This is a genomic window from Corallococcus terminator (assembly GCF_049194865.1).
In the GTDB taxonomy this organism is placed as follows: domain Bacteria; phylum Myxococcota; class Myxococcia; order Myxococcales; family Myxococcaceae; genus Myxococcus; species Myxococcus terminator_A.
Map to the genome: position 1 here is coordinate 1 of NZ_JBLZWL010000142.1, position 57671 is coordinate 57671.

The 57671-nt window shown below is 69.0% G+C and carries 48 protein-coding genes and 1 pseudogene (1 of these 49 running past the window's edge); 25 read left to right on the top strand and 24 right to left on the bottom strand.

The annotated features are described in order from the left end of the window. Together tyrS and ACN469_RS41650 are read left to right on the top strand one after the other, a co-directional pair. The coding region (tyrS, locus tag ACN469_RS41645; RefSeq protein ID WP_498777644.1) for a tyrosine--tRNA ligase at positions 1-797 on the top strand (797 nt) is incomplete at its 5' end. 97 nt (positions 798-894) lie between these two features. After that, positions 895-2064, top strand: a complete 1170-nt coding sequence (locus ACN469_RS41650) for a hypothetical protein (RefSeq protein ID WP_498777645.1) — start codon at positions 895-897, stop codon at positions 2062-2064. Between the two features lie 313 nt (positions 2065-2377). On the opposite strand, the gene ACN469_RS41655 is transcribed toward ACN469_RS41650, so the two are convergent. Beyond that, positions 2378-8443 carry an alpha-2-macroglobulin family protein gene (locus ACN469_RS41655; protein WP_498777647.1) on the bottom strand — a complete coding sequence of 2022 codons (6066 nt, stop codon included), beginning with the start codon at positions 8441-8443 and terminating at the stop codon, positions 2378-2380. Between the two features lie 49 nt (positions 8444-8492). Further along, positions 8493-9146, bottom strand: a complete 654-nt coding sequence (locus ACN469_RS41660) for an SAM-dependent methyltransferase (protein WP_498777649.1) — start codon at positions 9144-9146, stop codon at positions 8493-8495. A 76-nt stretch (positions 9147-9222) separates the two neighbouring features. Between ACN469_RS41660 and ACN469_RS41665 the strand changes: the two genes are divergently transcribed. Together ACN469_RS41665 and ACN469_RS41670 are read left to right on the top strand one after the other, a co-directional pair. After that, on the top strand, positions 9223-9639 hold the full coding sequence (locus tag ACN469_RS41665) for a hypothetical protein (RefSeq protein ID WP_498777651.1): 417 nt from the start codon (positions 9223-9225) through the stop codon (positions 9637-9639). A 59-nt stretch (positions 9640-9698) separates the two neighbouring features. Beyond that, complete coding sequence (locus tag ACN469_RS41670; RefSeq protein WP_498777653.1) at positions 9699-9986, top strand: hypothetical protein; 288 nt, start codon at positions 9699-9701, stop codon at positions 9984-9986. A gap of 9 nt (positions 9987-9995) precedes the next feature. On the opposite strand, the gene ACN469_RS41675 is transcribed toward ACN469_RS41670, so the two are convergent. Then, the gene (locus tag ACN469_RS41675) at positions 9996-10607 is read right to left on the bottom strand and encodes a hypothetical protein (protein WP_498777655.1); all 612 of its coding nucleotides are present in this window, start codon (positions 10605-10607) and stop codon (positions 9996-9998) included. A 57-nt stretch (positions 10608-10664) separates the two neighbouring features. Here ACN469_RS41675 and ACN469_RS41680 point away from each other — a divergent pair, with 57 nt between their 5' ends. Beyond that, positions 10665-10973 (top strand): hypothetical protein, encoded by a 309-nt coding sequence (locus ACN469_RS41680; protein WP_498777657.1) that lies wholly within the window; start codon positions 10665-10667, stop codon positions 10971-10973. 67 nt (positions 10974-11040) lie between these two features. Here ACN469_RS41680 and ACN469_RS41685 read toward each other — a convergent pair whose 3' ends face one another. Beyond that, on the bottom strand, positions 11041-12180 hold the full coding sequence (locus tag ACN469_RS41685; RefSeq protein WP_498777659.1) for an acyl-CoA dehydrogenase family protein: 1140 nt from the start codon (positions 12178-12180) through the stop codon (positions 11041-11043). 407 nt (positions 12181-12587) lie between these two features. Here ACN469_RS41685 and ACN469_RS41690 point away from each other — a divergent pair, with 407 nt between their 5' ends. From ACN469_RS41690 to ACN469_RS41705, 4 genes are read left to right on the top strand one after another with little or no spacing between them, the layout of a single operon-like run. After that, positions 12588-13688, top strand: coding sequence for an efflux RND transporter periplasmic adaptor subunit (locus ACN469_RS41690; RefSeq protein ID WP_498777661.1), 1101 nt, complete (start codon positions 12588-12590; stop codon positions 13686-13688). Positions 13689-13723: 35 nt separating this feature from the next. After that, on the top strand, positions 13724-16864 hold the full coding sequence (locus ACN469_RS41695; protein ID WP_498777663.1) for an efflux RND transporter permease subunit: 3141 nt from the start codon (positions 13724-13726) through the stop codon (positions 16862-16864). Continuing rightward, positions 16864-17445: a MarR family winged helix-turn-helix transcriptional regulator gene (locus ACN469_RS41700; RefSeq protein ID WP_498777665.1), complete on the top strand. Its 582-nt coding sequence runs from the start codon at positions 16864-16866 to the stop codon at positions 17443-17445. Before ACN469_RS41695 ends, ACN469_RS41700 begins: the two co-directional genes overlap by 1 nt. Position 17446: 1 nt before the next feature. Next, positions 17447-18640: a hypothetical protein gene (locus ACN469_RS41705; RefSeq protein ID WP_498777667.1), complete on the top strand. Its 1194-nt coding sequence runs from the start codon at positions 17447-17449 to the stop codon at positions 18638-18640. On the opposite strand, the gene ACN469_RS41710 is transcribed toward ACN469_RS41705, so the two are convergent. From ACN469_RS41710 to ACN469_RS41720, 3 genes are all read right to left on the bottom strand, one after another. Beyond that, on the bottom strand, positions 18606-19778 hold the full coding sequence (locus tag ACN469_RS41710; RefSeq protein ID WP_498777669.1) for a CaiB/BaiF CoA transferase family protein: 1173 nt from the start codon (positions 19776-19778) through the stop codon (positions 18606-18608). The two genes, ACN469_RS41705 and ACN469_RS41710, sit on opposite strands and share 35 nt — an antisense overlap. Positions 19779-19909: 131 nt before the next feature. Next, positions 19910-20236, bottom strand: a complete 327-nt coding sequence (locus ACN469_RS41715) for an SCP2 sterol-binding domain-containing protein (protein ID WP_498777671.1) — start codon at positions 20234-20236, stop codon at positions 19910-19912. Positions 20237-20339: 103 nt separating this feature from the next. Beyond that, positions 20340-20711: a response regulator gene (locus ACN469_RS41720; protein WP_498777672.1), complete on the bottom strand. Its 372-nt coding sequence runs from the start codon at positions 20709-20711 to the stop codon at positions 20340-20342. A gap of 220 nt (positions 20712-20931) precedes the next feature. Between ACN469_RS41720 and ACN469_RS41725 the strand changes: the two genes are divergently transcribed. Next, positions 20932-21933 (top strand): sensor histidine kinase, encoded by a 1002-nt coding sequence (locus tag ACN469_RS41725; RefSeq protein ID WP_498777674.1) that lies wholly within the window; start codon positions 20932-20934, stop codon positions 21931-21933. A gap of 70 nt (positions 21934-22003) precedes the next feature. Beyond that, complete coding sequence (gene tatA, locus ACN469_RS41730) at positions 22004-22252, top strand: twin-arginine translocase TatA/TatE family subunit (protein ID WP_498777676.1); 249 nt, start codon at positions 22004-22006, stop codon at positions 22250-22252. 134 nt (positions 22253-22386) lie between these two features. Here the strand turns inward: tatA and ACN469_RS41735 are convergent, their stop codons facing one another. From ACN469_RS41735 to ACN469_RS41760, 6 genes are all read right to left on the bottom strand, one after another. Further along, entirely contained in the window at positions 22387-24255 is a 1869-nt protein-coding gene (locus tag ACN469_RS41735) for an AMP-dependent synthetase/ligase (RefSeq protein ID WP_498777678.1), read from the bottom strand. Next, positions 24252-24992 (bottom strand): tetratricopeptide repeat protein, encoded by a 741-nt coding sequence (locus ACN469_RS41740; RefSeq protein WP_498777680.1) that lies wholly within the window; start codon positions 24990-24992, stop codon positions 24252-24254. Before ACN469_RS41740 ends, ACN469_RS41735 begins: the two co-directional genes overlap by 4 nt. A gap of 151 nt (positions 24993-25143) precedes the next feature. Next, positions 25144-25881 carry a sigma-70 family RNA polymerase sigma factor gene (locus ACN469_RS41745; RefSeq protein ID WP_498777682.1) on the bottom strand — a complete coding sequence of 246 codons (738 nt, stop codon included), beginning with the start codon at positions 25879-25881 and terminating at the stop codon, positions 25144-25146. A gap of 219 nt (positions 25882-26100) precedes the next feature. Continuing rightward, the gene (locus ACN469_RS41750; protein ID WP_498777684.1) at positions 26101-27531 is read right to left on the bottom strand and encodes an FAD-binding oxidoreductase; all 1431 of its coding nucleotides are present in this window, start codon (positions 27529-27531) and stop codon (positions 26101-26103) included. Then, on the bottom strand, positions 27528-28085 hold the full coding sequence (folE, locus tag ACN469_RS41755; protein ID WP_498777966.1) for a GTP cyclohydrolase I: 558 nt from the start codon (positions 28083-28085) through the stop codon (positions 27528-27530). Before folE ends, ACN469_RS41750 begins: the two co-directional genes overlap by 4 nt. Positions 28086-28190: 105 nt before the next feature. Then, on the bottom strand, positions 28191-28535 hold the full coding sequence (locus ACN469_RS41760; protein ID WP_498777686.1) for a Rieske (2Fe-2S) protein: 345 nt from the start codon (positions 28533-28535) through the stop codon (positions 28191-28193). A 139-nt stretch (positions 28536-28674) separates the two neighbouring features. On the opposite strand from ACN469_RS41760, the gene ACN469_RS41765 reads away from it, so the two are divergent. The 7 genes from ACN469_RS41765 to ACN469_RS41795 all read left to right on the top strand — a co-directional run bounded on the left by ACN469_RS41765 (position 28675) and on the right by ACN469_RS41795 (position 35602). Continuing rightward, positions 28675-29100 (top strand): hypothetical protein, encoded by a 426-nt coding sequence (locus ACN469_RS41765; RefSeq protein WP_498777688.1) that lies wholly within the window; start codon positions 28675-28677, stop codon positions 29098-29100. A gap of 80 nt (positions 29101-29180) precedes the next feature. Further along, a complete protein-coding gene (locus ACN469_RS41770; RefSeq protein ID WP_498777690.1) occupies positions 29181-30545 on the top strand; it encodes a zinc-regulated TonB-dependent outer membrane receptor in 1365 nt (454 codons plus the stop codon). Between the two features lie 25 nt (positions 30546-30570). Then, positions 30571-31497, top strand: coding sequence for a metal ABC transporter substrate-binding protein (locus tag ACN469_RS41775; protein ID WP_498777692.1), 927 nt, complete (start codon positions 30571-30573; stop codon positions 31495-31497). Between the two features lie 3 nt (positions 31498-31500). Continuing rightward, entirely contained in the window at positions 31501-32358 is an 858-nt protein-coding gene (locus ACN469_RS41780; RefSeq protein ID WP_498777694.1) for a hypothetical protein, read from the top strand. Then, on the top strand, positions 32345-33166 hold the full coding sequence (locus ACN469_RS41785) for a metal ABC transporter ATP-binding protein (RefSeq protein ID WP_498777695.1): 822 nt from the start codon (positions 32345-32347) through the stop codon (positions 33164-33166). Before ACN469_RS41780 ends, ACN469_RS41785 begins: the two co-directional genes overlap by 14 nt. Next, the gene (locus tag ACN469_RS41790) at positions 33147-34019 is read left to right on the top strand and encodes a metal ABC transporter permease (protein ID WP_498777697.1); all 873 of its coding nucleotides are present in this window, start codon (positions 33147-33149) and stop codon (positions 34017-34019) included. The genes ACN469_RS41785 and ACN469_RS41790 overlap by 20 nt, the downstream gene beginning before the upstream one ends. A gap of 95 nt (positions 34020-34114) precedes the next feature. Further along, the gene (locus ACN469_RS41795) at positions 34115-35602 is read left to right on the top strand and encodes a hypothetical protein (RefSeq protein ID WP_498777699.1); all 1488 of its coding nucleotides are present in this window, start codon (positions 34115-34117) and stop codon (positions 35600-35602) included. Positions 35603-35605: 3 nt separating this feature from the next. On the opposite strand, the gene ACN469_RS41800 is transcribed toward ACN469_RS41795, so the two are convergent. The 7 genes from ACN469_RS41800 to ACN469_RS41830 form a co-directional block, all read right to left on the bottom strand. Next, the gene (locus ACN469_RS41800; protein ID WP_498777701.1) at positions 35606-36154 is read right to left on the bottom strand and encodes an isochorismatase family protein; all 549 of its coding nucleotides are present in this window, start codon (positions 36152-36154) and stop codon (positions 35606-35608) included. A 77-nt stretch (positions 36155-36231) separates the two neighbouring features. Next, a complete protein-coding gene (locus ACN469_RS41805) occupies positions 36232-36648 on the bottom strand; it encodes a MerC domain-containing protein (RefSeq protein ID WP_498777703.1) in 417 nt (138 codons plus the stop codon). Continuing rightward, a complete protein-coding gene (locus ACN469_RS41810; RefSeq protein ID WP_498777705.1) occupies positions 36645-38372 on the bottom strand; it encodes a hypothetical protein in 1728 nt (575 codons plus the stop codon). Before ACN469_RS41810 ends, ACN469_RS41805 begins: the two co-directional genes overlap by 4 nt. Next, complete coding sequence (locus ACN469_RS41815) at positions 38344-38985, bottom strand: hypothetical protein (protein WP_498777707.1); 642 nt, start codon at positions 38983-38985, stop codon at positions 38344-38346. The genes ACN469_RS41810 and ACN469_RS41815 overlap by 29 nt, the downstream gene beginning before the upstream one ends. A gap of 14 nt (positions 38986-38999) precedes the next feature. Further along, positions 39000-39380 (bottom strand): hypothetical protein, encoded by a 381-nt coding sequence (locus ACN469_RS41820; protein ID WP_498777709.1) that lies wholly within the window; start codon positions 39378-39380, stop codon positions 39000-39002. An 84-nt stretch (positions 39381-39464) separates the two neighbouring features. Next, positions 39465-39956 carry a hypothetical protein gene (locus ACN469_RS41825; protein WP_498777711.1) on the bottom strand — a complete coding sequence of 164 codons (492 nt, stop codon included), beginning with the start codon at positions 39954-39956 and terminating at the stop codon, positions 39465-39467. Between the two features lie 299 nt (positions 39957-40255). Next, positions 40256-40690 carry a hypothetical protein gene (locus tag ACN469_RS41830; RefSeq protein ID WP_498777713.1) on the bottom strand — a complete coding sequence of 145 codons (435 nt, stop codon included), beginning with the start codon at positions 40688-40690 and terminating at the stop codon, positions 40256-40258. A gap of 336 nt (positions 40691-41026) precedes the next feature. On the opposite strand from ACN469_RS41830, the gene ACN469_RS41835 reads away from it, so the two are divergent. From ACN469_RS41835 to ACN469_RS41845, 3 genes are all read left to right on the top strand, one after another. Then, positions 41027-42499 (top strand): hypothetical protein, encoded by a 1473-nt coding sequence (locus ACN469_RS41835; protein ID WP_498777715.1) that lies wholly within the window; start codon positions 41027-41029, stop codon positions 42497-42499. 96 nt (positions 42500-42595) lie between these two features. Continuing rightward, the gene (locus tag ACN469_RS41840) at positions 42596-43306 is read left to right on the top strand and encodes a Bax inhibitor-1/YccA family protein (RefSeq protein WP_498777716.1); all 711 of its coding nucleotides are present in this window, start codon (positions 42596-42598) and stop codon (positions 43304-43306) included. Positions 43307-43447: 141 nt separating this feature from the next. Continuing rightward, positions 43448-44605, top strand: coding sequence for a lytic polysaccharide monooxygenase (locus ACN469_RS41845; RefSeq protein WP_498777718.1), 1158 nt, complete (start codon positions 43448-43450; stop codon positions 44603-44605). A 66-nt stretch (positions 44606-44671) separates the two neighbouring features. Here the strand turns inward: ACN469_RS41845 and ACN469_RS41850 are convergent, their stop codons facing one another. Further along, positions 44672-45013, bottom strand: a complete 342-nt coding sequence (locus tag ACN469_RS41850) for a (2Fe-2S) ferredoxin domain-containing protein (RefSeq protein ID WP_498777720.1) — start codon at positions 45011-45013, stop codon at positions 44672-44674. 605 nt (positions 45014-45618) lie between these two features. Between ACN469_RS41850 and ACN469_RS41855 the strand changes: the two genes are divergently transcribed. Beyond that, positions 45619-48414 carry a vitamin B12-dependent ribonucleotide reductase gene (locus ACN469_RS41855; protein ID WP_498777722.1) on the top strand — a complete coding sequence of 932 codons (2796 nt, stop codon included), beginning with the start codon at positions 45619-45621 and terminating at the stop codon, positions 48412-48414. Positions 48415-48499: 85 nt separating this feature from the next. Here ACN469_RS41855 and ACN469_RS41860 read toward each other — a convergent pair whose 3' ends face one another. Then, positions 48500-50473 (bottom strand): glycoside hydrolase family 183 protein, encoded by a 1974-nt coding sequence (locus tag ACN469_RS41860; protein ID WP_498777724.1) that lies wholly within the window; start codon positions 50471-50473, stop codon positions 48500-48502. 89 nt (positions 50474-50562) lie between these two features. Continuing rightward, positions 50563-51852 carry a hypothetical protein gene (locus tag ACN469_RS41865; protein WP_498777968.1) on the bottom strand — a complete coding sequence of 430 codons (1290 nt, stop codon included), beginning with the start codon at positions 51850-51852 and terminating at the stop codon, positions 50563-50565. A gap of 523 nt (positions 51853-52375) precedes the next feature. On the opposite strand from ACN469_RS41865, the gene ACN469_RS41870 reads away from it, so the two are divergent. Together ACN469_RS41870 and ACN469_RS41875 are read left to right on the top strand one after the other, a co-directional pair. Beyond that, the gene (locus ACN469_RS41870) at positions 52376-52618 is read left to right on the top strand and encodes a hypothetical protein (RefSeq protein WP_498777982.1); all 243 of its coding nucleotides are present in this window, start codon (positions 52376-52378) and stop codon (positions 52616-52618) included. A 2670-nt stretch (positions 52619-55288) separates the two neighbouring features. Continuing rightward, positions 55289-55867 (top strand): hypothetical protein, encoded by a 579-nt coding sequence (locus ACN469_RS41875; protein WP_498777984.1) that lies wholly within the window; start codon positions 55289-55291, stop codon positions 55865-55867. 44 nt (positions 55868-55911) lie between these two features. On the opposite strand, the pseudogene ACN469_RS41880 reads toward ACN469_RS41875, so the two are convergent. Then, positions 55912-56283 (bottom strand): annotated as a pseudogene (locus ACN469_RS41880) (cyclic di-GMP-binding domain-containing protein, MshE-related); the annotation flags it as partial. Between the two features lie 334 nt (positions 56284-56617). On the opposite strand from ACN469_RS41880, the gene ACN469_RS41885 reads away from it, so the two are divergent. Continuing rightward, positions 56618-57671, top strand: the 5' portion of a protein-coding gene (locus ACN469_RS41885; protein ID WP_498777726.1) for a trypsin-like peptidase domain-containing protein. 884 nt of this gene lie beyond the right edge of the window; 1054 of the gene's 1938 nt are visible here — the first part of the coding sequence; the start codon lies at positions 56618-56620; the stop codon falls past the right edge of the window.

Sequence of the window (57671 nt, forward strand, 5' to 3'; positions counted from 1 at the left end):
GGATGCTGGAGCGGGACGACTTCAAGAAGCGCTTCCGGGAGCAGGTCTCCATCGCCATCCACGAGATGCTCTACCCGCTCCTGCAGGGCTACGACTCCGTGGCGCTGAAGTCGGACGTGGAGCTGGGCGCGACGGACCAGCTCTTCAACCTGCTGGTGGGCCGGCAGCTGATGCGCGAGGAGAACCTGGCGCCGCAGGTCATCATGACGGGCCCCATCCTGGAGGGCCTCAACGCGACGCTCGTCGACGGCAAGATCGTCGGCGACAAGATGTCCAAGAGCCTGGACAACTACGTGGGCGTCAGCGAGGCGCCGGACATGATGTTCGGCAAGCTGATGAGCATCACCGACGACCTGATGTGGCGCTACTACCAGCTCCTGTCGTCGCTGACGCTCAAGGAGCTGGGGGAGCTGCAGGCCAAGGTGGCCAGCGGCGAGGTGCACCCCAAGGCCGCCAAGGTGGGCTTCGCGCGGGAGATGACGGCGCGCTTCCACGGCGCCGAGGCGGGTCGCAAGGCGGAGGAGGACTTCGAGAAGCGCTTCGCCAAGAAGGAGCTGTCGGCGGAGGAGCTGCCCCAGGTGGAGCTGTCGTTAGCCGGCGCCGCGACGCTGCCGGTGACGAAGGTGCTGGCCGAGGCGAAGCTGGTGGCTTCGTCGACCGAGGGCCGGAAGATGATCACCCAGGGTGGCGTGAAGGTGAACGGCGAGAAGGTGCAGGACGTCAAGGCGGACCTGGGCCCCGGCGAGTACACCGTGCAGGTGGGCAAGCTGAAGGCGGCGCGCGTCAAGCTGGCGTGAATTCCCGGGGGCGGCCCTCCGTCCCTGGTGTCCGAGGAGCCCCCCACCCGCCCCCCGTTTCGAGGGGCGGGGTGGGATTGGGATAGAGTCACGCGCCATGCGTTTTCCCGCCCTGAGCCTCGGCCTGCTGCTGACCGCCCTTCCCGCGCTGGCGGGCCCTGGCGCGTTCGTGTCGGACGTCTCCGTGGACGCGGTGGAGCAGCCGGAGTCGTCCAAGGTCGTCTTCACCGTGGAAGCTGGGACGACGTACCCCCTGCTCAAGAAGGGCGGCCCTGGCCGGGCCTGGTGCAAGCTGCGAGGCGTCTCCGCCGAGGGCTGGGTGCTGTGTGAGGGCGCCCAGGAGACCCAGGTGCAGGCAGCGCCGAGCGCTACCCTGCTGGCGGCCGCGGACCGGGCGGATGCGGCCCAGCGCGCCCACGCACGCGAGCAGCTGTTCGCGGCCCGCTCGGATGAGGCGGACGAGGAGCTCGCGGAGCCCGTCGTCGTCTCGGCGCCCAGTGGCGCGGCCCCGCGCTACGAGGGTGCCGCCCCTGCCGCGAGTGCTCCCCCCTCGACGGTGGCGGTGACGTGGAAGGCGGCCACGGGCTGCGCGACGACGTGCTCCAGGAAGCCGCTCTTCGACAAGCGCCCCACGCTGTCCGCGATGGACAAGGAAGTGCTGTCGCTGTGCCCCGCGCGCCCGGATGTGAGCGTGAGCGCGAACGACGTGCGGCGCTTCATCACCCGTTACTACGATGACCCGCGCCTCCAACTGGCCCTGTCCGCGGCGGGACGTCCCGGCAAGAAGCAGGCGAACATCGACTGGCTGACCAGCCTGTGGGTGAGCACGGGCCCGCGCAACGCCTTCACGCACGTGTTCTGCGGAGATGACTGGGACAGGGGTCCTATCGGCGGACTGCACTTCCTGCCGCGCTATGCGCAGCTCGAGGCCGAGGGGAAGCTCTGCTACGGCGGCCCGGTGCGCGGGGGCTCGGCCAAGACGCAGGACCAGTACCTCATCCGCTTCCAGGGTGTGGCGCCCTGGTCCTGTGGTGAGAAGCGCGTGGGCGGCTTCTCCGAATCGCCGGACGCGGTGGGCCTGATGTCGATTGGCACGCGGGCCTTCGCGCGGTGCTGCGCTCGCGACGGCGCGAAGAAGGAAGGCGGCGTGTACAGCGCGAAGGACTTGGGCGGCACGCGCTGGCAGGTCTGGTGCGGCACTCGCAACGGCACCTACGGCATCGCCACGCTCCACCCCACCGACGACGCCGCCACCTGCGGCGAGTGAGCGCGAGGACGTCTTCCGCACAGCGGGCTCGCGACGTGAAGGCGCGGGCCGGGTGCTACGGCTCGCCGTACTCGCGAGGCTTGTAGCGCAAGCTGGCACGCGTCCCGCCGACCGTGCACCAGCGCGTCCCGGGACACGCGAACCAGGCTGACCCTCCCCTCCTCCGCACTCCACGCCGAGACAGGCGAAAAGCGGGCCACCCGCGCCGAAGTGACGACATGGCGTGACGCGTCCCCCGAAAACAACCAGGGCCCGCTCGAGTCTCCGAGTCGGGCCCTGAATCGAAGCTCGGTCTACCGCCGTGAAGCCCGCGCTACTTCGCCGGCCCCACGGTGAGCACCGCGCCCGTCGAGTACGCGGTGAACTCCGGCGCGTACATGGACTGTACGGTGGCCGGCCCGACGCGGAAGGTGCCCGCCATGTTCGCGCGCACCCGGTACTTGAAGGTGTATTCGCCCGCGGGCAGCCACTCGAAGAAGAAGTTGGTGCCCGAGTCGCGCGTCTCCTCGTACCAGACGATGCCCAGGTCATACTTGTGGCGGGACTGCGCGTTCTCCGGCTCCAGGCCCGCCGCGCGCGGGTCCCTCAAGTGGACGTACTCCGCCGCGTGCTTCGTGCGCAGGGAGATCTGCACCTCCACCTCGTCACCGGGGTTGAGCACCGCGCCCTCGGCGAGCGGCTGGAGCACGGCCTCACGGCCCTCGCGCTCGCGGCGGAAGTAGCGACGCGAGACCTGGAAGAAGTCTCCCCGGTCCTCGTCCGGCATCTTCTCCGTGGAGAAGTGCCACGTGGCCGAGGCGAAGGCGAAGCCCTTCGTCGTCTTCTCCACCACCACGGAGCTCATCGTTTCCGGCTTGAGCTCCGGCCCCGGCACCACCACCTGGTTCTTCTTGCCCGTGTACACGTCCGGAGCGAACTCCATCTGGACCACGCGCGGGCCCACCGTCACCTTCGCGTCCTCACGGATGCCCAGGGCGCCTTCCGCCTCCAGGTACTTCACCAGCGCGTAGAGCGCCTCGGCCGTGGCGCGCGTGGACTTCCAGTGGTTGAGCTTCTTGTCGAGCAACAGCCACTGCACCAGCCCCTCGCGGCGCTCGTCCTTCGGCTTCAGCTCCGTCAGCACGCGCAGGGCGAAGGCCTGCGTCTCCGTGGTGTCGTTATACCAGAGCCAGCTCCGGTCCTCGGGCGCCCAGTACGTGCCCAGCTCCTCCGTCGTCTTGGCCGAGTCCATCACGCTGTCCCAGACCTTCAGCGCGTCCGCCGGACGTCCCGAGCGCTTCAGCGTGAGCGCCAGGTAGCCCTTGAGGTAGGGCGAGTGCTTCTTCCAGTGCGTGAAGCTGAACGCGAGCATCTCCTTGCGCTCGTCCGCGGTCAGCGCGTCGCCCGTGTAGCTGGCATCGGGGTACGCGGAGGCCACGTAGTTGAGGAAGGTGATGAACTCCCAGCTCTGGCCCTTCTTCGTCAGCTTCGCCGCGTACTCCTCACGGAAGTGCCGGGCCAGATAGCCCCACGCGTTGCGCGTCATGTCCTGCGGCACCTCCACGCCGTACTCCATGGCGCGAGAGAGGCCGTGGACGATGTAGAGCGTCATGTACGGTGACGGCGGCCCACCCGGCCACCAGGGGAAGCCACCGCTGGACGTCTGCGCCTTGCGCAGCTTGCCCATGGCCGCGTCGCGCTCGGCGCGGGCGACCTTCGGGTCCAACACCTTCACCAGGTCCTGGTCCGAATCCGCTCCGCCCTTCGCCATCTCCAGCCAGGGCGTCTCCTCCAGCGTCATCTTCCGGTTGGGGTCCACCGAGTCCCAGGTCTCGAAGCGCGTGGGCCGCTGGCTCATCTCCTTCGCCATCTTCGCCACGGCCGGATACTTCGCGTAGAGGCTGGAGAGGATGCCGGAGGACACGAAGCGGTTGAGCGTCTGCTCCGAGCACTCGTAGGGGTAGTTCACCAGGTACGGCAGCGACTGGAGCGCCGCGTAGAACAGCTGCGTGTCCACGGTGACGACGAGCTGCTCGTTCACCCGAGTCGGGTCTCCGCCCTTCTTCAAGTCGTCGAAGCGCATCGTCTTGGAGCCGGGCCCCTTCAACGTGACGAAGCGCGACTGCGCCAGGTGCATGCGGCCGGGCAGCACGGGCAACGGCCGCAGCTCGCCGTCGCTCAGGTTGCCCGCGCGGGCCTCCACGCGGAAGGCCACGGTGCCCACGCGCGCGGGCGTGGTGAGCGGGAAGCGAAGGTTCGTCCCCTTCCCCGGCGCCACCGTGAAGTTCTGCGACGCGCCCTTCACCCCGAACTCCGCCAGCAGGCTCTTCTTCGTCTCCGGGTCGACGATGTCCAGCGTGAGCGTGCCCTGATGCGCCTGCTCCGACGCGTTGTTCACCACGACCTCCAACACCGCGCGGTCTCCCTCACGCAGGAAACGCGGCACATAGGGCCGCACCATCAGCTCCTTCACGCTGCGGGTGGTGCGCTGCACCGCGCCGCCCTCCAAGTCCCGCGTCAGGCCGTGGACCCACACGCTCCACGCCGTCACCGAGTCCGGCACGGTGAACTCCAGCGTCGCGGACCCGTCCGGGCCCGTGAGGAGCTGCGGCACCCAGAACGCCGTCTCCGCGAAGTTGGAGCGCAGCGCGGCCGGAGCCGCCTCGGCCTGGGCGGGGCCCCCGGCCTGCAGCTTGTCCGAGGCGTTGGCCATCTCCTCCATCGGCGGCGCGCCAGGAGGCGGCGGTGGAGCCTCGGAGGCTTCCATCGACTTCATCTTCGACTCGGAGCGAGCCACCGGCGCCGAAGGGCGCGGCGCGGCGACACCGCCGAAGGACTCCATGGAACGGGTGTTCCCTCCCCTGTAGCGCCTGTGCCCCGGCCCTCCCAGGCCGTAGTTGTCCTCGAACTTCAGCCGGTCCGCGGACGGGGGCTCCCACTGGAAGGCCTCGCCATAGTTATCGGAGACGAGCCACTGCGTCGGTCCCATCGACAAGGACGACTGCAGGGACACCGACGACATGCGCGCCGGGTAGAGCGAGGAGACGCTCGGCGGCGAGTGCGGCGCGAACAGGTCCAACGACTGGTCGTACATATACGCGAGCAGTTCGGCCGCGCCCGCCTCCACCTTCGCGCCCTTGGGGCCCTTCACCGTCACACGGAAGGTCTCCTTCGCGCCCGGGCGAATCTTGTCGCGGAAGGTGGCGAACTCCAGGCTCAGCTGCTTGTTGTCCCACGGGACGAACACGTGCTCGGAGAACTGGACGAGCTGCCAGTCGCGCACGAGCGTCAGCACCGCGGTGAAGCCTCCGCGCAGCGCCTCCGTCACCGGCACCTCCACCACCGCCGGCGTCTGGCCACCCACCAGCCCCTTGCGCAGCACGCGCTTGTCGCCCTGGTACAGGTCCAGCATCAGCGGCTGGCCCTCGAAGCCGGAGATGGCCAGCAACCGCGCCACCGCTCCGACGCGCACGCTCGAGCTCTCCACCACCAGCGCCGCCGGCAGTGCAATGGGCGCGCGCTCACCCGCGACCAGCAGCTCACGAGCCACCGTGAACTTCTGGCCGAAGGCATCCGTCGTCTCGTAGTGCAGCCGGTAGGCCCCTGCCTTCAGCGAGGGGAGCTTCACGCTCGCGATACCCTCCGCGTCATGCTGCACGGTGCCCTTCGTCTGCTCCGCGCCATCCTCCCAGCGAGCCAGCACGGACTGCGGCTTGTAGTTCTGCAGCCACCTCGGCAGGAGCGCATCTCCAGGCGTGGGCGTCTTCACCGCGTCCGGGTCCGCCGCCATGAGCGGGAGCTTGGGTTGCGGCTCATCCGCGGGCATCAGCGGCTGCGCGGGCTGCTTCAACGCGACCAGGCGCCAGCGTCCCGCGCCCGGCTGCGGCGCGCCGTCCAGCGTGGAGCGCACCAGCCGGACCTCGGCCTGTGAGCCTTCGCGCAGGAAGCCCGTGTCCGTGTCCACGCGCGCCTCCACCGCGACGAAGCCCAGGCGGAAGGACCGACTGGCCGAGCGCGTCTCCCCACCCTCATCCGTGGCATCGGCCTCCACGAGATAGCGCCACGTGAGGCCCGGCGTGCTCGCGGAGCGCTCATCGGCCTCCGGCGTGAAGGTCACCTTGAAGCCGCCGTCCTCCTCCACCGACGACGAGCCCGCGGCCACCAGCTGCCGCTGCCGCGAGATGAAGCCGGTGTCGTACCACCACCACCAGGGCAGCACCGGCTCACGGTAGGCACGCCAGCGCACCGTGCCCGACGCCACGGGCAGGCCGAAGTAGTAGCGCGCCTCGCCCTTGAAGGTGGCCGGACGGTTCAGCCGCAGCGGCGCATCCGCGCCCTTCAGCGTCACCTCGAAGGTGGGCCGCTTGTACTCCTCCACGCGAATCGAGGACGAGCCCCCGGACTCCACCTGCACCGTCCACACGCCCAGGAGTCGACCCGTGGGGACGGTGAACTCGCCCGCCACCGAGCCGAAGTCATTGGTGCGCACCTTCAACCGCTCCACCTCCTGGTGGTTCGGGTCGATCAACCTCACCACCAGGCTCTGCTGCGGCAGCGTCTGGTAGCGCGCCTGGTCTCCCCGCCCCGAGTAGGCCACCACCTTCCACTGCACCTTCTGCAAGGGCCGGTAGACGCTCCGGTCCGTGAAGACCAGGGACGACGTCTCCGCCCTCGGCGGCGAGCGGTTGTAGAAGGCCAGGCCATTGGGCAACAGCAAGGCCCCGCGTCCCTCGCCCACCACCATCAAGAACGAGCGGTAGCCCTGTCCCGGCGGCGAAGGGAAGGACACGTCGCCCTGGGGATTCGTGCGAGCGCGGGCCGACTCGCGGAAGCCGGTGCGGTAGTCCATCTGGATGAGCCGCACCAAGACTTCCGAGGCGGGCTTGCCCGAGTCGCCCTTCAGGATGCGCGCCTCCACCGACGTGCCCTCCACGTTTCGGGTGAGGGCGACCCACGGCGTCACGGCCAGGAAGGTGGCCTGGACGCGGTTGCCCTTCTCCCGGAAGTCCTCGTGCGCGGAGGAGAGGATGACGTACGTGCCCGACTCCTTCAGCGGCGGCGTGACGAAGGTGCGGTGCAGCTGGAAGTCGGGCGTCGCGGGGAGCTGCGTGGACCACGTCGCCGTGGGCTTGCGTCCCCGGAGGTAGCGCATCAGCTCGCCGCCGTAGGGCAGGACGTTGTAGTCATCCACCTTCTTCAGCCGCGCCTCGACGTCGAGCAGGAACGCCCGGAAGTGGACCACCGGCACGTTGCGGTGGGTCACCTCGATGGAGCGGCGGTCCGCGCCGTCCGACTGCATGGAGGTGACGCGGAAGTCCGGCGCCTCCAGCGTCTCCACCAGCGTGCGGCAGCGCGTGGCCCCCAGCGACTTCGGGTGGGCCTGCATGCCGGCCTTCGCCAGCCCGTGCGCGCGCACCGCGTGGCCCGCGGCGTTCTCCTGCTCCGCGAGCAGCCCCTGCCCCATGGACCACCAGGGCACGTCCCGGAACGCGTTCAGGTGCGCGGCCAGGTGCTGCCGGATGCGCGCGCGGTCCTCCTCCTCGGAGAAGTGCTGGGACAGCACCTCATAGCGCCGCAGCCGGGCCTCCAGCGCCGCCTCACGCCGCCCGCCCGTCCGGTGCCACGTCTCCAGATCTCCCAGCACCGCGGCCACCTTCACCAGCGGGTGGATGTTGGCATCCGTCAACTCGACCGTCGGCGAGCCCTCCAGCAACGAGCCCAGGTCCAACCGGAACACCTCGTTGGCCTGCTCCGGCCGCCAGTGCGCGCTGTCCGCCAGGAGCCCCACGCGCAGATACGAGACGGCGTCACGCAGCGTGGAGCGGATGCCTGCGGGATAGGTGTTGGGCTCGACGTACTCGGACAGCACCTTCACCGGCTCGGTGCCCAGCGACTGCCGCTGCTTCCAGACCTCCTCGTAGGCGCGCTGCGCCTCGGTGAGGATCTGCTCGTATGTCCACGCCTTCAGGTCCACCGGCCCCGAGGACGCCACCAGCTCGCGCTTGCGCACCTCCCAGCTGTAGACCTGCGCATAGGTGACGAGCGCGTTGGCGTAGTAGAGGTTCAGCGTCGCGCGGGCCAGCGCCCCCTTCGGCCAGGGCTGCTCGCACAGGAAGCGCACCGTCGTCTCATAGCCGTGCAGCGCCGAGCGCAGCTGCACGGTGCGAATCAGCGCGCGCGCCCACTCGGCCTCGTCCGCGCCGTCGCGCGCCTGATTGAGGCGGGCCTCCGCGGCCTGCGCGGCGGCCTCCACCTTCTGGTTCGACACCAGCGCGTCGATGTCCTTCCACGAAGAGAGCGGCTTGGCCTGCGCCGCCCGGGCCACGGGCGTGGCGAGCAGCAGCAGGGACAACAGCGACAGCGCGACAGCGGATGTCCAGGTCCGAAGGGTGTGGTGCATGGTCGGCACTCTAGACACAGGAGGCCGACCGGGCGTTCCACAATGATCCTCAGGAAGTCGGTGTCGCTCCCGCCTCGCCCCCCGGCGCCTTTTTACGCAGGCCCACCAGATAGACCTCCATGCTGGCGCCGCGCGTTGCCTCGGGACGAACCACCTTCACTTCCTCGAAGAGGGCGCGCACCTGGCCGCGGAAGTCCTCGAAGTCGCCGCCCATGAACACCTTCGCCACGAAGGACGAGCCCGGCCGGCCTCGCGTCGCGGCCAGCTCCAGCGCCTTGCCCGCCAGCCGCAGACTGCGCGCCTCGTCGGTGGCCTTGATGCCGCTCGTCTTCGGCGCCATGTCGGAAATCACGGCGTCGAACGGACCGCCATGCATCGCGGTCAGCTTCGCGTCGAAGTCGTCCGCGAGCACGTCCAGCACCGCCGTGCGCACGTGCCGCTGCGTGAAGGGACGGATGGCGACGATGTCCACGCCAATCACCTGCCCCGACGGGCCCACCGCCTCCGCGAGAATCTGGAGGAACCCTCCGGGCGCGGCCCCCAGGTCCAGCACGACGTGGCCCTTCTTCACCATGGGGAAGCGCTTGATGAGCTCGTCCACCTTGAAGGCGGAGCGAGCCCGCAGGCCCTCCTGCTTGGCTTTCTGGAAATAGTGGTCTTTAGGACGGTAGGACTTGCCCATGTCAGAGGGGCTCCCTACCATCCGCTACTGTCTTCGGGAAGCCGGAGCAGTCGTGGGTGTCGAGGCCCGCGCAACGGCGGATCCGGAGGACGTTGAGATGGGCACCCGGAGCTTGACGGCGGCGCTGTGTTTCACCCTGTTGTCGTCGGGTGGAGCGGTCTACTGCTACACCCGGGCGGACGCACTCCAGGTCCAGGGGCAGTGGCTGATGGAGCGTGGCACCGCCCAGGCCGAGGAGTACGCGAACCGGCTGGATGGCAAGACCGCGGATGCCCAGCTGAAGACGTTCGCCGAGCGGCGCCGGGTGATGGAGAAGGCCCACCTGTGGGAGCGAGGCATGATGCTCGGCGTCCTGGCCGCGGCCATGGCCCTGGTGGGCGCCTACGTCCTGTTCCTGCTCAAGCGCCTGGATGACCAGCTCCTGGATGCCCTGGGCGACCTGCGCCCCAGCCCGACCCCGTCGGTCGCTCCCTCGGAGCCCACGGGAGCACTCATGTCCAGCCTTCAACGGTAGGACTCCCGAGGACCTTCGCACACTGGCACAATGGCACCCCTGCTCTCGCGGAGGTGGCCATGCCCGGCTGTGCGCACTGTGGACACACGCTCGACATCATCGGCAACCAGGTGGGACGCGGCGACATCTGTCCCCAATGCGAAGAGGACGTGCGCTCGTGCCGCAACTGTCGGCACTTCGATTCGAGCGTCGCCAAGGAGTGCAAGGAGCCCTTCGCCGAGGTGCCCTCCGACAAGGACGGCGCCAACTTCTGCGAGCTCTTCCAGGTCGGTGAAGGGGGCCTGCACGCGAAGGCCAGCCGCGACACGATGATGAGCGCCGCGGAGGCCCTGTTCCGGAAGCGCTGACGCGGCGCTTCAGCGCACGGGCCCCGGGCCCACGGCCACCGCCGAGCCCACGAACGGGACGACCTTGGAGAAGCCCTGGGGCGGGTTCGCCAGCGCGGTGGGGCCGGACTCGCCCCACTGCGTGATTCCGTGGGGCAGCAGCTCCTTCAAGTCGTGGCGTTCGCCGTGCAGCTCGAAGGCGGTGCTCCACACGAGGCGGGCCGTGAAGACGTTGAGCGACAGCGAGCGACCGGTGCTCGCGGGCCCGCTGAACGCGCCGCCCACGACAAGGCTCACCCGACGGAACGTGGCGATGGGACGCCCTTCGGAGAACGACTCCGGGTCGTCGAAGTGGGCCCGCCGGTGGCCCTGCTCCTTGAGGTAGACGGTGAAGTCCCCCACCGGGTCCACGCTCAGCGACAGTCCGCCGTTGTCGACCGACACGGACTTGAACGGAGTGGAGCGGAAGGTCAGGAGCGCGGTGGCCTCGGCCACCTTTCCGCTGGGGTCCTCGAGCAGCGGCCCGTGCAGTCCCTCCAGATGGAGGAAGTAGCCCAGGTCCTGGAGCGTCGAGTCCTCCGACGACAGGTAGAAGCGGCCCGTCACGTACCACGCCACGCTCGCCGGAATCACGGGTGCCATCACCACCTCCAGGACGACACCCTAGCCGACCGCGCGGCCCATGCTAAACGGCGAGGCATGACCCGCAACCTCCTCGTCCTGTTCGCGCTGCTGTGCCTGACTGGCTGCACCACCATCGGCGCCACCAACTACGCCGTGCCCAAGGAACGGGCCACCGAGTGCAAGCAGATCTGCACCGACCTGGACATGGAGCTGGGCGCGGTCGTCATCATCCGCAGCTCGGCCGGGTGCGTATGTCAGCCGCGCCCCGCGGAGGGCACGGCCGTGGGCGCGGGCGCGGCGGCGGCGGGCAGCGCGGCCATCCAGGTCATCGAGGAGGAGCAGAACAGCGGCACCTACGCGCAGCAACAGGGCGCCCAGCAGTAGGCCCCGGCTCGTCGCGCTGTCGGGAGACGACGGGCGGGCCCTCGCGGACCCGCCCGGCGAGCACGGCTTAGAAGCCGTAGAGCTTCGAGATGATCTCCTTCATCACCTCGGACGTACCGCCGCCGATGGTGATGAGGCGCACGTCGCGCCACATGCGAGCGATGGGCGTCTCCTCGATGTAGCCCATGCCTCCGAAGAACTGCTGCGTGTCGTAGGCCACGCGCTGGGCCAGGTCGCCCGCGAACAGCTTCGCCATGGAGACCTCCTTCACGGGGCTCTCCTTCCGGTCGAAGAGGTCCACCGCGTGGTACGTCAGCCGCTTCGCCGCTTCAATCGCCGTCAGGTGCTCCACGAACTTGTGGCGCCACACCTGGAACTTCATCAGCGGCCGGCCGAACGCCTCGCGCTCGTTGCCGTACTGGATGGCGTCCTCCATCATCCGCTCCATGCCGGCCACGGTGGTGATGGCGCCCACCAGGCGCTCGCCCTGGAAGTTCGTCATGATGTGGTAGAAGCCCTCGTTCTCCTCACCCAGCACGTAGCGGGCGGGGATGCGACAGTCCTCGAAGTAGAGGATGGCCGTGTCCGAGGACAGGTTGCCAATCTTGTCCAGCTTCTTGGAGACGTTGAACCCCTTCACGTCCGTGGGGAACGTCACCAGGGAGATGCCGCCGTAGCCCTCCGCGCCGGTGCGCACCGCCAGCGTGATGAAGTCCGCGCGCGTGCCGTTGGTGATCCACATCTTCGAGCCGTTGATGACGTAGTCGTCGCCGTCACGCCGCGCCGTCGTCTTGATGCTCGCCACGTCCGAGCCGCAGCCCGGCTCGCTCACGCCCAGCGCGGCGATCTTCTCGCCCTTGAGCGCGGGCTCCAGGAACTCCCGCTTCTGCTCGTCGGTGCCAATCTCGTTGATGATGGGCGTCGCCATCTGGCTCTGCACCAGCAGCGCCATGTTCACGCCCGCGTTGCGGCTGTAGCTGATCTCCTCGCAGAACGCCGTCACGTACCAGTAGTCCAGCCCGCTGCCGCCGAACTTCGGGTCATGGTTGATGCCGAGGAAGCCCAGGTCCGCGCACTTCTTGAACAGCTCGCGCGGGAAGATGCCGGCCCGGTCCCACTCCAGTCCGTACGGCGCCATCTCCTTGTCGACGAAGGCTCGCACCGTCCTGCGGAAGGCCTCGTGCTCCTCGGTAAACGGGTTCGGCATGCACTCTCCTCATTGGCGGGGGGACAACAAGATTGATTTTCAAATCAACAACAGGCGCTCCCGGGAAGCAACAAGGACCGCCAGTGTCCTTCCGTGACGCGTCGTGCCATGATTCTGGCGACCGCGCGACGCTGACGCGGCGAGCCATTTCGAGCGGCTCCAGAGCGGACGCTTCGGGCGAATCAGCGCCCCTCCCTCTGGGGCAGCCCCTGAAGAAAGTCCTGCTTGCCAGGCAGGCGGGCATTAAGTAGGCCCGGAGGGAGATAGTCCGTATCGCGGAGTATCTCCTTGACAGACAGTTCAGGGACTGTAGTTTCCGGGCCGCAGAATTTCCCAAAAAGATTTGAGCCGGCGTGGAGTTCCCTGGAGGGGTCCGGGGCCCGCGAGCTGGCAGGAGCAGGACGACCGTGATTCGACGCATGTGGGTGGCCGCGGTGCTGGCGGCGGTGATGACGACGACTGGCTGTGCCAAGGGCGGTGACAAGCCCGCGCTTCCGCAGCAGGAGGGAGCGACAGCGGTGGGCGTGCGAGCCATCACCCCGGCGACGGAGCTGGAGGCCAGCGTCACGCGCGTGACGGGGCAGGTCCGCTCCAAGCAGGAGGCGACGCTGAGCGCGCAGGCCACCGGCACCCTCTCGAAGATGCTGGTGAAGGTGGGCGACAAGGTGAAGAAGGGCCAGCCGCTGGCGGTGCTGGACACCTCCAACGTCGTCATCGGCGTGGAGCAGGCCCGGGCGGTGAAGGCGGCCGCGGACGCGGGGCTGCAGCTGGCGACGAACAACCTGGAGCGCACCCGCAAGGTCGCGGAGTCCGGCGGCATCGCCGCGGCGGGGTTGGACCAGGCGGAGATCGGCACGAAGCAGGCCGCCGCCCAGGCCGCTCAGGCGGGCGCCGCGCTGCGCATGGCGGAGGAGAACCTGCGCGACATGTCGATTCTGGCGCCCTTCGACGGCGTCATCACCGCTCGCATGAAGAACATCGGCGACACGGTGGCGATGATGCCGCCCACGCCCGTCTTCACGCTGGTGGACATCACCGGCCTGGAAGTGCGCGCGCTGGTGCCCGAGTCCGTGGTGGACAAGGTCAAGCCCGGCACGAAGACGCACGGCACCGTGAGCCCCAGCGGCATGCGCTTCGAGGTGACGGTCGCCACGGTGGGCGCCACCGTCGACGCCACCAACCGCACGGTGGAGGTGCTGGCGGACGTGGTGGGTGAGACGACCTCGCCGCTGCGTCCGGGCGCGCTGGTGGACCTGGACTTCTCCAACGTGGCGGGCCAGTCCGAAGACAAGGGCCTGTTCCTGCCGACGCAGGCCGTCAGCGCGCGGGGCCAGCAGGGCTTCGTGTGGGTGGTGCAGGACGGCACCGTGCGCAAGCGCGACGTGCGCGTGGAGCGAGTGCTCCCCGGCTACGTGCGCATTCTCCAGGGCCTCGCGGCCGACGAGCGCGTGCTCGCCGACTCCTCCCTGGACGTGAAGGAGGGCACGGCCGTCCGCGTTGTGCAGTGACGCCTGCCCTCCCCTCTACCCATGGGACTTCCTGAATGAGCCCGCTCAAGACATTCATTTCACGACCCATCTTCACCGCCATGTTGATGATGGCCGTGGTCGTGTTTGGCATCAACGCGTACCCCCGCATCGGCGTCGATCAGTTCCCTGACGTCGACTTCCCTGTCGTCACCGTGACGACGGTGCTCCCCGGCGCTGACCCGGAGACCATCGAGAAGAACGTCAGTGATCCGCTCGAAGAGGCGCTCAACACGCTCAACGGCGTGGAGCAGCTTCGCTCCATCAACATGGAGAGCGTGTCGCAGATCGTCGTGCGCTTCACGCTGGCCAGCAAGGTGGACGTGGCCGCGCAGGACGTGCGCGACCGTGTGCAGGCCACGCTGAGCAAGCTGCCGGATGAAATCGACACGCCCGTCGTCGAGAAGTTCGACATCGGCGCGGCCCCCATCATCACCCTGTCGCTGTCCGGCGCGCTGCCGATCGAAGAGCTGACGCGCACGGCGGAGGACATCATCAAGCCCGCGCTGCAGCGCCAGAAGGGCGTGGGCAGCATCGACGTCATCGGCGGTCGCGAGCGGGAGATCCAGCTCGTCGTCGACCCGGACCGCCTGCGCGGCTTCGGGCTGGCCATCAGCGACGTGAGCCAGGCGGTGCGCGCGCAGAGCCTGGACGTCCCGGGTGGCCGCACCATGGACGGCGGTCGCGAGCGCGTGCTGCGCCTGACGTCCGAGGCGAAGAGCGTGGACGAGATTCGCAACATCATCATCGCCAGCCCCAACGGCGCGCCGGTGCGCGTGCGGGACATCGCTGACGTGGTGGACGGCCCCGAGGAGGCGCGTGGCGCCGCGAAGAACGGCACGCGCAGCGCGGTGGCGCTGGTGGTGCGCAAGCAGTCCGGCTCCAACACGGTGCAGGTGGCCTCGCTCGTCAAGGAGTCCCTGGGAGAGATCAACAAGCGGTTGCCCGAGGGCATCACCGTGGACATGGTGTCGGACAACGCGCGCTTCATCCGCTCGTCCATCGCCTCGGTGCAGTTCGACATGGTGCTCGGCGGCATCCTCGCCGTGGTCATCGTGCTGCTGTTCCTGCGCAACCTGAACTCCACCATCGTCGCGGCCGTCGCCCTGCCGGTGTCCGTCGTCGGCACGTTCGCGGTGATGGCGGCGCTGGGCTTCACCTTCAACATGATCACGATGCTGGCGCTGACGCTCTCCATCGGTCTGCTCATCGACGACGCCATCGTGGTCATCGAGAACATCGTCCGTCACATGGAAGAGGGAAAGACGCCCATGCAGGCCGCGCTGGACGGCGCCGGGCAGATTGCCCTCGCCGTGCTCGCGGTGACGCTGGCCATCGTCGCGGTGTTCATCCCCGTGGCGTTCATGGACGGCATCATGGGCATGTTCTTCTACCAGTTCGGTGTCACGGTGGCGGTGGCGACGCTCATCTCCTACGCCGTGTCCATGACGCTCACGCCCATGCTGTCCTCGCGCATGCTGCGCCACCACGGTCAGCCCACGGGCGTGTCCGCGGCGGTGGAGAAGGTGCTGGTGGGCATGGAGAACGGCTACCGCAAGATCCTCGCGACCATCCTCCGGCGTCGCCTGGTGACGATGGCGGTGGCGGTGGTGGTGCTCCTCGCGACCTTCGGCCTGGCCCGCTTCCTCAAGTTCACGTTCATCCCGGAGTCGGACAACGGGAACATCAAGCTGGCGGTGGAGCTCCCCATCGGCTCGACGCTCTCTGAGACGCAGGCGGAGATCGACCAGCTCGACGCGCAGGTGCGCGGGCTGCCCGGCATCGCCTCCACGTTCACCACCGTCGGTGGCGGCGTGCAGGAGGAAGTGCACAAGGGCGAGCTGCTCATCAACCTGGTGCCCATCAAGGAGCGCAGCTATCCCCAGGGAGAGCTCAAGACGTATCTGCGCGGCGCCATCAAGCCCCGTCCGGGCGTGTCCGTCACGGTGCAGGACGTCACCGGCATCGCCGGCGGTGGTTCGCGCTCGCAGCAGGTGCAGTTCAACCTGCGCGGCGACAACTGGCAGGAGCTCATCGCCACTTCGGAGAAGATGAAGGTGGCGATGAGGACCAACAAGGGTCTGGTGGACATCGACTCCACGTACCGCTCCGGCAAGCCCCAGTACGACGTGGTGGTGGACCGCGAGCGCGCCGCCAGCCTCGGTGTCCCGGCCGCGTCGCTGGGCTCCACGCTGCGCGCCTTCCTCGGCCGCGACAAGTTCGCGGACTACCGCGAGGGCGGCGAGACGTATGAGGTGAAGCTGCGGCTGCCGCCGGAGACCCTGGCCTCCGCCGATGCGCTCGGCAAGCTCACGGTGCGCGCTCCCAGCGGGCAGCTCGTGGAGCTGCGCAACCTGGCCTCCGTCACTCCGGCGGATGGTCCGGTGCAGATCGACCGTGAGTCCCAGAAGCGGCAGATCACCCTGCTCGCCAACCTGGCCTCCGGCTACCAGTTGGGCGAGGCCGTGGCCTTCATGAACACGACGGCGGAGAAGGAAGTGCCCAAGGGGATGATCTACGACTTCGAGGGCAACGCGAAGGAGATGGGCAAGGCGGTGGCCTCGTTCGGCGCCGCGCTGCTGCTCGGCATCATCCTCGTGTACATGATTCTCGCGGCGCAGTTCGAGAGCCTCGTCCACCCGTTCACCATCATGCTGTCGCTGCCCTTCGCCTTCATCGGCGCCATCGGCGCGCTGCTCATCACCGGCCAGGCCATGTCGATGTTCGCCCTCATCGGCGTCATCATGCTCATGGGTCTGGTGGTGAAGAACGGCATCCTCCTGGTCGACTTCACGCTGCAGCTGCGTGAGGAAGGCAAGAGCGCCACGGAGGCCCTGCTGGGCGCGGCCCCGGTTCGTCTCCGTCCGATTCTCATGACGACCATCGCGATGATCGCCGGCATGATTCCGGTGGCCATCGCCCGGGGTGACGGCGCCGAGACGCGCGCGCCCATGGCCATCACCATCATCGGCGGCCTCATCACCTCCACCGTGCTGACGCTCGGCGTGGTGCCGGTGGTGTACTCGCTGCTGGACCAGCTCACCGAGAAGTTCAAGCGTCGCAAGGGCCCGGGCACCGCCCCGGACCACGGCGCGCCGCACGCGGTTCATGGTGAGAAGCCCGCGGTGGCCGCCGCCGCGCGAGTGGAGACGGCCTGATGCGAGTGCCGGCGAACAGACCGGCCCTCCGCGTGCAGCCGTCCGGCGCAGGCGAGGAGGAGCTCGAGCTCACCGAGGAGGGCCTCGTCACGGACGACGCCGCGCCCTCCGAGGCCGAGGGAGACTCCCCCACGTCCGCGTCACGGCGGCTGCACGAGCTCATCATCCAGCTCGGGCGGTACCGCTCCCTGCGGGATCCGCTGCATGGCATCTGCGAGAGCAACCAGCTCACCCCCACGCAGATCCACGCGCTGATGTGGCTGGGCAATGACGGCCCCACGCACGTGGGAGTCCTGGCCCAGCGTGTCGGCATCACCAAGAAGACCATCACCGGTGTGGTGGACCGGCTGGAGGACATGAAGATGGTGGAGCGCACTCGGGACGCCGAGGACCGGCGCGCCGTCGTCGCGCAGCTCACCCCGGAGGGCATCAAGCTCTTCAACCTCATCAGTCGCAGTGTCGACCAGGGCCTGCGGCGCATGCTGGACCTGCTTCCCCCCGACGACCAGGAGGCCCTCTTCGGCCTGCTGGAGCGGGTGCTGAAGCGGCTCGGAGGCACTGCCTCCGAACAGGCGGTCTAGGATGCAAGAGCGCGCGCCGGTGGCGAACTCCGCCCGGCGCGCGCTCCGTTGTTTCTGGAAGCCCCTGCTCCTTTTCATCTCCGTGCTCGCGACGACGTCCGCGGGTGCCACACCACTGGGCCAGGAGCTGGCCGGACGTTGTCGCGCCTGGGCTTCGGACCCACGCCATCCATGGGCGCTCGCGCATGGCGTCGTGGTGGAAGGCCGTGCCTTTCGCGCGAGTGACGGCCGGCTCGCCTCCGACGTGGTGGTGTCCGACTTCCTGCGCCGGACGCCCGCCCCGGAGGGCGCGTCGTCGAAGAAGCGGGAGGACCTCTTCTTCGAGTCCTTCACCTCCGACGGCACCCCGGTGGAGCCCCACCCCGCGCTTCAAGCCAAGACGTTGCTGGCCTCCGGCCTGCCGCTGTCCCAGCGCTTCACGGCGTCATGGGGACCGGTGACGCTGCGCGAGTTGGTGGAGGACGTGAAGCGCGACTTCCAGATGGACCTGGTGGCCTCGGCCGAGAGCGCCTGGAGGCTCGATGTCCTCTCGATGGCCTCACGTCCTGGTGACTCGTTCCGCGACGGCGCGGGACGACAGGTGAGCGTGGAGGCGGTGATGGAGCGCGCGCTCGCCACGCTGGAAGTGGCGCAGATGGAGCTGGCCTCGGGACTGAAGGCCGGGCGGCCCGAGGTCCCCAAGCGAGGCCAGGGCATCTACGCGCATCCGTGCGGTGGGCTGCACTACTTCCAGGCCGTGGCCGGCTGGGCGCGCCACCCGTCCGTGCGCGCGGCGTGGAAGCAACGGCTGGCGACACAAGTGGACGTGCTGCTGTACCGACTGGACTCGGAGATGCGGCAGTACGAGACGGCCTGGGCCTCGGCGCCCACGCAGCGTGAGCAGGTGCTTGCGCAGATGCTGAAGTTCCAGGGGCACTTCCTGGAGACGCTCGGGCGCTTCCGCGACGACACCGGCTGGCGCCCCACCGCCGCCCAGCGAGAGACCGTGGAGCGGGCGCGCCGCTATCTGGAGTCCACGCTGCGGAGGATGGACGAGACGGGGCTGCTCGCGGCCCCCGCCTCCGTGGCCACGAGGAATCGACAGCTCGCGTTGGACCTGGTGGGCGACACCTGCCACGCGGCGCGAGGTGAAGCGCTCTGGAGTCGCCCCGCCTCCGGACTCACACGCCCAGGCGAGCCATCTCCTCCTCGGTGAAGCCCGCTTCCGTGAGCACCTCACGCGAGTGCTGGCCCAGCGCGGGAGGCTCGCGCAGCGGCGTCGGCCCCATGCGCAGCGGCGTGAGCAGGTGCGTCACCTTGCGCCCCAGTCGCGCATCCTCCGCCTCGACGAAGAGGCCCCGAGCGCGAAGCTGCGCGTCCGCCAACACCTCGTCCCCTTCCGCCACCGGCTCCACGCACAGGTCCGAGCCGGCGAACTTCTCCGCCCAGTACGCCAGCGGCTGCTCCGCGAACAGACGCGTCAGCTCCGCCTTCACCCGCGCTCCGTCCTCACCCGGCGTATACGCGTCGTCGAGCAGCTCCGGCCTGCCCAGCCGCTCGCACACCCCCGCGAAGAACTTGGGCTCCAGCGCCCCCACCGCCAGCCACCGGTCATCCGCCGTGCGGTACAGGCCGTAGCACGCGTAGCCGCCATTGAGCGGCTCGCGTCCCCGCTCGAGCGGCGCCCCCTGCTCGCCCATGAAGAGCCGGGCGGCCAGGTGCATGTGCAGGAAGGCCGTGGCCCCATCCGTCATCGACACGTCGACGAGGCGGCCCTTCCCCGTGCGCTCGCGCTCATGCAGCGCGGCCAGGATGCCCACCAGCGCGAACAGACTTCCTCCGCCGATGTCACCCATCTGCACGCCCGGAAAGGCCGGAGCCCCACCGGCCTCGCCGCCGTAGCCCAGCAGGCCCGCGCGGGCCACGTAGTTCAAGTCGTGCCCCGCCTTGAGCCTGTCCGGCCCCGTCTGCCCATAGCCGGAGATGGCGCAGTAGATGAGCCGGGGGTTCTCGGCGCGCAGCACCGACTCGCCCACGCCCAGCTTGTCCATGACGCCGGGCCGGAAGCTCTCCACCAGCACGTCGTGCGTGCGGGCCAGCCGCTTGAGCGCGTCGCGGCCCTCGGGCGTCTTGAGGTTCAGCGTGAGCGAGCGCTTGTTCCGGTTGAGGCCGTAGAACAGCGCGCCCACGTCGTCGCGCGAGGGCGGCATCGCCCGGACGTAGTCGCCCCCCTCCGGCTCCTCCACCTTCACCACCGTGGCGCCCAGGTCCGCGAGCACCAGCGTGGCGTAGGGGCCGGGCAGCAGGCGCGACAAATCCAGCACGCGAAGGCCCGTGAGTGGCAGCGACGACATGGCGGTTCTCCAGGAGTCGAACGAGACGAGGGGGCGCACAAACGACGTGCGGCGCGCCCCCGGATTGGGAACGCGCCGCGCGAGTCGGGGCGAGGGTCGGCGCCAGGGCCTTCCCTCACGCTCCGAGGGAACTACGACAGCAGCTTCGCCAGCTTCATCGCGATGCCCATGTCCATGGGCTTGAACTTCAGCTTGCCCTGCATGGCCGCCATCTGGGCGTTGAGCTTCTTCTCGCGGATCTTCACGAAGTCGTCGTTGCTCACCAGGATGGTCATCTTGGACGCGCCCTCGTGGCCCGGGGACACCCAGCCATCGGCCTTGGTCAGGTCCAGCGTCCACTTCCCGCCTCCGTCGCCGGAGATGTCAAAGTGGATGATGGCGTTGATGTCCTTTCCCAGCTCCGGCTTCTCCTGGAGAACCTTCGGAATCTCGGTCTCGATGATGTCCTTCGCGGTCATGACGCGCTCCTTGGCCTGGTCGTTGATTGAAGAATCAAGACGGGTGGAGGGGACCGTAATGGCGCCCCCCTGACAGGTCAAGACACGAGATGCGCGGTGTTCATCAAGCGCTGGTGTTGCTCACCGTGGACGGGGGCAATGAACGCCGCACCATCTCCAGCAAGTCATTCAGCTCGAAGGGCTTGGCCAGATGGCCGACAGCGCCAATGTCCTGGGCCTTGCTGCCCACGTTGCGGTCCGCGCTGAGGACGATGATCGGGATGGTCGCGATGGCCGGAGGCCGCTGCCGCATGCGCTGGGCGAACTCCCAGCCGTCCATCACCGGCATCATCAAGTCCAACAGGATGAGGTGAGGTGGATCAGGCTCGAGGCGCTCCAGCGCCTCCTTCCCATTGCGGGCACGACGAATGACGAAGCCCTCGGCCTCCAGGATTTCGGAGAGGGCTTCGAGGATGTCCGGGTCGTCGTCCACCACGAGAACGACGGGGGCACCATCAGGCTGTGTGTTAGGCGGAGTCAGGGCAGTCTCCCTCGGTGCGACGCTGGGGATTCTTCCACCATCCTCCCACGCAGCGGCGCAAGAAAGTGCGCTCCCCGCATACAACGCGGGTGCACGTTGCAAAACCGACAGTGACGCCCCACCCTTTCCGTGACCTGCTGGACAGGAGGTGGAAAACGTGAGGAGCCCTGGGGAGATGGGAGCTGGCAGCACGGCGGAAGCGCCTGGCCTCGTCCTCGTCCCCACGCAGGGGCCTCCACGCCTGCTGGGCAGCCTGGTCCTCGAGCATCTGGGCATCCAGGAGTTGCCCCCGGAGGCCACGTCCGTGGAGGCCCTGCTGGGCGCCGCGGGCTTCAGCCGTCGCGCGGGTGATTCACGCGTCTGGGAGCAGGGCGACCTCGTCGTCCTGGCCGGAGAAGAGCTCCTGGGCGACGGAGGTCGGCTCTTGTGGACCTTCCCGGTGAGCTGGAACGAGTCCGACGCGCGCCGCAGGGTGCGCTACCTGGGCATGGCGTCCCACGACTTGCGCGGCTCGCTGGCCAACATCCGCTCCTATGCCGCGCTGCTGCTCAACGGGCGAGTCCCGCTGGAGCCCAAGGTGCAGCGCGGGCTGGAGACCATCCTGCGCAACGCGGACCGCTCGCTGTCCTTCTCGCAGGACTTCTTCGACTCCAGCAGGGCCGACCTGGGCTCGCTCGCCTGCGAGCCGGAGCGCCAGTCGCTCATCCCCCTGCTGGACGCGGCCGTGGAGCGCCAGCGCGCGGCGGCCACCGCGGCCAACGTGGCGCTCGTGCTGGACCTGGACCCGCGCGTGGCGCCGCCCGATGTGGCCGTGGACGGAGCCCGCATCCAGCACGCCGTGGAGGCCTTCATCCTGTACCAGCTCGCCCGCTCCCAGCCCGGCGAGGTCATCTACCTGCGCATCTACCCGGGGGCCCCGAGGGTGCGGGTGGAGGTGCGCCGGGAGGGTGTCCCCCTCTCCGACGAGGACGCCTCCGTCGTCTTCCGGCGCGAGGAGCGCGCCTTCCGCGAGAAGAAGCTGGAGGATCCGCTGCGCATCTACCTGGCCCGCCAGGAGGTGGAGGCGCACGGGGGGAGCGTCGGCGTGGAGACGGATCCGTCTGGTAGCTCCCTCTTCATCACCCTCACCGCGCTGCCGGGCGCCATGCTCGGCACACCAGCGGCCCTCCAGGCATGAGGCCTCCGCTCTTGCTGGCGGTCCACGGCTCCCCCCGCTATGCTCGCCCCGATTTCGCGAAGGAGCCGTGATGCTGGGGCTGAAGCCGATGGAACTTTTTCTCATCATTTTTGTGCTGCTGCTCCTCTTCGGGGCCACGCGGCTGCCGCAGCTCGGCTCGTCCCTGGGCAGCGCGATTCGCAACTTCAAGCGCGGCTTCGGCGGTGACGAGGAGACCGGTACGCCCGGCGCCGACAAGAAGGGCACCGGCACGCTCGCCGGCGGCGGCAACGTGGACAACAAGGACGTGAAGTCCTCCACGCCCAGCAGCCACGCGTAGCTCACGCCGGGCACCTCCCGGATAGCACGACGCCCGCTCCACCCCGTCTTCTCGGGGCCGAGCGGGCGTTGACGTTTCAACCTCCAGGCCCGTCCGCCCCCAGTCGACCGCACTGGGGGCGAGCGGCCGAGCGCTCAGTCGATGACGGCCACGTTGTCGTACATGGCGTCGATCTGCGCCTTGTACTTCGTGCTGCAGACCTTGCGCTTGACCTTCAGGGTGGGCGTCAGCTCACCGGACTCCTGGGTGAAGTCCGCGGGCATCACCGTGAAGCGCTTGATGGTGGCGTAGGGCGGCGAATCGGCGTTCATCTTGTCCAGCACCGCCTTCACCGCGGCGTGGATCTCCGGCCGCTTCGCGTTCTCCGCGTAGCTGCCCACCGGGGCGCCCTTGTCCTCCAGCAGCTTCTTGGCCGCGTCTTCCGCCACGGTGATGAGGGCCACCAGGTACGGGCGCTTGTCGCCGTACACCATGGCCTGGCTCAGGATGGGGAACGTCTTGAGCGTGTTCTCGATGTTCTGAGGCGCCACGTTCTTCCCGCCCGCCGTGACGATGATGTCCTTCTTGCGGTCGGTGATGCGCAGGTAGCCGTCGGCATCCAGCTCGCCGATGTCGCCCGTGTGGAACCAGCCGTCCGGCTCAATGACCTCGGCGGTGGCCGTGTCGTTCTTGTAGTAGCCCTTCATGATGCAGGGGCCACGCGCGAGCACCTCGCCATCCGCGGCGATCTTCACCTCGGTGCCCGGCATCGCGGGACCCACGGAGCCAATCTTGATCTTGTTCGGGCGGTTGGCGTTGGTGGGAGCGGCCGTCTCCGTCAGGCCGTAGCCCTCCACCACCTTGAAGCCCAGCAGGTCGAAGAAGTAGCCGATCTTCCGGGACAGCGGCGCGCCACCGGAGACGAACAGGCGCATGTTGCCGCCCAGCTTCTCGTCCAGCGTGCCGCGCACCTTGGTGAACACCAGCTTCTTCGCCAGGGTGAAGCCGAGCGTGTCGTACGTCCTGCCCTGCTGCATCGCATCCACGTACTCGTCGAAGAGCTTGAAGGCCCAGCGGGTCAGCCGGCCCTTGAGGCCCGGGGCCGACGTGCCGTTGGACACCACGGTGTTGTAGACCTTCTCGAAGACGCGCGGCACCGACGGCAGCACCGTGGGACGCGTCTCCACGATGTTCGCCATCAGCTTGTCCACCGACTCCGCGACGATGAGCCGGAAGCCCATGCTCAGCCACGCCGCCTTCACCACCTGGGCGAAGACGTGCGCCAGCGGCAGGAACAGCATGACGGCGTCCGTCGGCTCCATCATGCCGATGGCCTGCACCGCGTGCGCCTGGTACGTCCAGTTGCCGTGGGTGAGGATGGCGCCCTTCGGATCACCCGTGGTGCCGGAGGTGTAGATGAGGCAGTTGGTGTCCTCCGACTTCACGGAGGCCACGCGCTCCTCGAAGGCGCCCGGGTTGGCCTGGTGCGCCTCGCGGCCCTGGGCCATGACGTCCGCCAGCGCGACTTCCTGGCCGCCCGCCACCGCGCCCTCGAACACGATGACCTTGGTGACGGTGGGACACTCGGCCAGCTTCTGCCGTACGCGCGTCAGCCGCCCCGCCTGCTTGGCATCCTTCTCGTCATTGTCCACGAAGACGAACGACGTCTCCGAGTGCTTGATGACATAGCGGAACTCGTCCGGAAGGTTGGACGAGTAGATGGGCACGGTGATCGCCTGCGCCGCGGTGATGGCCAGGTCCGCGATGATCCACTGGAGGCTGGTGTTGGCGAACAGCGCCACCCGGTCTCCGGGCTTCACGCCCTGGGCCACCAGGCCCGCGGACAGCGCCTTCACGTCGTCCAGCACCTGGCCGAACGTCACGTCCTGCCAGCGGCCATCCTTCTTGTGCGTCACACCCGCCTTGGAGGCGTTCTGCGCGCGCTGGATCAGCAACTGGACCAGGTTTCCCTCTTGCGCTCCGGCGGCCGACGCCGAAGGTGCTACCTGATTCTCTGCTCTCATTTGAGCTCCTCCTCGATGTCGGCTTCGACCTTCTTCGCCCACTCCTGGATGCGCTGACCCTCCGGAGGGTCATACGCGACGCTTCCCTGCTTCACCTTCTGGATGGCGTCACGCGCCTCCTTGGCCTTGTCGTCCTTGAGGAGCGTCTCGGCGAGGAAGTAATGCGCGCGCAGCATCTCCGGGTTCTTCTTGATGGCCTTCTCGTAATACTCGGCGGACTTCTTCAAATCTCGCTTCGGCCAGGGCAGCTCGTAGAAGTAGCGGCCCTTCACCAACAAAGGAGCGCTCCAGTTGAAGGCCGGATCAATCTTGATGGCCGTGTCCGCGCGCTCATTGAACTTGCCCTCCAGCCCCTCGCCCAGCGCCTTCACCACACCGACTGCTTGAGAGTAGGCGCCGATGCCCGTCGCCGCGTAGTAGTGGCCCTCCACCCGGGCGGGGGCCAGCTTGATGGCCTTCTCGGAGACGTCCCACGTCTGCCGTCCGAGCACCTTCTTGAGCTTCTCGGTGGCGGCCCCGTCCGCCTGCCACTGGAGCAGGCGCGCCTGGCGCCACAGCACCTCGAAGTCGTCGGGCGTCGCCGTCAGCGCCTTCTTGAACTCCGCCTCCAGCTCCTTCACCGCCGAGGCGTCTGCTCGCTTGGCATGCAAGGCGTCAAGGCGGGCCAGGAACTCGGCATCCGCCGCCCGTGCCGAACCGGCAACGAGCATGCACAAAGCAAGTAAAATCAGGCGCATGGCCGGTGGGCTTAGCACGCACGCTCGGCCGCACGCAAACCACCCAGGCAGCCTTTCAGGCAAAAAACAAGAGCGGGGCCGGCAAGGGTAGAAGACCCCGCCAGTCCCGCTCAGTCCGCGTAGCTCCCCAGGTGGGGAGGAGGAGGTCGGCTCACGCCGCGTCGGCGGCGGCCTGCTCCTCGTTCTCGTTGAAGGCGGACAGGTAGCGCTCGAGGAACGTCTTCGTCTTGAGCTCCACCTGGCGTACGCGCTCGCGCGACACGCCCCACCGCTGTCCCAGCTCCTCCAGGGTCAGCGGCTTGTCCTGCGTCAGCCGCTCCGTGAGGATGTCCCAGCCCAGGTCGCCAATGCGCTTGCGCACCTTGGTGAGCGCGTCGTGGATCTCCGTGTCCTGCTCGTTGGAGAGGAACACGTCCTGGGGCGACGGCCCGTTGTCCTCCAGGCGGTCCAGGAAGGTGGTCTCCCCTTCCTCGTCGATGGAGGCGTCGAGCGAGAAGTCCACCATGCTGCCCCGCTCGGCCTCGCCGCCACGGACCTGGCTGCGGTTGTCCTTCAGATAGCGGGTGATGTAGGCGCGAATCCACCACACCGCGTACGTCGCGAAGCGCACGTTCTTCTTCGGATCGAAGTGCTCAATCGCCTTCATCAAGCCCACGTTGCCTTCCTGGATGAGGTCATCCAGGCGCGCGCCGCGATTGGCGAACTTCTTCGCCACGGCGACAACGAAGGCCAGATTGGAGGTCGCGAGCGTCTGTCGCGCGGACTCATCGCCCTTGCGAGCACGACCCGCGAGCTCATACTCCTGCTCGCGCGTCAGTTGGTGATGTCCCCCCAGGTGACGCAGGTATTGCGACAGGCCCTCCGCCGCAAACTTCGTCGAGTTGGCCATGATTTCCCGTCCTCCGTTCGATGCCGGACGCGCTGTCCCCGCCGACTCGCGTCCACCTGTCTCTAGGACGCCCAACGAGCGAAAGGGTTTCTCATTCCATCGCCGAAAGTCATTTCGACGGGCGGTTCGCGTTTCCTGGCGGACGCGACGCCCGCCCTTCCGCTGACTTGCAAGGTTGAGGAGCGCGAACTGCCTCGGCGATGGTCACGCTACGGCTACTCACGTAGAACGCTTGAGCGCGGGGAAGATTTTCTGGGGATTGAGCATCCCTGATGGGTCGAAGAAGGCCTTGAGCCGCCGCTGGAGTTCGAGCAGCGCGGGGCCTTGTTCCAGCGCGAGAAATTCCCGCTTCGCGAGGCCCACACCATGCTCGCCTGTGATCGTGCCGCCCAGCTCCACCGTCATCACCAACATGCGACGCAGCGCCTCATCCACCAGGGCGCGCTGGTGCGGCCCCTCATAGAGGATGTTGGCGTGGAGGTTTCCGTCGCCCGCGTGGCCGTAGGTGGCCACGGTGAGTCCCAGCTCGTCGCCCATCGATTTCAGGCGCGAGATGATTTCGGGAATTTTCGAGCGGGGGACGACGATGTCCTCGGAGATCTTGTGGGGCTTGAGCGCACGCAGCGCTGGAGAGATGACCCGCCGCACGGCCCACAGCTTCTCCCGCTGACCCTCGTCCCGCGCGACGAGTGTCTGTGTGGCACCTTGCTGTGCGCAGATGTCGCCGAGCCGTGACAGCTCCTCGAACAAACCTTCTTCATGGTACCCGTCGACCTCGGCGATGACGGCCGAGCCCGCGCCTTCCGGGAACTGGAAGCCCCGGCCATCCACCGCGCGCAGGGCCACGTCGTCGATGAGCTCCAGGCACCTCGGAAGGATGCCCGCGGCCAGCACGGCGGAGACGCCGCGCGCCGCATCCAGCACGGACGGAAAGACGACCAGGGCCGTCAGCACTTTTCGTGGCAGCGGAATGAGCTGCAGCGTGATTTCGGTGGCGACCCCGAGCGTCCCCTCGGAGCCCACGAAGAGGCCCACGAGGTCATAGCCGGCCACGCCCTTGATTGTCCGGCGGCCGACCCGCAGCACTTCTCCGTCCGGAAGCACCCACTCCAGGCCGATGACGTAATCGCGCGTGACGCCGTACTTGAGCGCGCGAGGCCCGCCCGCGTTCTCCGCGACGTTGCCGCCCAGCGTGCAGAACTCCCAGGAGTTCGGATCCGGTGGATAGAAGAGGCCCTGCGCCTCCACGGCCTTCATCAGGTCGCCCGTCACCACGCCGGGCCCCACCACCGCGGTGAGGTCCTCCGCGGAGATGGAGTGGATGCGATTCATCCGCTCCAGGCTCACCGCCACGCCACCGTTCAAGGGCAGCGAGCCTCCGCTCTTGCCGCTGCGGGCGCCACACGGCGTGAAGGGCACGCCGTGCGCCACACACGCCTTGAAGATGGCCGACACCTGCGCGGTGCTCTCTGGAAACACCACGACGTCCGGTGGGAAGACGCCGCTGTCGGACTCGTCCTTCCCGTAGGCCGCGAGCGTGTCCGCGTCGCGCCGCAGCTGCCCCTGCGCGAGGAGGCCCGCGAGGACTTCACACACCCGCTCCACCCGCTCCGGCTCCACGCGGTCCGTCCGCGCGGAAGGCCCACTCATCGGCGGGTCCCCAGGCGCGCCCACAGCTCACGACGAAGCGAGCCATCCCGCCGCAGCTCGCCTTCATAGGCCTCCGCGTGAGTGATCGCGTCGTGCTGCTGGGCGCCTCGCATGCGCAAGCACGCCTGCTCCGCCTCGATGATGCACGCGGTGGCGGGGCTGCCGAGTACGCGGGCCAGGGCACCCGCCACCTCACGCGCCAGGTCCTCCTGGAGGATGAGCCGGTGCGCGAAGCAGTCCACCAGCGAGGACAGCCTGCCGAAGCCCGCCATCCGCTTGCCCGGCACATACGCGACATGCGCGCGTCCCGTCACCGGCAACAGGTGATGCGGACACATGGAGACGAAGCGCAGGTGGGTGACGACCACCAGTTCGCGCGACGAGCCCTTGGGCGTGGGGAACGTCTTGCCCAGCACCTCCTCGGGCGTCTTGGCATAGCCATCCAGGAACTCACGGCTCCAGGCGTCGGCCACGCGCTGCGGGGTGTCCACCAGGTTCGCGTCGTCCAGGGGAAGTCCGGCGGCGCGCAGGAAGGCCTCCACCGCGCGAGCCATGGCGGTGGGGTCCGGCACGCTGACGACGGGCCTCGGGACGGGGGCGTTGCGGGTGCGAGCTTTGGACGAAGTCACGGGGAGAAGGGCTCCTACAGGGGCGGGCGATCAGCGGATGGGGACGCTATCCGATGCGGCGACGAGGATCTCCTCACCTCGCACGCGGACCTCGTAGATGCGGACGCTCGCGTCGGGACGCCAGGGGCAGCGCCCCGTCCGCACATCGAAGGGCCAGGCATGCAGAGGACAATGCAGCAGGTGTCCCTCCAGGTCCCCCTCGTGCAGCGAGCCGCCTCGATGAGGACAGGTATCGCTCAGGGCATGGAGCCGCCCGTCCACCCGGACGAGCGCCACCCGGGTGTCTCCCACCAGGACCACGGCGCGACCGCGTGCGTCCAACGCGGCGAGCCGAGCCACCGGAATGAATCGTCCGTCCGGCTGTCCTTCATCCATACAGGTGTCTCCAACCGCCCATGCCCCGAGGACCATCCCGGTGAATGCGGTGACAGAGGTGTCCGTCCCACCGCCGTGCTAGCCTGCCTTGACTCTCCCAGGTGCCGTCAGTAGAGCACCTGAACCGCCCCCTCTTCCGATGATCCAGCGCGCACATACCTTCGTCCGTGGCATCGCGACGCTGCTCGTCGCGCTGTGGGCGTTGCAGCCGCTGGGGGCCCTGCTCCACGTCCGGGACGCGCACGCCCACCGCTTCTGTCCCGAGCACCAGACGTTCGAGGAGACGGCCCGGGGCACCGGCTCCATCCAGGCGCGACTGGCGCCCGAGAAGCTGGCGCAGCTCTCCGCCCTCCCCTCGTCGAACACCGACGCGACGCGGCTGGCCCATGAGACGTGCCCGCTCTTGACGTCGAGCACGCGGGACGAGCTGTTCTTCAGCTCCCCGTCGTCGTGGACACTGCCCCGGCTCGCGGTCAGCCGTCCCTCCACCGCGCCGCCTCGCGTCGCCCCTCCGCTCTCCGTCCTCGACACCGCTCCCAAGTCCTCGCCACCCGCGCGCGCCTGAGTCGCGTCCAGCAGGTGTGAGCAGGTCTTGCAGTGGAGTGCACGCGCACGCGTGCGCCCCGGTTTCGAGGAGCATTCCCGGTGTCATCCGTCTTCGTTCGTCTGCACGGCGCCTTCATCGCCGTGTCCATCGCAGCCCTGTTCTCCGCGGCCTCCGCCTCGGCGCAGGAAACCCCTCCTCCCCTCCCTCCCGATGCGGGAGTCCCCGAGTCCGAGACCAGCGCCGACGCTGGAGCGACCGAGGAAGTCCCCGCGGGCCTCACGCCCGAGGAGATGGCCGAAATCGAGAAGGCCTTCGGTGGCGACACCCAGCAGGGTGTTCCCGCCGGCACGGCCTCCGCGCCTGACTCCACTCCAGGTGGCGGCCTGCCGCTGTCGATTCCCGGAGGGACGAGCGGCACCAACTTCCTGGACATGAGCTTCATCCTGGATATCGCCGCCGCGGCCTTCACGTCCAAGGAGCCGCTCCAGGGTGGTGCGCACGACCCCACGCGCAACGGCTTCAACCTCCAGCAGTTGGAGCTGTCCATCGGCTCGGTGGTGGACCCGTACTTCCGCTTCGACGCGAACATCGTCTACAGCCAGTTCGGCGTCGAAATCGAGGAGGCCTACGGCACCACGCTGGCCCTGCCCGGCAGCCTCCAGGTGCGCGCGGGCCAGTTCCTCACGCGCTTCGGTCGGCTGAATGCCACGCACCCGCACGCGTGGGACTTCGTGGATCAACCCTTCGCCATGAGCCGCGTGTTCGGCGCGGAGGGCAACCGGGGACTGGGCGTGGAGGCGTCCTGGCTGTCTCCCCTGCCCTGGTACGTGGAGCTGACCGGCAGCCTCACGGATGCCACGGGCGAGGCCACTGCCCGCAGCTTCCTGGGCGCGTCGAATGACCGCGTCCTCTCTCCCCTGGACCTCCAGGCCACGGGCGTCCTGAAGCAGTTCTTCGAGCTGACGGATGACCTGTCCCTGCTGTGGGGACTGTCCGGCGCGACGGGCCCCAACCCCACCGGCTATCGCAACCGCACGGATGTCTTCGGCACCGACGTGTACCTGCGCTACCGGCCCATCACCAAGGCCAGCAACACGCTCGTCACCCTCCAGGTGGAGGCTCTCTACCGCCGACGACAGGTGCCCGACGACGTGCTGACGGACATCAACACCTATGCCCAGCTCGCCTGGCGCTTCTCACAGCGCTGGGCCGCCGCCGCGCGCTACGAGTTCGGCACGCCGGCCAAGGGTGAAGGCGGCGCGGTGGCGGTGGATCCACTGGACCCGGAGTGGACCAAGAACCGGGACCGTATCTCCGCCAACCTCACCTTCTGGCCCACCGAGTTCTCCCGACTGCGCATGCAGGCCGCCAGAGACCGGGCCCGTTGGCGCGACGAGGCGGACTACTCCGTCTTCCTCGCGCTCGAGCTGGTGACAGGCGCCCATGGCGCCCATGCGTTCTGAACCTCTTTCACGGGAGCCCTGCCCCATGCGCCACTTTCGTTTCGTCGCGGCCCTGTGCGCCGCCCTCTGTCTCTTCGCCGCCGCGCCCGCGCTCGCGGCCGTCAATGTCGTCACCACCCTTCCGGACCTCGCCGCGCTGACCAAGGCCGTGGGCGGAGACCTGGTCCAGGTGCGGTCCATGGCGCTGGGAAGCCAGGACCCGCACCGCGTGGACGCGAAGCCCAGCCTCGCGCTCGCGCTGAGCAACGCGGACCTGCTCATCATCGTGGGCCTGGACCTGGAGATCGGCTGGTTGCCCAATCTCCAGACGGGCTCGCACAACCCGCGCATCCAGGTAGGCAACCCTGGCTTCCTCAATGCCTCGCAGTTCGTTCGCCTGCTGGAGATTCCCGCGACCAAGGTGGACCGCAGCGAGGGCGACGTACACCCCGGCGGAAACCCCCACTACCTCTATGACCCGCGACAGGGCGCGGCGGTGGCTCGCGGAATCGCCGAGCGACTGGCGCAACTCGACACGAAGAACGCGGCGACCTACCGCGCCAACGCCGCGAAGCTGACCGCGGAGCTGGATGCCGCGCGCGTGGGCTGGGAGAAGCGGCTGGCGGGCTTGCGCGGCGCGCCCATCATCGCGTTCCATCGGACGACGGCGTATCTCGCGGACTGGCTGGGCTTCGAGCCCATCGCGTTCCTGGAGCCCAAGCCGGGCATCCCGCCCAATCCGGCCCACGCGGCCCGCGTCCTCGTGCTCGCCCGGCAGCGCAAGGCGCGCATGGTGCTCATCGAGAGCTACTACAACGAGAGGGAGGCGAAGATGCTCGCGGACATGATTCCCGCGCCGCTCGTCACCCTCCATGGCGGCACGGACTTCCGCTCGGGTGAGACGTACATCCAGCACATCAACGAGATGGTGGGCAACCTGGAGAAGGGTCTCACCGGCGGGAAGGGAGGCTGAGTCATGCGGACCCGACTGCTGCTCCCCTTCTTGCTGCTGTCCGGCTGCGCGCTGGACTCAGGCGAGGGCTTCGCGGTGCTGGAGCCCACCGTCACCGCCAGCTACGTGCCCGCGGCCTCGCGCGACGCGGGCAATGGCTTCCAGCGCCTCGCGTCGGACTACCAGGTGAGCCTGGGCTCGGCCGCGCTGGGCATCTCCCACGTGGAGCTGGTGGGTGGCGCGGGAGGCGGAGGGCCGACGACGTTCGACCCCGCCAATCCGCCACCGGGTTACAGCCTGTGCCACAACGGCCACTGCCACAGCGATGACGGCGCGCTCGTGGACTACGAGGACATCGAAGCGGAGCTGGGCGGAGGTGGCTCCTCCTCCACGCTCGTCGCCGCGCTGCACGTGGACGGAGAGCTGAACCTGCTGGCCCCGGAGACCACGGCGGTGGAGTGTGAGCCGGACTGCGAGCTGCCCCGCACCGCCGTCTCCCGAGGCGTCTGGGAAGTCACGTCGGTGACGCTGACGGGCCTCGTGCGGGACTCGCGCGCCACGCCACGACTCGCTCAGACGCCCTTCCGCATGACGGTGGTGTCCGAGGACGGCGCGGAGGGCGAGGAGGCCACGCCGCTCTTCACGTTGGCCGGCGAGGTGGACGTGCCGTCGGACCGCGAGCACAAGCCTCGCGTGAAGCTGGCGCTGACGCTCGAGGTTCCCCCCACCGTGTTCGACGGCCTGGATTGGGCCGCGTTGACACCCGGCGTGGATGGCGTGCTGGACCTGGGCACCGTCTCCAACGAGGCGGCGCGCAAGGCATTGCTCGAAGAGCTGGCGGCACTGAAGCCCCAGGCGGAGGTGCGACGTGAAGACCGATGAACCCGTGAGCCCGGACACCGCGAACCACTCCGTGCCGCCGACCTTCACCTTCGGCGAGCCGCTGCTCACCTGCACGGAGCTGGTCATCGGTTACAACGACAATGCCATGTTGCCGCCCATCAACATGGTCATCCGCCGTGGCCAGTTCGTCGCGGTGGTAGGCCGCAACGGCTCCGGCAAGAGCACGTGGTTCAAGACACTGCTCGGGATGATCGACCCGGTGTCGGGCACCATCACCCGGGGCCATCCGGAGATGCGCAGCGCGTATGTGCCGCAGACGTCCGGCATCGACTCGCTGCTGCCGCTGCGGGCGAGGGAGCTGACCGCCTGGGGCCGGCTGCGCAACTGGAGCTTCCTGTGGCCGTTCGCCCGCAAGGCGGACCGCGACGCGGTGGAGGTGGCCCTGGAGACGGCTGGAGCCAAGGCCATCGCGAACAGGCCCTACCGCGAGCTGTCCGAGGGCCAGAAGCAGCGCACGCTGCTGGCCCGGCTCATCGCCACCGAGGCGGACATGGTGCTGCTCGACGAGCCCACCGCCGCCATGGACGCGGTGGCCGAGCGCGAGACGATGCAGCGGCTGTGCGTGCTCGCGCGCCAACGAGGGCTGGGTGTGGTGGTGGTGTGCCACGACCTGGAGGTCGCCGCCGAGCACGCGGACGTGCTGCTCTTCGTGGACCGGGAGACCTCCGCCTTCGTCGTGGGCGACGCGCGCACCGTGTTCTGTCACCCCGCCTTCCGTCGCCAGTACGGCGACGAGTACTGCCACCGCGCCCCCGAGGGACCCCACCGTGGATCCGATGCTCGCTGAACCATCCCAGTGGCAGCAGTTCGTCGACGGGTTCGAGCTGTTCCGGGACCCGCTGCTGTGCGCCCTCCTGGCCGGCGGCGTGCTCGGCTTCCTGAGCGTCTACGTGGTGCTGCGGCGCATGGTGTTCGTCAGCGCCGCGGTGGCCCAGTCCGCCGGTCTGGGCGTGGCGCTGGCGTTCTACATGGGCATCCACCTGGGCTTCGAGGTTGAGCCCGTCATCGGCGCCACCGCGCTCGCGCTCCTGGCGACGCTGCTGCTGATGATGGACCCCACCCGGCTGCGCCTGACGCGGGAGAGCCTGCTGGGCCTCGCGTACGCGCTGTCCGGCGGCGCGGCCGTGCTGGTGGGCGACCGCATCGCCCAGGAGTCCCACGACATCCAGGGCATCCTCTTCGGCACCGCCGTGCTGGTGACACCCGAGCAACTGCGCACCGTGGCCGTCGCCAGCATCCTCGTCCTGGTCATCCACCTCTGGTGGTACCGGGGCATCACCTTCGCGAGCTTCGACCGCATCGGCGCGCTGGTGCAGGGGCTGCCCGTCCGGCTGCTGGACGGCGTCCTGATGGTGTCCATCGGCGTCATGGTGGGCGTGTGCGCCCGAGCCCTCGGCGCGCTGCCGGTGTTCGCCTTCTCCACGCTGTCCGCCATCGCCGCGCTGATGCTGGACTTGCGACTGCCGTGGACGTTCTTCGTGGCCACGCTCGCGGGCATCGTCTCCGGCGTGGGCGGCTACATGTTCGCCTACTTCTTCGACTTCCCGGTGGGCGGCTCGCAGACGGTGGTCGCCGCGATGCTGGTGGGCCTGGCCATGGGTGCACGCGCACTCATCCAGCTCGTACAGCGCGCACGCTGAACGGGACTCCGGCCCACTTCGATATGGGCCCCGGGACCTCTCGTTACCGGGAGCAGCCTCGATAGCGACGAGGCGCTTCCGGAGGGGACCGCGACATGAGCTTCCGTGCCTTGGCGATGTGCTGGCTGTTCTGGGCTGCCTGCGTGGGCTGCGCGCATGGCCCACGCACCGTGGAGTCCGAGACGCCCAAGTTCGAGCACGTCTTCCAGAAGCCCCTGGAAGAAGCGCTGGCCGTCACCCGCGAGCTGCTCGTCACCCGAGGACATTCCATCGAGGAGACGACGGACCCGACCCAGTTCCTCACGAAGTGGAAGACCACGGACAGGGGTGACACCTGGAATGACCGCTACACGCGCTTCCTGGTGACGGGCATCTCCGTGGGCCCGCGACAATCCGTCGTCCGCGTCTTCCAGATGACCTTCAACGCGGTGGGCAACGACGTCGACAGGAAGAACCACTGGTGGAAGATCGCGTGGAACTACGCCGTGCACGACAGCAGCCCCTTCGCCGACCTGGGGCCCCCCATCCGACTGCCGCAGAACCAACGCATCGAGATGCGCTCGATGATGAACGGCACGCGAGCGCTGGACCTCGAGCGGGAGTTGACGCTGCGACTGGAGTCGACTCCCTCGTTGGAGGTGGTGAGCGGCAACGTGCGAGAGGAGCCGCGCCCCAGGGCCGTGCGCGACTCGGACTTCTACCTCACGCGGTGGAAGGACGAGGCCTCCCAAGCGGGCCCCTGTGGCGAGGGCATGCGTGGGCTCCCGGAGGTGCTGGACCTCGGAATGACGCTGCTGGTGGGCGAGCAGCTCGGCTCTCGTGAAGCTCCCGCGGTGGTGGGCGAGCTGGTGTGCCAGGTCGCCGAGGCGGGGCTGCCCGTCGCACTGGGGTTGTCCATTCCCCGCTCCGAGCAGGAACGGGTGGACCGCTACCTCGCGAGCGCGGGCGCTCCTTCGGACCAGGATGCGCTCCTGGAGGGGCGCTTCTGGCAACGGACCTACCAGGATGGCCGCAGCAGCCGCGCCGTCCTGGACCTCATCGACCGCGTCCGCGCCATGCGCATGGCCGGGTTGAGCGTGACGCTCCTGGCGTATGACACGGACCTGGCTCGCGGAAGCGAACGCGATGGTCAGCAGGCCACGTTCTGGAACAAGCGCCGCGAGGCACAGCGGGTCGAAGTCCAGGTCATCCTCGCCGGCAACACGCATACGCGCACCGTCACCGGCACCCCCTGGGACCAGGACTTCACGCCCATGGCGCATCTCTTGAAATCCCCACGGCTCGTCGTGTTGGAGATGAGCTACGCCCAGGGAACGCGCTGGGGTTGCGACCTCGACAGGGACGGGAAGATTCAGTGCGGGCTCATCGGCTCGACGCCTTCGGGCAAGGTGGCGGCGCGCCCCGGACTGTCGCCGTTCATCACGTCCTTCGAAGCGCCGACGCCCGAGGGCATCCACGGCATGCTCTACGTCGGAGCGTTGACGCCTTCCCTCCCCGCCATCTCCAAGCCCCAGGAGGCGCCTCTGCCCATCCGCCCCCCGTTGCCTCCGCGCCAGGATGGAGTCAAACCGCCGATGTTCTAGGCGTCAGCGGACCGCGGCGGAGACCTTCTTGAACTCGGGCGTGCCCGCGCGCCCGAGCAAGTCGAACAGCACGGCCTCCACCGTGGCCACCGTCGCCCCCGCATCGCGGCACAGGTCCAACCCCACGCGCCGGTCCTCCGTCGAGCGCGACATCACCGCGTCCGCCAGCAACACCGGCGTGTAGCCGCGCTCCGCCAGGTCCCGCACCGTCTGGAAGACACAGATGTGCGTCTCCATGCCGGCCAACAGCACCTGCTTGCGCGTCCCCAGCTGCGCGAGCACGTCCGGCACGGCGGCGCTGAACTCCAGCTTCTCCACCGCCTTGAAGCTGCCCAGCTTCAGCCGCAGCAGCGAGTGCGTGGGCCCCAGGCCCTGGGGATACTGCTCGGTGATGATGACGGGGAGGCCGAGCGCCCGGGCGCCTTCGACGGCGGCGCTGGTGCGCGAGAGCATCCGGTCCAGCGCGTCGCGGTCCATGGCCGCGCACAGGCGCTCCTGGATGTCCACGACGAGCAACGCGGCCTGGTCCTGCGTGAGACGGAAGGTGGGCATGCCCCCTCTCCTCGCGCGAACGACTCCGGCCCGTCAAGCGCCGGGCGCATGGGACGCCCCAGGCTCGACGCTTTCGCTCAGCGGGCTTCGGACGGGCAACACTCGCGGCACAGGGCCCGGTTGCGCCCATGTGCCACCGCCATCAACAACCCGCCCCCCAGGGTGAGCCCTATCTCCCAGCCCTCGCCCGCGCCCTCCGGCACCAGGAACGCTCCCGCCGCCAGCAACGTCAGTCCGCCTCCGGCCAGCACCGGCACCACTCGGCGACGGTGAAGCCTCCAGCCCGGGATGAAGGCCGCGAGCGCCCCCACCAGGGCCAGCGCCAGCAACCCCTGATGAGTCCCTTCCCCACTCAGCCACCGCGCCGCCGCGGCGGGCAGGAGCCCGAGCACGGCGGGGAGCACCACGCAGTGAACGACACACAGCGCGGAGAGCAACTGCCCCACCCCATCCCAACGCGAGGGCACGACGAGACTTCGTTCCAGAGAACTCAACAGGACACCTTCTCCAAGGGACGGAAGTCAGGAGGCACCGGAAGCGGAGCCTCCTCGGCCGTGTGGACCAGCCGCAGGATGCGGCCCCGTCCGTCGATGTACGTCCTCGCGCGTCGCAGCTCCGGCAGGTGCGCGTCCGCGTCACGCCACCGGTCGAGGAAGGAGTTGAAGTCCTGCACCGCCAGCACGCGCTCGCCCAGCGCCGCGCGCGCCTCGGCCAGGAGCAACCGGAAGTGGCCACAACCGGGGCGCTCGTCGACCAGCGTCCGGGCCAGCTCCAGCGCCTTCTCCTCGCGCTCACCGCGCATCCGGGCTCGCGCCAGCGTCTCTCGCGCGGGCCGCGAGAACGACGCGGGGCCCGACACGCGAAGCCGCCGCTCCATGCGCCACGCGCGAATCAACGTGGCCTCCGCGCGACCACCATCTCCGCGACGCGACTCCAGCGCGCCGCGCAGCTCGCACTCGGCCACCTCCAACACCCGGGAGACATCGCGCGGGCACAGCGCGCGCCCCTCGGAGCGACGCACCTCGGACAGCGCGGGCTGCAGCGACTCGAGCGACGCGCACGCGCGCTCCGCATCCAGCAGTCGCCCCGCGTCCAGCGCGTTGATGCCCCGCGTGTACAGTCGGACGCCGTCGCGCAGGGCCTGCTCGGAGACGGTCAGCTCACCGGCGAGCTCCAGCGACACGTCCGCCGCCGCGCGGCAGAACCCGAAGCGCAGGTGCATAGACACCAGCGTGGTCGCCGCGAAGAGCACGGCCTGGGCCTCGCCACCCGCGGCCTCCACGCGCTGACGCAACCGACGCGCCCACGTCTGCGCGTCGCTGTACTGCCCCGCCTCCGCGCAGCCCTGACTCAACAGCCGCATGGCCAGCTCCGCGCACGGCGCGAAGAGCGTGGGCAGCGACTCGCCCGCGAGGTACGCGTCATCCGCCTCCACCGCGGCCTCCAGCACCCGGTAGGCGGCGTCCGTCTCGCCCAGCCGGCCCAGCAGTCGTCCCGACACCAGCAGCGCGAAGCTCGCTCCCGGCGCGAGCTTCGGGAGCAGCAGCGCGCTCTCCCTCGCTGCCTCGGGCCGGGGACTCGGGAGCATGGTGCACACCCAGGCGAAGTGGGCGCCCACGTGGTCCGGGCGCGTGCGCAACAGCTCCCGCAGCAGGGCCTGCGCGTAGGGCTGCCCCTGTCCGGGGCGACCATCCGGCTCGTACCCGTCCGCCAGGAAGCCGGCCAGCAACAGCTTCGCCTCCGCGTCCTCGGGATAGCGGTCGACCAGACCCTCCATCTCCCGCACGAAGGCATGACGGCCGTTGGCCGGGCCCTTGTCCGCGAGCAGGCTGGCCGCGACGATGTAGCGCTGCTCCACGTCGGGCAGTCCCTCACTCAACGCGAGAGCGCGCGCCATCGCCTCCGCGCGCGCCGTGGCGAAGCGCGCTCCGGGCCCTCGCGTCAGCGCCAGGCCCCACCACGCCATGGCCAGCTCCGGGTCCAACCGCGCCGCCTGCGCGAAGGAGCGCCGCGCCTCCGGCCCCCAGCCCAGGTGCAGCAGGCTCAAGCCCTGGTCGAAGTACGCCTGCGCCAGCGGTACTCGCGTGCTGACCTTCAGGTGCGATGTGCCCAGCCCCTCGCGGAGCGCCGGACAAGGAAGCGCCTCATCCGCGACGTCCTCCCAGGCGGCCTGGACGTAGACGGATGGCTCATCGTTGCGAAGCAGTCGCGACAGCATGATGTCCTCCCAGTGCCCCGGAAGCCGAGGCGCCACCGGCGTTGAAACCCAAATCCAGCGAGCGGATGCGCGTGCCGAGCCGCCACCACGCGGCGGCCAGCGCTTCCGGTGGAACAGGAGACGCCTTGCGCCGAGCCGCCACGCAGGTGCGCCTCCACTCGAGCCCCACTTCCCGGGTCACCCAGTCCTCGTGCCCGGCCAACCACTCGGCGAGCCCCGCCAGACTCCGACGGACCTCGCGCCGCTCCTCCACACTGGCGGGAGCCCGCCACGTGCCCAGCTCACAGGCCTGATAGGCGGGCCTCGCCGGAGCGCGCTCCAACCAGCGAGGGGTGAAGCCGTCTCTTGGGACGAAGACGGCCTGACCGCACTCGCACAGCGCGCCGAAGCCCCACAGCGACAGCCGACCTCCGTCCGGCAACGCGACGGAGTACGCGCTTTGACCTTCCACTCCCTCGGGCCGCGCGTGGCGGACGAGGCCGCGGCGCATGAGGAGATTTCCCTCCGGGCAGCGCACGTCCTGCCCGAGGCACCACATGGTGACGTCGAACAGACGCTCCGCGTCCCGGAGGACGTCGCGCGGAAGAATCGGTGGGGCTTCGGCGAATGACACGTGGGCCTCCCGACTCAGCTCGCGGACTTCTTCGCCGGGCCCGCGCGAACGGCCGCGTCACCGAACAGCGCCTTGGGGTCCACCGCGCCGCTCCCCTTCTTGGAGAGCACCGCGTTGACGGCCCGCACCAACTTGCCGCGCACGCGACGCGGCAGCGGCAGGTCCACCAGCGCCGCGTTGAGCTGCTGCTCGCTCACGCCCCGGCCACTCTTCGGCTTGCCCAGCTCCAGCTCCGCGTAGCTCTTGCCCTGCGTGTCCTTGTTGCGCCGCTTGTCGGAGCGCTTGCGCTTCAGGGTGCGGTCGGTGTCGGCCTGGGCCTCCAGCTGGCGCGACAGGCGCAGCAGCGTGGCGGAGGCAATCTGCTTCTCGGTCAGGAACTGCTGAAAGGCTCCCATGGTCTTCTTCTCCAGGAGGGGCCGGCGCCAGGGCCGGCCCCGGATTCGGGGTGAAGCACCGGGGCACCCGCCCCGGGCTCGCGGCTAGTGCTCGTGACCCTCGTGCGACGCCTCCTCGATGACGAGGTTGACGGACGCCGCCGACGTGGGACCGAAGGTGATGGTGTGCGTTCCGACGGTCAGCGGGACGACGTGCCGTCCCTTGATTTCGGTGCACGTCTCGGAGCTCTTGGCGCTCTCCTCGATGTCCACCGCCGCGCCGCTGCTGTCGGTGATGGACACGGGGACATCCGCGCTGACGTAGAGGACGTAGTCCGTGGCCTCCGACGCGGCGAACGAGACGGAGCCCGACCGGCCGCCCGTGCCATCCACCAGGGTGATGTCGTAGCGACGGTGGTTGTTGGACACCGTCGGAGGTGTGCCGCTGAGCGTGGCGAGGACGGCGACGGCCGGGCCCTCGCGCAGGTGCTCGCACCCCTCGACGTCGACATCCTCCTCGGGCTCCTCGTCGTCGCCGCAAGCAGCGGACAGGAGCGCGGTGGACATCAGGAGGGCGGCCAGAAGCTTCTTGTTCATGTGTGTAGCTCCACGTGGATGGACAACAGGTCCCCAGCCACCAACGCCGCCACGAACCCCGCCCATGAAGGCGGAGCCAGAGCGGACACCGGGGGCGGGGTGGGAATCGCGCGGAACGTGCGCGACACGGGGGGCGAGAGCGTGCACGCAGGGGAAACGAGCCATCCAGCGGCGCGTCGCGCGGTGGCTGGCGCACGGCTCCATTTCTCGGAACCGGACGTCAGTCAGCGGCCACGGACCGCGGCCTTCTCAAGGCATGACTGTGCCGTGAGCGAGGGACGCGTACCCTGGGCAACAGCTCAGGCGCGAGGCGGAGAGGCTTTGGGGGCCAGGTGCAGCCGGGCGACAGGCTCCGCGTGGAAGCGGAACACCGCCAGCGCCGGTGAGGAAAGCGTGGGCACCCGGGTGAGGACGGGCGTGCCCTCCACCGGAGGCGGGGCCTCGCGGCGGATCAACGTGTGAAGACAGTGCGCCTCGGCGCCATGGCCGACGGGCGCATCTTCACGAGAAGCGAGCCGGACGTCGTCGAAGGTCTCCTCGACGAGCGGCGCCAGGTGCGAGCCGCCCTCCTCCACGTGGACGACCTCACCATGCTCCAAGCACGTGGCGTGCTGGACCAGGGCGAAGTGCAGCACGTTCCCCATGTACGCCAGCGCACACACGGCCACGAGCGGCAGCGCCAGCAGGCGCGACCGAGCGAGACACGAAGACGTTGGGCGAAGGGAGCGGCTCACGGGGAATGGATTTCCAGCGGTAAACGCAATGCGGTTGTAAGCCAGACGGAGCGCGCGTGCAAGCCACATGGAATCACACACATGCGAGTTCGTGCGGCGCGAGGGCGGACGTCAGGCCATGGACAGCTTCCGGCGAGCGAGCACCTCCGGGTGGTCCGCGGCGCCGGGGACCGACACACACGGCAGGTGATGGAGGCCGTCCCGGGCGTCGCGGCCTGGCGGGGGTGCCCGCGTGCGGGGACATGAGGCCTCGCACCGATGGACGGTGGGGGCCGCCGCGAATAGGTTCACCGACTCCCGGACGAGTGCCGGGCAAGCCGAGGGACAGAAAGACCCGTGCAAGAGCTCATCGACGTGCTGCGACACCAGGCACGCCACTTCGCGCCCGAGCTGTCACAGCTCGCCTACAAGCGGGGGTTGGCGGTGACGCAGTTGGATGGCACCACCCGTCCCATCCCCATCACCGCCACGCCCGTCATCCTGGATGCCGCGGAGATCCGCCGCCGCGCCGAGCTGTCCGCGCGCCTGTCCTCCGCCACCGTGAAGATGGCGCGCGCCACCCTCGAAGGACCCGACGCGCAGGAGCTGCTGGGCGCGCTGTCCCCGCTCGAGCGCACGCTCGCGGAGCGCACCTGGCGGCAATCCGAGCGCCTCGCCACCACGCGCGTCGACTACTTCGTGTCGGGCGGCAAGCCCTGGGCGCTGGAGGTCAACGCGACCATTCCAGCCATGCAGGGCTACTCGGACATCGCGGCCCGCTCGTTCATCGAGGTGGTGGCCCGGCACTTCCGCTACCCGGAGAAGGCGCTGGCCTCGCTCTTGGCCCTCAACGGCAGCAACGCGTTGGCGCTGTACCGCGCGCTGTTGGACGGCTACGCCGCCGAGCGCCCGGGAAAGTTCCCGGACACGGTGGCCCTGCTGTGCCGCCGCAACGACGCGCAGATCTCCGAGCTGCGCTGGCTGTGCGAGCGCTTCCGCGAGATGGGAGCCGACGCGGACGTGGTGCACCCGGACGAGGTCTCCGGCGACAACGCCTTCGAGGTGCGCGGCAAGAAGTACGACCTCGTCTATCGCCACCTCTTCGTACGGCGACTGGAGCAGGCGCCCTCCCCGTGGGTGGAGGACTTCCTCTCCACGGTGCCCGGCAAGAAGGCCGTGTTCCTCAACCCGCCCGCGTCGCAGGTGGAGGCGAAGTCGACCTTCGCCCGGCTCTCACAAGCGCTCGCGGAGCCCGCGCTCGCCGAGGCCGCCGGACTCACCGACGATGAGCTGGAGGCGGTGCGGACCTCCGTCCCCTGGACGCGCGTCTTCAAGGCAGGCCCCGCGACGGGCCCTGACGGCGGGCGACTGGACGACCTGGTCGCCGAGGTCGCGCGGACGCCTGCCCGCTTCGTGCTCAAGCGGGCCTGGGACTACGGCGGCAAGGCGGTGTTCCTCGGTCGCTCGGAGGGCACGGTGCCCTACTCGGAGCGGGTACAGGCCGCGTATGGCGAGCTGCTCGCCTGGCCGGAGCTGTGCGCTCGCGCGGCGGCGGACACGACGGGCGGTGGCTTCGTGGTGCAGCAGATCGTCGACTCGCCGCCGGAGGACCACCTGCTCTGCGAGCCGAACGGGACGGTGCTGCCCACGTCGTTCTTCGTCGACTACTCGGCATACGCGTCGGTGGGGCTGGCGAAGCAGCCTGCCTGGGGTGGCGTGTGCCGGGGCTCCATGGCGGAAATCGTGAATATCGTGGGCGGAGGAGGCGTGCTGCCCCTCATCACCACCGAAGTCGCCTCGAAGCTTTTGCTCGCGTGGAAGGCGATTTAAGGGAAGGTTCCGTGGGGGTCCGCGCACGCCCCGAACGAAGACGCTATAAGCAGTGGCGCCGCCGGGCTGAAGCTCCGGCGCGAAAGGATACGGTTCATGGCCTGGGAAACTTCCGGATGGCAGACGGCCGAGAGCGACTCGGTCAACTCCGTGCTGGTGCAGGAGTCGAAGCGCGCGTTCATGACGCGCGTGCATGGGTGGATGTTCGCGGGGCTGCTCGTCACGGGCGTGATGGCCCTGCTGACGCTGAGCAACGAGGCGCTCTTGCGCACGGTCATCGACTGGCGCCTGGGCTTCATGATCGCCCAGGTGGGGGCGGTGCTCGCGCTGTCGTTCCTCGCGCCGCGCCTGTCGGGCCCGGTGGCCGCGACGATGTTCCTCGGCTACTCGGCGCTCACGGGGATGACGTTCGCCATCCTCTTCCTCGTCTACACGGCGGGCAGCATCGCCCAGGCGTTCTTCCTGACGGCGGGCGTCTACGGCGCCATGGCCCTCTACGGCACCATCACCAAGAAGGACCTGAGCGCGTGGGGCACCTTCCTCTTCATGGGCCTCATCGGCGTGGTGCTGGCGAGCGTCGTCAACATCTTCATGCGCAGTGACATGATGTCCTTCGTCGTCGCCTGCGCGTCGGTCCTCGTCTTCGCCGGCCTGACGGCGTACGACACCCAGAAGCTGCGGGAGATGCACGCCAACAGCGGCTACAGCAGCGCCGCCACGGTGAGCATCGTCGGCGCGCTGACGCTCTACCTGGACTTCATCAACCTGTTCCTCGCCATCCTCCGGCTGATGGGTCGCCGCCGGTAGTCGGCCAGTCGACACTTCCAGCCGAGCCAGGAAGCGGCGGCGCGTTCCCTCCAAGGACCGCGTCGCCGCTTTTCGTTTTCGGGCGTTGACCCGATTTCCGGACTTCTTTCCTCCATCCCTTCGCACAGGAGGAAACCCGCAATGTTCAGGCCCCTCGCGTCATCACTCGTCGTGCTGTCCCTGCTGTCCGCCAGTCTGGCGTCAGCGCACGGCTCCATGGAGGTCCCCCTCAGCCGCGTCTACAGCTGCTTCAAGGAAGGTCCAGAGACGCCCAAGTCCGCGGCGTGCAAGGCCGCCATCCAGTCCGGAGGCACGCAGGCGCTCTATGACTGGAACGGCGTGCGGCAGGGCGCGGCCAACGGTCGGCACCGCGAGCTCATCGCCGACGGCAAGCTGTGCAGCGCCGCCAACGAGAGCCACAAGGGCCTGGACCTGGCGCGCACGGACTGGCCCGCACCGCTCATCACCCCCGACTCCAGCAACCGCTTCGAATTCGTCTTCCACGCGACGGCGCTGCACGCGACGGCCTACTTCCACCTGTACGTCACGAAGGAGGGCTACAACCCGGCGCTGCCGCTGAAGTGGAGCGACCTGGAGGCCAACCCCTTCTGCACGCTGACGGGCAACGCCCTGCAGTCGAACAACCGCTATCGCTTCACGTGCCCCTTCCCGCAGGGCCGCACGGGGCAGCACGTCATCTATGCCATCTGGCAGCGCTCCGACAGCCCGGAGGCGTTCTACTCGTGCAGCGACGTGAAGTTCAGCAACACGCCGCCGCCCCCCACGTCGTGGAAGGAGCTGGGCGCGGTGCAGGCCCGCGAGGACCTGCCGGCCCGGAGCAAGGTGACGCTGCGCCTGTTCAACAGCGCCGGGAGTGACGCGGAGACGCACCCGCTCCAGCTCGACTCGGCCACGCCCTCGGCCACGTGGATGTACCTGCTGGCCCAGCGGGTGAACGCCAGCTCCAGCCGCGTGCAAGTGGGCGAGCTGCAGTCGAACGGCACCGTCAGCCCCGTCAACAGCGCCACCGGCAACCGCGTCTACTCGCGCGAGGCGAGCGACTCCTTCCAACTGGACATCGAGAAGCCCACGGGCGGTGGCGGCGGTGGAGACCCGGCGCAGTACACGTATCCGAATGGCATCTCCAACTACGTGGCGGGAACGCTCGTCCAGGGAACGAACGGGCACGTCTATCGCTGCAAGCCCTTCCCCTACTCCGGCTGGTGCCAGGGCTCGGCGCCGTACTACGCGCCGGGCACCGGCAGCCACTGGAGCGACGCGTGGGAGTTCGTGCGCTGAAGCGGAAGCCCGCTGTCACGTCATGAGCTAGCTTCGCGACACCCGAGGGCGGGGAGCCGACAGTCGTCAGCTCTCCGCCTTCTCTTTTCGTACGAAGGGCATCACCAGCCGCGCCACGGGGCGGCCTTGCATCAGGTGCTCCTCGACGATTTCGGGCACGTCCTCCACCTTCACTCCGCCGTACCAGGTGCCCTCCGGGTAGACGACCACGGAGACGCCGAAGGAGCAGGTGTCGAGGCACCCGGCCGCATTGGCGCGCATCCGCCCCTTCACCCCGCGCTTGTCCAGCTCCGCCTTGAAGGCCGCGCGCACCTCCTCCGCGCCCTTGGAGGCGCAACACCCCTTCGGATTGCCATCCGGGCGACGGTTGGTACAGACGAAGACGTGGCTCTGGAACGGAGGAGGCATCCCTGCCTCCTAACGCGCTGGTTCCCCGAAATCGACCCCCACCTGTCCGCCGGACAACGGACCGAACAGACGGGCAGATGACGAATCGGGCCTTCGCCCCTACCGCGCTACAGGGCTGATGCACAGACTCCCAGCAAACGTCCCCCAGTGATCACGCTCGTTTGCATCGGAGTGACGCTACATGCCTCGCCAGCTGTTATCAGCAAACGTAGAGCCTCCCTTGACTTGGCGTGGAAAAGGCCATGAATCTGCCCCTCCTGGCCGGTCGTGCTACAGGCCGCTACGGCTTTCCCCCGCACCGAGGCTCGGCGCCAGAGGCCCATTTTGTGGTGTGTGCGACACTTCCCAGCACTATTAGTGGGGTCAGTGCTGTTCTTGATCAGTCGCGCCTAAACACGTATTGATCCGGCCGCCCGGCCAGCGGCCAGGCAATCTCACCAGCTGAAGTCTGGGGCCTTTGGCCTCCCAGGAAGCGCTTCGCGAGTCCGCTCCGGAGTCGTCCACGCCTGTCCGCGTGACGTCCCAGGAACCTTCGGAATCTCGCGCCCTTAGCGTTTCGCTAAATTTTGCATTTCAACTCAGAGTGAATCCGGAGGGGTGGCGACATGGAGAAGGAGCTGAGTGCGAAGCCCATGGTGAGCGGGAAGGAGCGGCGGGCGGGACGCGGCAAGGTGAAGGTCGCCGCGACGGGGCTGAGCGTGGAGCGCTACTTCACGACGCCTGGGGTGGACCCCGCGGACGAGCTGGCGTGGGAGTACCGCAGCGCGAGCATCACCGGTGAGGACGGCAAGGCGGTCTTCGAGCAGAAGAACATCGAGGTCCCCCGCTCCTGGTCGATGCTGGCGACGAACGTCGTGGCGTCGAAGTATTTCCGTGGCACGCCGGGGACGGCCGAGCGTGAGACGAGCGTGCGCAAGCTGGTGGCGCGCGTGGTGGACACGCTGGCGCGCTGGGGCGTGGAGGGCGGCTACTTCTCCACCGAGGCGGACCGCGAGACGTTCCACGCGGAGCTGACGCACCTGCTCCTGAAGCAGAAGGCGTCGTTCAACTCGCCCGTCTGGTTCAACGTGGGCGTGGAGGCGCAGCCGCAGTGCTCGGCGTGCTTCATCAACAGCGTGGATGACTCCATGGACTCCATCCTCTCGCTGGCGCGCACGGAGGGCATGCTCTTCAAGTACGGGAGCGGCACGGGCAGCAACCTGTCCACCATCCGCGGCAGCAAGGAGCTCCTGGCGGGCGGTGGCACCGCGTCCGGCCCGGTGTCGTTCATGCGCGGCTTCGACGCCTTCGCCGGGGTCATCAAGAGCGGCGGCAAGACGCGCCGCGCGGCGAAGATGGTCATCCTCAACGCGGACCACCCGGACGTGCTCGAGTTCATCCGGTGCAAGTCCCACGAGGAGAAGAAGGCCTGGGCGCTCATCGAGGCCGGGTATGACCCGTCGTTCAACGGCGAGGCGTACGCGTCGGTGTTCTTCCAGAACTCGAACAACTCGGTGCGCGTCACCGACGACTTCATGAAGGCCGTCGTCTCCGACGGGCCGTGGCAGACGCGCGCGGTGCGCGATGGCCAACCTCTGGAGACCCTGCGGGCGCGGGACGTGTTCCGCGAAATCGCCGAGGCCGCGCACCTGTGCGGCGACCCGGGGATGCAGTTCGACACGACGGTGAACCACTGGCACACGTGCTCGGGCACGGCGCGCATCAACGCGTCCAACCCGTGCTCGGAGTACATGTTCCTGGACGATTCGGCGTGCAACCTGGCGTCGCTGAACCTGATGCACTTCCGCGACATCGCCGGCGACTTCGACGTGCCGGCCTTCAAGCACGCGGTGGACGTGCTCCTGCTGGCGCAGGAGATCATCGTCGGCTTCTCGCGCTACCCCACCGAGCGCATCGGCAAGAACAGCCACGACTACCGACCGCTGGGCCTGGGCTTCGCGAACCTGGGCGCGCTGCTGATGGCGTCCGGCCTGCCGTATGACTCCGACGCGGGCCGCAACTACGCGTCCGCCATCACCTCGCTGATGTGCGGCGAGGCGTATGCGATGAGCGCGCGCATGGCGGAGAAGCAGGGCCCGTTCGCCGGCTACGCGAAGAACGCGGAGCCGATGCTGGGCGTCATCCGCAAGCACCGCAAGGCGGCGTACAACGTCTCGGCGACGGGCGTGACATCGGAGCTGCACGCGGCGCAGAAGGCGGCGTGGGACGCGGCGCTGGCGCTCGGTGAGGTGCACGGCTACCGCAACAGCCAGGTGACGGTGCTGGCGCCCACGGGGACCATCGGCTTCATGATGGACTGCGACACCACGGGCATCGAGCCCGACATCGCGCTCATCAAGTACAAGAAGCTGGTGGGCGGCGGGATGCTGAAGATCGTCAACCAGACGGTGCCGCAGGCGCTGGAGAAGCTGGGTTATCCGCAGACGCAGGCGCAGGACATCATCAGCGCCCTGGACAAGGCGGACACGATTGAAGGCGCCCCTCACCTGAAGGCCGAGCACCTGTCGGTGTTCGACTGTGCCTTCAAGCCGGCGAACGGCCAGCGCAGCATCCACTGGATGGGCCACATCCAGATGATGGAGGCCTGCCAGCCGTTCCTCTCCGGTGCCATCTCCAAGACGGTGAACATGCCGTCGAACTCCACGGTGGAGGACATCGAGAAGGCCTACATGGAGTCGTGGAAGCGCGGCCTGAAGGCGGTGGCCGTGTACCGCGACGGGTGCAAGCGCACGCAGCCGTTGAACACTTCGAAGGAGACGGTGAAGGACACGCGCAAGGCTCCGGTGGCCGCCGCGACGGTCGTCGAGCCCGCGGTGAAACCCGAGCCTCGCGCCGTGCGGCGCCGGCTGCCGGACGAGCGGCGCTCCATCACCCACAAGTTCTCCATCGGCGGCCATGAGGGTTACCTCACGGTGGGCATGTACGAGGACGGGGCGCCGGGCGAGCTGTTCATCGTCATGGCGAAGGAGGGCTCGGTGGTGAGCGGGCTGATGGACAGCTTCGCCACCAGCATCTCCCTGGCGCTCCAGTACGGCGTGCCGCTCAAGGTGATGGTCGACAAGCTGAGCCACACGCGCTTCGAGCCGAGCGGCTTCACGGGCAACCCCGCCATCCCCATCGCCAAGTCCATCACCGACTACATCTTCCGGTGGCTGGAGCTGAAGTTCCTGCCGAACGAGGACGCGGTGGACGACACCCTCCTGGCCCGGGCAGACGCGCCCGCGACACAGCCCGCCCTGCCCGCGCAGGTGGCCTCGCTGTCGCTCCCCGCGCAGAACACCCGCGCCACGTGGCTCAACCAGGCGGACGCCCCGCCCTGCCACACCTGCGGCGCCATCATGGTGCGCAGCGGCGCTTGCTATAAGTGCGGCAACTGCGGCGCCACCAGCGGCTGCAGCTGAGCGCCACACACGGACATCCGTGGTGACGAGGGCTCCGGAGCCGATGGTTCCGGGGCCCTTGCCGTTTGTGTACCCCGCGCTCGCGTCAGTCGCGAGTCAGCGTCACATCGTCCACCTGGATGAAGGTGTCCGTGCCGGAGGCCCACAGGCCCGCGAACAGCTCCACCGAGTGGTTCGCCCCCGAGTCGAAGCTCACCGAGAGCTGCGTGTAGCCCGACAGCGGCTGGGTGTAGTGGACCTCGGAGAGGACAGGGCCACCTCTGGGCAGGCGGGCGCCGAAGTAGCCGTCATTGTGCGCGCCGGACGTGCGTACCCAGCCCTTCAGCGTGTAGCGCGTGTGGGGCGTCACGGCGGCTTCCTGCTTGATGGCGTGCCAGCCCTGCGTGCCCCGGGCCCAGGCGTTATTCGCGCCCGTCCGCGCGAAGCCCGCGCCTCGGTCGATGCCCGCGTTCCCGTCGGGGTACCAGGGTGACGTCGCGCTCGTGGAGGACTGCTGCTCGAAGCCCGCGTGCGCCACGAGGTTGGTGCCCCGCTTGAGGCTCACGTCATCGATCTGGAGCCAGGTGTCTTCGTTCGCCCAGAGTCCTCCGTAGACCTCGACGATGGCGTGGGGGCCGGAGTTGAAGGTGACGACCTGCTCCGTGTACGCCGGCAGCGAGGCGAAGGCGCGCTCACCCAGGATGGCGCCGTTGCCCGGCCCGCGTGCCCCGAAGTAGCCCGTCGTGTTGTTCGAGGACGTGCGGACCCATCCTCGGAGCGTGTAGTCGGTGTGCGGCTGGACGACGACGCTCTGCTTGAGCGCGTTCCAGCCGGAGTTGTAGCGCACGAAGCCGTTGTCCTGCCCGGTCCGCGCCTGCCCGACGTTGCGGTCCACGCCGGCGTTGCCCACCGGGTACCAGGGGGCCGTCACGGGTGTGGCGGACTGGGACTCGAAGCCGGGCTCGGAGAGGAGGTTGTCTCCGTCCGCATCCGCCACGAGCGTCGCTCTCATCAGGAAGGTGTTGTACGGCGTCCACTGCGACATGACGAAGTAGAGGCTCGTCGCGGAGTTGCCCCACGGGTGGATGAACGCGTTGTAGAGGCCCGGGAATTGACTGCCGAGGGCGAGGATCTTCTCACCGCTCCACGGCCCCACGGGCGTCCCCGCATCCCGCATGACGGCGGCCTGACGGTGCTCGTTCAGGTACGTCATGAGGAACCGGCCGAGCGCCGCGTTGTAGGAGACGGACAGCTCTCCCGCGATGCCGATGGCCACGGGTTGGGAGGCGGCCTGGGACACGGCCCAGCCGTTGCCGTCCCAGTAGCGGTAGGCGTTGATGTCCAGGAGAGAGCCCTCGGGCACTCGCGCGAGGTGGACGTTGCCGTAGCGTCCGTTCGGCGTCCCGTACAGGTAGACGAACCCACCATTCTTGATGAGCGCGGCCATCTGGAAGTTGTTCGTCCAGGAGGCGTTGTTCCACCAGCGCGCGCTCGGGTGCTTCGCCCAGGTCTGTCCGTTGTCGTCCGAGTACGCGAGCCCCGCGTGGTTCGTGTACCAGTGGCCGGCTTCGCCCCAGTGGTGGATGGACATGTAGTGGATGAAGTGGCGCGAGCCCACCGTGACGCCCGCCGTGGGGATGACGGTGATTTCGTCGTTGTTGATCTTCTTGGACGGGAGGACCTCCTTCGCGTGCCGGGCGTAGTCCTGGACCATCGACGCGAAGGTGAGGCCATCCGCCAGGTTCGTATCGGAAGAGCGCGCGAGGACATTGCTGCGCCAGCCGGTTCCGCACCCGCCGTTGCCACACCAGCCCGCGCCGAACGTGTCGCCGAAGAGGACGAAGACCTCTCCCCCACCCTTGTCCCAGACAATGCCGAGGTCCGTCCCATACACCTCGTGATTCACGTGGGTCTGATTGGGATTGGGAAGGACTTCACCCGCGGGAGTGGCCCCCGTCACTCGGGAGACCTTCGTCACGCTCGTTGGCGTCACGGCTCCGGCGACACCCGTGTACATCCAGGCCAGGACCCATACTGCTCGATGCAACGCCGACCACACCCAGGGCTGCTCACGATTCATCGTGCGTCTCCGCCTCTCTGGTTCGTCTCGATGCGTTGCTCGGGGCCTCCGTACCCGGGACGGACCTCGCGCCGCCCCCGTCGCGAGGCTCAGTCCGCGCGTGAGGCGGGGAGACGGTCGTAGACCTCCGAGGCCTTGGCGGACACGCGCGTCAGCTCATCGAGCGTCGTGGTGGCCACGGGCTCGCCACCCGAGTCGGCGATGACGAAGGCCACGGGGCGGCCTCGGGCTCGAATGGGAATGACGAGCAGTCGCGACGACGGGCCGCCGAGCGCGGTGAAGATGGCTTCGTCCTGGGTGCACGAGGGCGTGTCGAAGCTGCTGGGCCCGAGCTGATCCAGCGCGGACATCAGGAGCGAGGGAGCCTCCAGGTCCACCTTGAGCGCGGAGACCTGGGGGCTGTCGCTTCCCGGTCCCCAGGCATGCCCGACGCGCACGAGCCCGAAGCTCTCTCCCAGCAGGAAGGCCCGCTGGAAGCGTCCGGCGCAGTACGCGAGCAGCACCTTGCCGAGCACGCCCTGCGTCCCCACGTCCTCGAGGGCCGTGAGCACCTGCTCCGCCGACACCGCCGGACTCTCGCTTCCGGTCCCCGTGGGAGCATCCGACGCGGCCAGGAGTTCCTTCAGCGCCTCCGATTGCTCGCGGGCTTGGGGCTGCCACGGCTGCTGGATGAAGTCCCAAGCGGAGGAGAGAGGCAGCTCACTCGCGGGGGCTCCCGCCAGCGCCGCGCGAGGCGCCGTGCCATCGAGGTCCACCGCGCGGTCGTCCCACGTGTTCTCCGCGACATGACCGATGGTGCCGCTACCCTCGGAGCCCTGCCACCCCACGAACTCCCAGGTCGAGGCGAGCTGCATGGGTGAGTCATCGGTGGCGGGCAGGTCATCGAATTCGATGGGCGCGCGCCGCGTGGCAGCGGGACGAGGTGCCGGCGCGGAAGGCACGGCCGCCACGTCGTCGGAGGGCCCCGGGATGGCCCCAGCGGCCTCCGCGTTCGCCGCGCGGACCGCGTCCAACGAGACCACGGTGCCGTCCGTGGACGTCGGAGCCTGTACTTCCGTGGCGAGGGAGGACGGTCCGGAGTCTTCAGCACCGTCGTCGCGCGCGGTCGGGACGGACTTCCCGCCGCTGGAATGCGGAGTGTCGGACGGGAAATCGCCCGCGGAAGCGAGGGACGACTTGTCGGCATCGCGCCGCGGCGTGGCTATGACGTGCGCGGACTGCTCGCCATGCGACGCGAGCAATGTGCCGGCGGCCTCCAGTTCGAGCGACTCGCTGGCGTCCTCGTCACCCGTGAGGTTCTTCGGCTGAGGGGATGTGTCCGACGTGGTGGGCTCGTGCTGTTCGTGGGCACGGCCCGCGTCACTCGGCGTCGACCTCACGAGCTTCCAGGGTTCGCCATCGCTCGTGGACGTGGTGCCTTGTGCGGGGTGAAGAGAGTCCACTGCGCCCGTGAGACTGGTCTCGTGCGTCGAGGCCGATTCGGCGCTTGGATCCAAGTAGGCGACGGAGGTCGACTCCGTGGCGAGGGTGGACAGCACGCTCGAGGTGGACGGACTCGCGTCGGACGCTTCCTCAACGCCCCACGAGTCCGTGGACGTCGAGCCTCGTGGACGATGCGCTCCATCACCCTGCTCTGCCGCGGACCGTGGCTGTGCTTGCTCGGTCGTCGGTTCGGCGGAGGTGCCCGATTCCAGAACCTCCAGCGCGGCGACTTCGGAGGCCACGTCTTCGGGCAAACCGGCTGGAGACACTTGAGCAGCAGGGGGCGCGACGTCGGACGAGGTTGCTTCACTTGCGACAGGCAGCGACACGAGAGGCAGCGGCATCTCGGACGAAGCGTGCTCGCTAAAGCTTTCGGTCGAGGCACTGGGCGCGACCGTCGCGGTCTCTATGGGAGCAGCATTGTTCGAAGCAATCACCACCGAGGTGGACGCTTCGGTGGCGACGCCTGTCGTCGCACTGGCAACACCCGTCGCGACCTCGGCGACCAGGACCTCACTGCTCGCCTCGGCGAACGACGGGGTGACCTCGGAGGCATCCGTGCCGAGTGATGAAGCCGCCTCGGACGTGGTGACTTCGGTCGAGTTCACATCCGTCGAGGGAGAAATCCGGACGGACGCGGCGAGCTGCACGTCAGAGGCATGAACCTCGCCGAGCACACGCGACGACCTGTGCTCGCTCTGCCCAACCTCCATCGATGAGAGCACCGCTGCGAGTGGCTCCACGTCCACTGCGGCAATGTTGGTTTCTCCGAATGAGCGCTCGGACGGATTCGGCGCCAGCGAATCATCCCGTGCGTGAGCCTCGCTCGCGACGGACTCAGCTGCCGTCGTATCGGGCTTCTCGACCGCGGTGTCCCCGTGCGCCACTTTCGTCAGGCTGAATGCGCCATCGAGTGCGCCGCCCTCACGACCAGCCATCGACGCGACCGCGTGAGCTGAAGCGGCATTGACCGGAGCACCTTCGCTCTCGAGGCTCCATGAGGAGGGGGCTCCCGTCACGCCCTCAAACGCGGCATCCACCGAGGCATCGACATCGAGCACATCGGCGTCGCTCGCGATGCTCCATGACGTTGAGGTCGGCGCTTCCTCACCGCCCTCACGCGCGGCAACCGCCGACGGGCCGACCTCCGCCTCCGCCGCACCCACTTCGCTCGCGATGTTCCATGACGTGGACGACTTCTTCACGGCTTCACGCGCGGCATCCGCCAACGCGTCGAGCTCAGCCGCACTCGTTTCACGGGTGATGCTCCACGACGAGGACGAAGCCTTGGTGTCCTCGCGCGGTGCAGCCGCTGAGGCAGCGACCTCGGGCGTCCCCACTTCGCTCGCGATGCTCCATGACGCCGACGCTTCCGTCGTCACACCCGCTGCACTGCCTTCACGCTCGGCGACAACCGAGGCGGTGGCAGAGAAGGAGCTTCCCTCACTCAACGCGCTCCAAGCCCCGGGAGCCTCGGTCGCACGGACATCGCGCGACTCCTCAAGGCCCGCATCCGCGCCGCGCGGGGACATTGGTGCCGCGTTGGCCTGAGCCACCGCCGCAGGTGCCGCCCCCAGAAAAGGCGGCATGCCTGGCGGAGGCACGGGCCTTGTCAACTCCGGCGCGTGCGGAGGATCCACAAGCACGGATGGAGCTGCTCCGGACTGCGCGTGAGGTGGCACTCCAGGCTGCGGCGGACGCGCCACTCCCGGCGGTGGGGGCCCCATGGGACCACTCCCTCCCGAGGCCGGTCGTCCTCCCGAGGCCACATTCAGCCCTGGAGGAACCCCTCCCTGCGGACCTGGGACCACGGGAAGGCCCGTTCCCGAGGGTGGCCTCCCTCCCGCCATTCCTGGCGGCACCGCGCCAGCAGGACCCGACACGGCGGGCAGCCCTGGACGCGAAGGCCGTGCCCCCGGTGTGACCACGCCTTGTGGCCCTGGCCCCGCGAGAGGCCGCGCGCCCATCCCTGGAGGGACAGGTCCCGGAGGCCCCGACACCGAGGGAATAGCTCCCGCGCTCGACGCAGGCCGTGCCCCCATCATCCCCGGCGGGACGGGACCTTGCGGCCCCGACGCCACGGGAACGGCAGCAGCGCCCTGCCCCCCCGGCATGCCCGTGCTCGACGGAGGCCGTGCCCCCGCCAGTCCCGGCGGAACCTGCGCACCAGTCATCCCCGGCGGCCCGCCTGGAACAACAGGGGCCCCAGGTGGCGGTCGTGCCCCCGCCATCCCTGGCGGAACCGGGCCTTGCCCCAAGGAAGCACTCGCGCCCGCGGGCCCCGGAGAGCCCTGCACCGACGGCATCCCCGCGCTCGACGGAGGCCGCGCCCCCATCATCCCCGGAGGCACGGGACCTTGCGGTCCCATCACCCCAGGAGCACCCACTGCACCCGGAGGTCCCTGCACCGGCGGCATCCCCGCACTCGATGGAGGCCGTGCTCCCAGCATCCCCGGCGGCACCGGGCCTTGCGGTCCCGGCGACACGGGAGCGCTCACAGCCCCCTGCACAGGCGGCATGCCCGCGCTCGACGGAGGCCGTGCCCCCATCATCCCCGGAGGCACAGGACCTTGCGGCCCTGGCTGCGCGGGAGCGCCGATGGCCCCTTGTGGTCCCGGTACCGGCTGCATGCCCGCGCTCGGAGGAGGAGGCCGTGCACCCGCCATTCCCAGTGGAACCGCGCCTTGCACCGAGGGAAGGCCAACATTCGAAGGCCTCGTGCCCGCCATTCCTGGCGGCACGGGTCCCGCGACAACAGGAGTCCCCGTCGCCGACGGTGGACGGGCCCCCGGAGGCCCCATTCCCTGCGGCCCTGGAGCAGACGCCATCCCTGCTCCCGGAGGAGGCCTCGCGCCCGGGCCTTGCGGCACCGAGGGAATCCCCGTCCCCGAAGGAGGCCTGCCACCAGGACCGACCAGCCCCGGAGGCACCGCAGCCGACGCGGGCACAGCCTGCTCAGTGAGCTGTCCGGGACGCGCGCCTCCCACATTCGCGGGAGCACCCGACGGCGCGGGTGACGTCGTTCCAGGCGCGGCCACAGGCTTCACCGACGACGCATCACCGACGCCGGGCCGCACCGCTCCAGTCATGCCCGGTGGCCCCATCACCGACGGAGGCGGCCTCGCTCCCGCATTTCCAGACGGAAGCGGCGCACCTCCACCTGCCCCAGGCGCCCGATTCAACCCAGGCGGCTGGTGCGGAGACCACTGCCCTCCCGATTGCCGCGACACCATCCCTGGCGGCTGCGCGGCCCCTCCCTGCCCCTCCGTCAGCGAAGCCCCTGGCCCCGAGAACACCGGGCTGCGCGGCGCGGGAGTCTCCACGACCTCCTCCATGACGCCCTCGAGCACCTCCTCGGTGTCCACCAGCTCCAGCTCCTCCTCGGGTTCGAGCTCCTCCGCCGCCTCGAACTCCTCCACGGGTTCGAGCTCCTCCGGAGCCTCCAGCGTGGGAGACATCACTGGCGGCGCAAGCCGGGGCGGCTTCGTCGGCGCGAGCCGGGGCGGCCCCTCCGGCCGTGTCGCCCCTCGCGCCACATCCACGGAAGCCAGCTGCGGTGGCCCCGAGGGCCGCGCCGCCCCCGCGGGAGCCAGCACCGGAGGCCCCGCCTCGGCCCGAGCGCTCTCACGAGGCGCCAACGCGTCGTCCGAAATCCCCGCCACGGGCGCGCTCCACTGCACATCCTCCGCCGCCACGTCCTCGGCGTCGTCGCTCAGGAACTGTCCGGGCGCCAGCCCCCCGAAGATCCCCTCCGTGCCCGGCTCCGCACGCACGGGCGCCGGAGGCGGAGCCACCTCGGGAGGAGGAACCATCACCCCACGCACCGGCGCCGGTGCCACCGCGCCCCGAGGCTGCGCCACGCGCCGCGCCGTGGCCATGCTCATGGAGCGCGACTCGCGACGGATGCCGTAGCGCTGCGCCTGGTAATGGAACAGCCGCAGCTCCGGAGTGATGTGCGGCAGGATGCGCAGGCCCGTGATGAACCCGAGCGCGTCCGTGTGCTGGATTTCGAAGGGGCTCGCCATCGCCACCTTCAGCCGGCGCCCCTCCTGGCCCAACGGAAAGGCCAGGTGCTTCTCGGCCAGCGCCGCCGGCAGCAACGTCAACGTCGCGTCGGTGACGGCCTCGAAGTCGGCCTCCTGGGCCACCGGGTAGCGCGTTTGCTCCCCCAGCACCATGGCCACCGTGTCGACGTCCATGAAGTCCAGCTCGATGAGGATGGAGCCCAGCCGCCCTCCGTAGATGAGCTGGGCCTTCAGGGCCTCGTCGAGCTGCGCCTGCGTGAGGAGGCCCTTGCGGACCAGAATCGCTCCGAGCTTTTCCGCCATGCCCCCCGGAGTCTAGACGGCTTCGCCCCCACTCGGGGCCGACTCCCCGCCTCTCCTTGCGTCATTTCGGCCTGCCCCCGGGGCGGCTCGCACACAACCCGGCGGCAACAATCGCGCTCCGTGTGAAATCAGACGGGCCTCCGCCGGCCGCCCTCCCCGCGAGGCGGTGTCCTTTCTGCTTCCCCAACCCTTCCCCAACACAAACGCCACCAGCCCCACACATCCTCGCGCTCCTGCAACTGGATTAACAACAGCGACGCGGGACTCTCGGTGATGGTCGGTATAACCGGTTGTGCAGCCTGAGCTGCGAAGTCCCATCCCCTCAGGAGAACAGATGAAACGAATCCAGCTCGCAGGTCTCGTCGTCGCGCTGCTGCTGTCAGGCGTGCCGACCGCGCTGGCCTCGGCCCCCGTGTGCGAGGTGGCGGCCTCCCCTGCCTCCCAGCGCGCCACGAAGGTCGGCGAGGACGTGTACCGGCGCTTCGAGTCGGCGCATCCCTATGCCTCGACGCAGCTGCGCGCGCGAAGCGGTCCACTCCACACCGACGTCATCACCCACGAGGGGGCCGCGTACATCGCCGCGCACTTCGAGCGGCTGGAGCTGGAGAAGGGAGACTTCGTCGTGGTGCGTTCGCCGGACGGCACCCGCTCGCGACGGTATGACGGCACGCACCCGGGCGCGCGCGACGGCTTCTGGGCCATGCACATCCCCGGCGACACGGCCATCATCGAGCTGCACAGCGGAGACTCCGCGGGGCGCCGCGGCATCCTGAACCAGCACGGCTACACCATCGACCGCTTCGCGCGCGGCTACACCAACGCGGAGAAGGGCTTCACGTCCGAGCTGGACAAGGCCCTGTGCGGACCGGACGACTCCGGCTGGGCGCCCTGCTACGCCACCAGCGAGCCGACCCTCCATGGCCGCGCCCGTCCCGTCGCGCGCCTGCTCATCGGCGGCTCCAGCGCGTGCACCGGCTGGCTCGTGGGCAGCCAGGGCCACGTCCTGACGAACCAGCACTGCATCGGCACCGCCAGCGATGCGCAGAACACCGACTTCGAGTTCATGGCCGAGGGCGCCACCTGTGCGACGAGCTGCGGGAGCTGGTTCGGCTGTCCGGGCCACGTCATCTCCGGCGGCACGCTGGTGCAGGCGGACGCGCCTCGCGACTACGCGCTGGTGCGGCTCGCGGTGAATCCGACCAACAGCTTCGGCTACCTCCAGGTCCGTGGCACCGGCGCGGTGGTGAACGAGCGCATCTACGTTCCCCAGCACCCGGCGGGCTACGGCAAGAAGATCGCCGTCACCTCGACGGACTCCCGCGACGAGTCCGGCTTCGCGGAGGTCTACAGCCTGAACGAGGCGTCCTGCCAATCCGGCGGCCCCAATG

What these genes read in the sequence shown, in the direction of transcription:
- ACN469_RS41875 (WP_498777984.1), top strand. Translation starts at nt 55,289, where the DNA reads ATGACGCCCTCGAGCACCTCCTCGGTGTCCACCAGCTCCAGCTCCTCC.
- ACN469_RS41745 (WP_498777682.1), bottom strand. Translation starts at nt 25,881, where the DNA reads ATGGCCAACTCGACGAAGTTTGCGGCGGAGGGCCTGTCGCAATACCTG.
- ACN469_RS41845 (WP_498777718.1), top strand. Translation starts at nt 43,448, where the DNA reads ATGTTCAGGCCCCTCGCGTCATCACTCGTCGTGCTGTCCCTGCTGTCC.
- ACN469_RS41840 (WP_498777716.1), top strand. Translation starts at nt 42,596, where the DNA reads ATGGCCTGGGAAACTTCCGGATGGCAGACGGCCGAGAGCGACTCGGTC.
- ACN469_RS41740 (WP_498777680.1), bottom strand. Translation starts at nt 24,992, where the DNA reads ATGCGCCTGATTTTACTTGCTTTGTGCATGCTCGTTGCCGGTTCGGCA.
- ACN469_RS41675 (WP_498777655.1), bottom strand. Translation starts at nt 10,607, where the DNA reads ATGGCACCCGTGATTCCGGCGAGCGTGGCGTGGTACGTGACGGGCCGC.
- ACN469_RS41705 (WP_498777667.1), top strand. Translation starts at nt 17,447, where the DNA reads ATGCAAGAGCGCGCGCCGGTGGCGAACTCCGCCCGGCGCGCGCTCCGT.
- ACN469_RS41810 (WP_498777705.1), bottom strand. Translation starts at nt 38,372, where the DNA reads ATGCTGTCGCGACTGCTTCGCAACGATGAGCCATCCGTCTACGTCCAG.
- ACN469_RS41660 (WP_498777649.1), bottom strand. Translation starts at nt 9,146, where the DNA reads ATGGTAGGGAGCCCCTCTGACATGGGCAAGTCCTACCGTCCTAAAGAC.
- ACN469_RS41795 (WP_498777699.1), top strand. Translation starts at nt 34,115, where the DNA reads ATGAGCTTCCGTGCCTTGGCGATGTGCTGGCTGTTCTGGGCTGCCTGC.
- ACN469_RS41715 (WP_498777671.1), bottom strand. Translation starts at nt 20,236, where the DNA reads ATGACCGCGAAGGACATCATCGAGACCGAGATTCCGAAGGTTCTCCAG.
- ACN469_RS41780 (WP_498777694.1), top strand. Translation starts at nt 31,501, where the DNA reads ATGCGGACCCGACTGCTGCTCCCCTTCTTGCTGCTGTCCGGCTGCGCG.
- ACN469_RS41700 (WP_498777665.1), top strand. Translation starts at nt 16,864, where the DNA reads ATGCGAGTGCCGGCGAACAGACCGGCCCTCCGCGTGCAGCCGTCCGGC.
- ACN469_RS41760 (WP_498777686.1), bottom strand. Translation starts at nt 28,535, where the DNA reads ATGGATGAAGGACAGCCGGACGGACGATTCATTCCGGTGGCTCGGCTC.
- ACN469_RS41655 (WP_498777647.1), bottom strand. Translation starts at nt 8,443, where the DNA reads ATGCACCACACCCTTCGGACCTGGACATCCGCTGTCGCGCTGTCGCTG.
- ACN469_RS41710 (WP_498777669.1), bottom strand. Translation starts at nt 19,778, where the DNA reads ATGTCGTCGCTGCCACTCACGGGCCTTCGCGTGCTGGATTTGTCGCGC.
- ACN469_RS41860 (WP_498777724.1), bottom strand. Translation starts at nt 50,473, where the DNA reads ATGAATCGTGAGCAGCCCTGGGTGTGGTCGGCGTTGCATCGAGCAGTA.
- ACN469_RS41735 (WP_498777678.1), bottom strand. Translation starts at nt 24,255, where the DNA reads ATGAGAGCAGAGAATCAGGTAGCACCTTCGGCGTCGGCCGCCGGAGCG.
- ACN469_RS41825 (WP_498777711.1), bottom strand. Translation starts at nt 39,956, where the DNA reads ATGAACAAGAAGCTTCTGGCCGCCCTCCTGATGTCCACCGCGCTCCTG.
- ACN469_RS41650 (WP_498777645.1), top strand. Translation starts at nt 895, where the DNA reads ATGCGTTTTCCCGCCCTGAGCCTCGGCCTGCTGCTGACCGCCCTTCCC.
- ACN469_RS41750 (WP_498777684.1), bottom strand. Translation starts at nt 27,531, where the DNA reads ATGAGTGGGCCTTCCGCGCGGACGGACCGCGTGGAGCCGGAGCGGGTG.
- tatA (WP_498777676.1), top strand. Translation starts at nt 22,004, where the DNA reads ATGCTGGGGCTGAAGCCGATGGAACTTTTTCTCATCATTTTTGTGCTG.
- ACN469_RS41680 (WP_498777657.1), top strand. Translation starts at nt 10,665, where the DNA reads ATGACCCGCAACCTCCTCGTCCTGTTCGCGCTGCTGTGCCTGACTGGC.
- ACN469_RS41670 (WP_498777653.1), top strand. Translation starts at nt 9,699, where the DNA reads ATGCCCGGCTGTGCGCACTGTGGACACACGCTCGACATCATCGGCAAC.
- ACN469_RS41775 (WP_498777692.1), top strand. Translation starts at nt 30,571, where the DNA reads ATGCGCCACTTTCGTTTCGTCGCGGCCCTGTGCGCCGCCCTCTGTCTC.
- ACN469_RS41800 (WP_498777701.1), bottom strand. Translation starts at nt 36,154, where the DNA reads ATGCCCACCTTCCGTCTCACGCAGGACCAGGCCGCGTTGCTCGTCGTG.
- ACN469_RS41855 (WP_498777722.1), top strand. Translation starts at nt 45,619, where the DNA reads ATGGAGAAGGAGCTGAGTGCGAAGCCCATGGTGAGCGGGAAGGAGCGG.
- ACN469_RS41695 (WP_498777663.1), top strand. Translation starts at nt 13,724, where the DNA reads ATGAGCCCGCTCAAGACATTCATTTCACGACCCATCTTCACCGCCATG.
- ACN469_RS41820 (WP_498777709.1), bottom strand. Translation starts at nt 39,380, where the DNA reads ATGGGAGCCTTTCAGCAGTTCCTGACCGAGAAGCAGATTGCCTCCGCC.
- ACN469_RS41725 (WP_498777674.1), top strand. Translation starts at nt 20,932, where the DNA reads ATGGGAGCTGGCAGCACGGCGGAAGCGCCTGGCCTCGTCCTCGTCCCC.
- ACN469_RS41765 (WP_498777688.1), top strand. Translation starts at nt 28,675, where the DNA reads ATGATCCAGCGCGCACATACCTTCGTCCGTGGCATCGCGACGCTGCTC.
- folE (WP_498777966.1), bottom strand. Translation starts at nt 28,085, where the DNA reads ATGGCTCGCGCGGTGGAGGCCTTCCTGCGCGCCGCCGGACTTCCCCTG.
- ACN469_RS41665 (WP_498777651.1), top strand. Translation starts at nt 9,223, where the DNA reads ATGGGCACCCGGAGCTTGACGGCGGCGCTGTGTTTCACCCTGTTGTCG.
- ACN469_RS41685 (WP_498777659.1), bottom strand. Translation starts at nt 12,180, where the DNA reads ATGCCGAACCCGTTTACCGAGGAGCACGAGGCCTTCCGCAGGACGGTG.
- ACN469_RS41850 (WP_498777720.1), bottom strand. Translation starts at nt 45,013, where the DNA reads ATGCCTCCTCCGTTCCAGAGCCACGTCTTCGTCTGTACCAACCGTCGC.